Source organism: Vibrio sp. 10N.247.310.24, from assembly GCF_041467175.1.
Taxonomy (GTDB): Bacteria; Pseudomonadota; Gammaproteobacteria; order Enterobacterales; family Vibrionaceae; genus Vibrio; species Vibrio tasmaniensis_A.
The window spans coordinates 1-57,671 of sequence record NZ_JBFSUD010000026.1 but is presented as its reverse complement, the minus strand read 5'-3'; the positions used below and the strand labels follow the sequence as shown (position 1 = coordinate 57,671).

Here is a 57,671-nt window from a genome sequence, read left to right as displayed (position 1 = left end):
TAATGTAACGGGTATTGCCGTTACTGTGTAGGGGTTAATTGAAAATATAGAGTGAATTAACTCAATTAGTTAGGCTTGAAAAACAGAACCTTGTCAAATAGCTAACTTTCAAACAACTATTTGAGACTTTCAATTAACTGACCTTGATTACTGCGGCCACATAGCGATAATCAATAGATCACTTCAAGGAACTAACGCATGACAGAACAAGAGTTTTTTACCGTTCACCACAGCCTTACCGCTAATATTGAGCCAATGGACAGTAACTTCGCTTTACCTTCTCAGATTCAGTTCGAATCAGAGATCCCTGCCCCTTTTGTTGTGGCAAGTGAATTTAGCCAATTGGATCTATTAGCCGACAGTGCTCGCAACGAACTGAAAAACAGCGACTTGAAGAATGTCATCAGTTTATTGGATGCACAGAACTCTAAATTAAACCTCTTGTTGAGCTTTATGTTATCGCAACAAGATGATGAACAATTTCGTACCCACACGTATTCATTTGGCGCGAGTCAGTTCTCGTGTTTTTCCAAAACAGATATCGAAGCGGGTCGCTTAGTTAAAGCCAAGCTCTTTATCGAGCACCCTGCCGCCGCTATCTATTGCTACGCGGAGGTCTTCGCTAGCGAACCTAAAGATTCAGGCTTCGAAATCAAATTCAAATATGCTCATCTTCGTGATACTGACCAAGACTTGTTGATCAAGGCTGCGCTCCATCAACAACAAAAGCTCTTACGTCAACGCTCTCTAGAACGAGATAACAAGTAAATAGACATGACAAAACAATCCATTTTCACACTACCTAAGCTCAAAGGTGCCGGTGACAAAAAGCACATCGGTAACCTAGTTGGTTCATCTCTCGCGCTTACTATCGCTAAACTAGCGGAGCAGCATAACAACCATACTTTACTTGCAGTGCCTGATCCTCAGATCGCACTCAAGCTTCAATCTGAAATTGAACAGTTTACGGCACATGAAGTCGCACTATTCCCAGACTGGGAAACACTGCCTTATGACAGCTTTTCTCCGCACCAAGAGATCATTTCAGATCGTATAGCACGCCTTTACGCACTGCCAACGCTAAAAGATGGCATCACGATCGTTCCGATCAGCACGTTATTGCAACGCCAGTCACCGCGCGACTTCTTACTACAACACACGTTAATGGTGAAAACAGGCGATCTCTATTCACTAGAGAAATTACGTCTGCAACTCGAAAAGTCGGGCTATCGCTATGTTGACCAAGTGTTTGGCCCGGGTGAATACGCTAGCCGTGGTTCTATTCTCGACCTGTTCCCAATGGGCAGCAAAGACCCGTATCGTATCGACTTCTTCGATGACGAGATCGACACGATCCGTACTTTCGATCCTGAAAACCAGCGCTCTATCGAAGACATCTCTGAGATTCGACTGCTGCCTGCTCACGAATTCCCAACCTCGGAAACAGCGATTGAAGATTTCCGTATTCGTTGGCGCCAACAGTTTGATGCGCGCCGTGAACCAGAATCGGTTTATATGCAGGTTTCTAAAGGCACGTGGCCTGCTGGTATTGAGTATTGGCAACCGCTGTTCTTCGAGCACACCGAAACCTTGTTCGATTATGTTGCCGATGAAGCGCAACTCCTGATTCTAGGTGATGTCGAGACTGCAGTAGATTCGTTCCTAACCGACGTTTCTCACCGATACGAGCAACGTGGCGTTGATCCACTGCGACCACTGCTGACACCTGAGCAACTTTGGTTGAAGAAAGACGAGCTGTTCGCACACTTCAAACAGAAGCCACAGGTCAACCTAAGCTTAGACACGATTGAAGAAAAAGCTGGGCGTACAAACCTTCCGGTTACGCCTCTGCCTGATCTCAGCGTTCAACATCAGAATAAAGAACCGTTGTCTAACTTAAGAAAGTTCACTGAAGCCTTCGATGGCAAGGTTGTTTTTTCGGTTGAGTCTGAAGGCCGCCGTGAAGCTCTAAGTGAATTGCTTCGAGGCATCAAAGTTCGTCCAAGCGAAGTTGAAAACCTCGACGCGGCAATTAAAGGTAAAGATAAGTTCACCCTGATCCTAGGTTCTGCTGAGCATGGCTTTATCCACGAAGAGCAAAACATCGCCCTTATCTGTGAAAGTGATCTATTGGGTGATCGCGTTGTTCAGCGTCGAAAAAAAGATAAGAAAAGCGTAAACAGCGACACCGTAATCCGTCACTTAGCGGAACTTAAACCGGGCCAACCGGTTGTTCACATTGACCACGGTATTGGTCGCTACATAGGCCTGCAGACCCTAGAAGCGGGTGGTATGAAAACCGAATACGTAACACTTGAGTATCAAAACGATGCCAAGCTCTACGTACCAGTTGCATCTCTGAACTTAATTGGTCGCTACTCTGGTGGTGCTGAAGATTTTGCACCGCTACATAAACTTGGCGGTGAAGCATGGCAGAAAGCTCGTAAGCGCGCCGCAGAGAAAGTCCGTGACGTCGCAGCCGAACTGCTCGATGTTTACGCCAAGCGTGAGCTTAAGCCGGGTTACAAATTTGTGCTCGATCGTGGTCAGTACGCAACCTTCAAATCTGGCTTCCCGTTTGAAGAAACCGATGACCAAGCGATGGCAATTAATGCGGTAATGTCTGATATGTGCCAAGCAAAAGCCATGGACCGCTTGGTGTGTGGTGATGTTGGTTTTGGTAAAACAGAAGTCGCAATGCGTGCCGCGTTCGTGTGTACCGATAACAGCAAACAAGTGGCCGTGTTAGTACCGACAACGTTACTTGCTCAGCAACACTTTGAAAACTTCCGCGACCGTTTCGCCAACTTGCCGATTCGTGTTGAGGTTCTGTCTCGATTCAAATCAGCCAAAGAACAGAAATCGATCATGCAAGATGTCGCCGACGGTAAGGTCGACATCTTAGTGGGTACTCACAAGTTACTTTCAAGTGACCTTCAGTTTAAAGACCTTGGCCTGTTGGTTGTCGATGAAGAGCACCGCTTTGGTGTGCGTCAGAAAGAAAAAGTGAAAGCAATGCGTGCGGATGTCGATATCCTAACGCTCACCGCGACGCCAATTCCACGTACATTGAACATGGCAATGAGCGGCATGCGTGACTTGTCAATCATCGCAACACCACCAGCACGACGCTTAGCAATAAAGACCTTTGTCCGTGAGAGTGATGACGCGATCGTCAGAGAAGCGGTACTTCGTGAAATCATGCGTGGTGGTCAAGTTTACTTCTTACACAACCAAGTAGACACGATTGAAAAGACGGCTGAGTCACTACAGAAACTGATTCCAGAAGCGCGTGTCACCGTGGCTCATGGCCAGATGCGAGAGCGCGAACTAGAACGCATCATGAATGATTTCTACCACCAGCGTTTTAACTTGCTAGTGTGTACAACCATCATCGAAACCGGTATCGACGTACCAACAGCCAATACCATCTTAATGGACAGAGCCGATAACCTTGGTTTAGCACAGTTGCACCAACTGCGTGGGCGTGTGGGTCGATCTCACCACCAAGCCTATGCCTATCTGCTAACACCTCCCCCGAAAGCAATGACCAAAGATGCGGTTAAGCGATTAGATGCCATAGCTTCACTTGAAGACTTAGGTGCAGGCTTTACACTAGCAACCCATGACTTAGAGATTCGTGGCGCGGGTGAGCTGTTAGGTGATGAACAGAGTGGTCAAATTCAATCGGTTGGTTTCACCTTGTACATGGAGATGCTTGAACAAGCAGTTGAAGCATTGAAAGAAGGGCGAGAGCCATCGCTTGATGACCTACTGCGTGAACAAACTGAAATTGAGATGCGCCTGCCTGCGCTATTGCCTGATGACTACATCCCAGACATCAATACACGTTTGTCTACTTATAAGCGTATTGCGAGTGTGAGTGACACCGACGAATTGGCAGAGTTGAAAGTCGAGCTGATTGATCGCTTCGGCCTTCTGCCGGATGCTACCAAGAACTTGTTGTCAGTTTCAGAGCTAAAATTAGCCGCGGCGTCTATCAAAGCGAAGAAAATTGAGGCTCATGATAAAGGTGGATTCTTAGAATTCTACCCGGATGCTGACATAAACCCGACCTACCTTGTTAAACTGTTGCAATCTCAACCGCAAAAGTTTTCAATGGAAGGACCAACAAAGTTCAAGTTTACGATACCATTGGTCGACAGACGGAAACGAATTCAATTTGTTAGTGATTTATTGGGCGAATTCAGACAGAACTTGCTGCCTTCGGCATAAGACCCAATCCACTTGCACATATAAATTATCCAGCCGGTAGTTCGGCTGGAAGACGGAGTAAAAATGAAAAGACTGATCCCACTGCTACTATTGTTCGTCTCACTGCCAAGTTTGGCGCAGAGACAATTTGATATAGAAGTGATCATTTTTAAGCGTGCTGTTGATGCAGAAAAAGTGAATGAATCTTGGCCAAACACACAGCCTCAGATTTCACTTGAGCGCGTAGGTTCATTTCAAGATACCCAATACCGAGCGAAGAAAGGCGTGCAGATGCTGCCTTACTCGGAATACAAGTTAACACCTCAGAAAGATAAGCTACGCAAACACGCAGGCTTTGAAGTTCTGATGCATACCGCTTGGCGTCAAGGCGACCAAGGCAAAAGCTCGGCACCGGTTTTCCATATTCAAGCCGGTAAAGACTTCTCTAAACAGTTTAATGCCGACAGTTCTGAGAAAGGTGCAGTAACTGCATCAAATCCGAATGGTTTTCAAGAAGAGACTATCGACAAGCCGCTTTACGAGTTAGACGGCAAGCTGCAAATCTACGTTCAGCACTATCTATATGCTGAAACGACATTGGATTTAAAAGCGCCGAGCGTTCGTGAAGTGACTCTACAAGAGCAAAAAATCGAGCTAGATTCACCTGTAAGTGGTGCAGAAAGTAACGTGCAAGTGGGTAATCTAACGGAGATTTCTCCGACGGTTGAAGTCCAAGAGTTTCTTAAGAGCTACCGCATGGACCAAAAACGTCGTATGCGCAGTACAGAAACTCACTACCTTGACCACCCACTTCTTGGAATGGTTATTCAAGTTCGACGCGTGGCGCAGTAAGTTACTTGCCGATTCGGCTATAATTATATAAATAATTCAATCCGCCCTCCTAGTGAGGGCGTTTTATTAAGTGCTATCTATCTTTATTCTGCACTGAATCCTTTGTTCAGTACTTACATGTAATTCGGTATTTCTTATGAGCCCTGACTTTCAGATAAATACTCAACACCTCAACCTAAAAATCATTGAAGCCTCAGACGCTCAAGAGTTTTCGCAACTGGTTAAATCCTCCCCGAGTTTATTGCCATGGCTCGACTGGTGCCACGACGAGTTTTCGACCGTCGAGGCCGAGAGATTCATTCTTGCGACTCGCTTAAACTGGGTTAAAGCCGATGCGTTTGGCTTTGGTATCTTCGAACGAAAAAGCGAAAAGTTAGTCGGCATGGTGGCCATAAATGAGCTTTACCACACCTTTAATATGGCAAGTTTAGGTTATTGGGTGGGTGATCAATTTCAGAGAAAAGGGATAGCGAAAGAAGCAATGCTTGCCCTATTTGAATTTTGCTTCGCAATGCTCAAGTTGACGCGTTTGGAGATTCTCTGCGATACAGAGAACCTACCCAGCCAAAAGCTGATCGAGAAATGTGGCGCTGAACGTGAAGCCATTGCAAAGAATCGCTTTATCTTTAACGGTAAACCGAAAGATGGCGTGGTTTATTCTGTGTTACCTCCATTATCTTAATTGCTTAATAGAGTAACAATCCGAAATAACACGTACTCGACACGATCGAAAAAGAGCTCCGAAGAGCTCTTTTTTATTATCAGCGTAATGACCTTAGAAGGCTTACCTGATTAGTGAAGCTTTAGGTTTGGACGAAGGACACGGTTAATACGACCCACCAACATCATCAGTGATGTTTTGATTAAGCCGTGAAGTGCCATCTGGTGCATTCGGTACAAAGAGATGTAAACCACACGAGCAATACGTCCCTCAACCATCATCGAACCTTTAGTCAGGTTACCCATCAAGCTACCTACTGTAGAGAAACGGCTTAGTGAAACCAGTGAGCCTTTATCTTTGTAGATGTAGTCTTTCAGGTCACGGCCGTTCAGCTTAGCGATGATGTTGCTAAATGCGCAGCTTGCCATTTGGTGAGCCGCTTGCGCACGTGGTGGAACAAACGAACCATCCGCTTGTGTACATTGCGCCAAATCACCGATAGCAAAGATGTTGTCATCAAGCGTAGTTTGCAGCGTGTTTTTGACAACCAACTGGTTGATACGGTTCGTCTCAAGACCACCGATGTCTTTCATGAAATCTGGCGCTTTAATACCAGCAGCCCATACCATGATCTGTGCTGGGATCTTCTCACCATCTTTGGTCGTTAGACCGTCAGCGTCAGCTTGTGTAACCATTGTCGTTGTACGCACGTTGACGCCAAGCTTAGTTAGCTCAGAATGTGCTGCGCTGGAAATACGAGGAGGTAGAGCTGGAAGAATACGCTCACCCGCTTCAACAAGGTTAACGTTCAGCTTGCTTGAATCTAGGTCGCCAAAACCGTATGTACGAAGCTCTTTCACAGCGTTGTGAAGCTCAGCAGACAGTTCAACACCAGTAGCACCCGCACCAACAATCGCAATGTCTACCGTACCTTGACCATTCTTAGCGTGCAGCTTTAAGAACTGGTTGTTCATTTCTGTACGGAAACGGTGTGCTTGCTCTGGGCTATCAAGGAAAATACAGTTGTCACGAACACCTGGGGTATTGAAGTCGTTTGACGTTGAACCTAACGCCATCACAAGAATGTCGTATTCAAGTTCGCGGCTTGGCATCAGTAACTCACCGTGCTCATCAGTCAACTCGCTCAACGCAATCACTTTACGTTCACGATCGATATCGTTCAGGCTGCCCATTTGGAAATCAAAGCAATGGTTTTTCGCGTGTGCGCGGTAGCTTAGCGCGTCAACACCTTCATCCAATGAGCCAGTGGCTACTTCATGAAGCAATGGTTTCCATAGGTGGCTTGCTTTACGGTCTACCAGAGTAATCTGGGCACGTTTCTTACGACCTAAAGTGCGGCCTAGCTTAGTTGCTAGTTCTAAACCACCAGCACCGCCGCCTACTACGATAATTTTTGTCACAATGACAATCCTCTACAAAATGAATAAATGGGGTTCGGCTCGATTACTCCAACCGATAAATTCTATGTATCTACTCGGCCTCAATTCCAAAGGCTGCGGCTCATTTGATGACTGTGATAATAAGTAACAACAGCTCACTGAGTAGTTAGAGGGATTACAAGCAACAAACATTGGTTTGTCACTTTGCTCACGAGGATGAAAAAGGTGTCTACCTGAGAGGCAGAGCACAAATTATGGGCAAGTTTTATCACTCGCTCTCAATTTTTTTTGACATTTATCAAAATATTTTGCTTTAGAACATTATATATAGCAAAAAGATGACCGCAACAAAAATCCTTACCCACAATGAGGATTCGTGACTGATTAGTTAACGTTTGCGCAAACTCATCGATAAAATCTATATGACTAGGGCACATTGACCTTTTCACGGTCAAATTTCGTTCGATATAAAAGCGTTTTAATCGCGGCAAGGGGGAAGTAGCCTGGTCATTCTAAGCAAATCTCCCTCAACAAAGAGTAAAACGCTTTTTGCGGGGTGCTCAGCTCGAACCCTTCGGGCATCGCTTGCTAATTTGGATAAAAAAACAGCACTCAATTGAGTGCTGTTTTATAAAATGGCGGTAATCCTTAAGCGTTTTTAAACGCCTTCATTGCCTGTAAGTGTTGAGAGATCTTTTTGAACTTATGACTCTCTTTTTCGTCCCAGACAACTTCGTAGTAATCTTCTAGAGCAGAAGCTGTTTTCGTATTGTCGTGAATTTCATCTTCACGAGAAAGCACCACTAAACAGCGTCCTTTGTTCTTCATACGATACTGAGCGACACACTTAGTCGCGATGTCTTCGTACTCTTCTGGGCGATCAATTCGACCTACCATGTTGTTCTCAGGGTGCAGATTAGGGTTGAACACCACCTGCTTAATCCCACATAAGAAACCAATACGCTCAGACCAAAAACCACCCAAACCTACACCACAAATGATTGGATGTGGATCATCGGATTGCTCTATCACTTTATGCACTTCTTTTAGCAAATGCTGCATATCGTGTTTTGGATGCAAAGTACTGTAGTTGATGAAACGAACGTCATCATCAATGAATTGCAACTGCAGTATTTTTTCGTGATTGCCCGGGCTTGTTGAGTCGAAGCCGTGTAGATAGATAATCATTGTACCTCCCCCATTGAATATTGGTACGTTTTGATCAATCTAACACGAAAAACAAGGTTTTAAAGGGAAGACCTCTGAAATTATATTTTTCACTTCCTAAACGTGATCATAGCTACATAAAGTGTGACTAAGAGCCTCGGCTTCACGCAGATAACTGTCATCGCCCCATAGCTGATGAGCAAGTAAATACCACAGCATTGCCATCATTTGGCTTCTTGGTAACCAGGCTTCTACTCCGTCAAGCCAAGATTGGGGATCATGGATACCTCTTAGCTGACAGTACTTATTAACAGCTTCTGTAACTGGTAATCGGGCAACAGCAATAGTCAGCGTAAGATCAAGCCTTGGGTCTGCTAGCGCTGCGTATTCCCAGTCAATGATCTTAATCCCATCGTGGTTCTTAACAAGGTTATAGCCACCGAGATCAAAATGACACAAAGACAGGCCTACACTTGGGATACTTGGAGCCACGCGCCACTCTTGATAAATCTTAGTGCAGGTTTCAGTCTTATGAACCGCATCAAGCTGAAGCCAGTAATGGTCAACTCGAGCCGTATAACTGAACGGTTGGAGCGGCAGTCGCGCAGTATTAACCAAATGCACCGAGATCAGCGTCTTCAGTAAATCATCCTGCTCTAGTCCTTCGTACAACGTCTCACCCGCGATCCATTCAACCAATAATCCTTGCTCATTGACCACTATCGGACTTGGGCCGATATCTAAGCGCTCAATAGCAGACAGTACTTGATACTCTTCATGGCGAGAGATGAAGAACGCTTTAGTGATGGGGGTAATCGGACGCCAAACATACGCGGTGCCATCGGCTAAAACCAATTTCCAACATCGATTAGTCAACCCACCTGTCAGTGTCTGTGCTCTGATTGGAGGCTCAGAAAAGTAGCCATCAAGAGAACTCAAACTGGTATCAAGAAGCTTTGCTTCAGACCAAGAAAAAATCGCCATATTTACTCCCTATAAACGTCTTAACTGCCCTATAAACGTCTTAATTTCCCTACAAAAAAGGCACTGACCAAAAGCCAGTGCCTCTTCATTAATACCAATCACAGCAAATAACATGTACTGCGTTGAGGCATGACTAAGCCAAGTTAATAGCACACTAAGCCATTTAAGAAGCTCAATAAGCTAAATTAAAAACTCAGTAAGCTAATTAGAAGCCAAGTAAACTGAATTAAAAGCCCAGCAAGCTCTTAGATTGTTGCTTACGGATTTCAGTTTCGTCAGCCCATTCAATCAAGCCTGACTCAAGATCCATTAGGCGCATGGTCATTTTGTAGTATACGTCTTCATCGCTGCCCGCTTTCTTAACGATGCTTGATAGGTTGCCGTACAACATGTACTGAGCACCAACCATTTTACCAAATTGGATTGCTGAGCTTTGATTTACAAGCTCATCGTTATTTTGGAAATTCAACTGTTCACGAACAGACTCTACACGGTCCATATCAACGAAACGGAACTTACCAGAGTTCAGCATTTTTGTACTGATAGTATCAGTGATTGACTCAGTATCGATGTGCTCACTTGTTTTGTTCTTGATTCGCTCTACGAACACGATTGGACGTTGCTCACGAGTAATATAAGACACAGAACCAGACGCCATCATGCTATCGACCATTTCGCCCGCAATCGTTTGAAGGTCAGTTGAACCGAAATCGATTGTCGTGGTTTCTACTGATTGTGCATCACCGTAGCTTACCTTGTTTGAACAACCGCCTAAAATAACCGCTAAACCTAGTAGCGCAATGACACTCTTTTTCATTTTGTTTCCTTAACTAATCACTAAGTGGGGTTACCCACTCTCTTAAATTTTTGTATTTTCGAATCCTTAGACCCGTTCTATCTCGTCTTTGCTATAAAGCTTGGAACCACTCTAAATATGAGCGGTTCCAAACGAAAGTTTACTGCTCTCTGAACTGAACTCTGAACTGAGTCGCTTTCGGATTTACCGACACTTCCGACAACGAAATACTTTCAAAGCCACGAACAATCGCTTGCTTCCAAGGTCCTTGTTTTAGGTTGACCTCAAGACCAGCATCGTCGTACCAGTAAAAGCGATAAAGGATATGTTGATCGCCTTTATAGTTACTGTTTAAACGCACGATTCCTCGCGTATGACCGTCGACGAGGTCAGTACGGATATCTTCAACCTGTAAGCGGCTACCCAATACCTTATCACCAAAGAAAACGTTCTGAGTTTGACTATCTACCCTTACGCCAGCTGTATTATCAGCACAACCAGCCAGAGCCATAACCGCTGCTAAGCTCACTAACCACTTTTTCATTACAGCCTCCCTAGCTGTTTATGCCACATTGTTGCATTGTTTCCTTGTCGAGAAATCCACACCAAAGTGGTCTGCCCTTCTCGAATATCAAAGTCATACGTTTTAGTGCCCGCTTCTAACGTATATTGACCACTGTTTGCTACAAACGTGCTGGTCTTTATTTCCGCAGGTAAAGATTGCCAGCTTCGAGTGTCTGGTTGTTCCGTGAATGCATTCCAGACATTGAACAAAATGTTACCGACATCGTTACCTTGAGTTGCTTCTTTACGGATGCGGTCTTTCGCGACCACACGTAACGCTTGGCGAATAACAATGCTCGTCATACGTTCAGATAAATCATTCTGCGCCATCGCATTCACATCCGTAATCAAATGCTCAGACAACGGTTGCCCGCTGATTCGTAGCGCAGAAAAGCGTTCTACGCTTTGGCTCGGATAATATGGCAGCGCCAAAGAGTATATTGCGCCCTGATCGCGACTGTCATAAATAGGTAAATCTAATCGCCAACTGTCCATCGCTTGAACTGCACTTTGTTCTTGAAGCACAATTACTCGCCCTTCGCTTGCCCCTAACTTAGATGACTGTTTGTAGCGCTTTTTCAGTGTTGCTAAATCTTGTCGCATGCCTAAGCGAACAGCTGTTGCCATGGTTCTATCGATGATTTCTTGGTTCTCAGGCATGATGGCCAAAGCACGTCGATAGTCCACATAAGCGCTGTTCAGATCGTTAGATGCTTCGTAAAGCAGGCCAGACAAAAACATCAAATACGCATTTTGCACAGATTGCAGCTTTTTACCCGCATCAGGATAATTCGCAAGAATACTACCCACGTTGGCAGACAACCCTTGAGATTTTGCATCGCTAGCAGCACTTTCTAACTCAGCTTCACGTTGTTTCTTGGCTTGTTCCTGAACTTGGTTAGCGCGACGCATTTCGATCACCGCACCTTCTAAGTCATTTTTCTTTAAATAATTCAAACCAAGGTATAAATGCAGAAAGCCCAACTCATAATCGGCTGGCACATACTCGGTAATATTGTCATTCACAGCCAACGCGCCGACACTGGTTGCACTGTCTGATACAGAGATCACCGCTTTACTTTGCTGATCTTTTACTGCCTGATCGGCCAGTTCGAGCGACGACTTACTCTCAGGATATTTTTGATCAAGTAGATTAATTCTACCTTTTTCAAAGTTATCAAGAATGTCACCTGCTACGTAATCTGGTAACTCTTGTTGAGCCGTTGAATAATCCCCAGACTTGACTGCTTGGTAAATTTCTTTGTTTTGCGCGCTGTAATGACTGAACAGGCTCCCTGCCGACATATTCGCACAACCCGCTGTCAACGCCGATAACAGGGCAATGGAAGCGAATCTAAACTGGTGCTTCACTTATCGTCTCCGTGCATGTTTAAAATGCCAACTTTGTTAAAAGGATCTTAAGCAAGTGGATACCTTGCTTTTTAGGCTCTACCTAATCGATGCCGATATTCAGACAACAGATAAAACTAAAAGTTGGCATACAAACAACAAATTTTCCAACTCGCTGTTTATGTTAATTAACCATTAACTTGTATTAACGAGATCATTAACTGTTTCGTTAGCTTATTAGCCTTTTAATTAACTCATTAAAAGCGGACCAAGCGGGCGGCCACCAACCAAATGCATGTGAATATGGTAAACCTCTTGGCCACCGTGAGAATTGCAGTTCACAATAAGACGATAGCCATCTTCTGCAATGCCTTCTTCTTTTGCTAACTTACGAGCAACAGTAAACATACGTCCCATCATTGCTTCATCTTCCGTTTCAACATCATTCGTTGTTGGAATCAGCTTGTTAGGAATAATTAGAATATGACTAGGAGCACGAGGGTTAATATCGCGAAATGCGGTTACTAAATCGTCTTGGTATAGTAGATCTGCTGGGATTTCTTTATTGATGATCTTACTAAAAATGGTTTCTTCAGCCATGTGTCTCTCCGATAAAACATTTATTTTTTAATGCTTTGAGTATGCGCTATGCCGCATCAAACCACAATAAACCTGCTTTAAAGCATAATAAAAAACACCGTTCAAATCAAAAAAAACACGCCTTATCTCTCAAGAACGGCATATTGGCTAGGACAAAGGGCTATTTTTGACGTGTGCGTCATAAAATGCGTAAGCCGAGCTCAATAGAATCCTGATAATTTTGTTAGTTTTGTTTTGACCTGGTATTAGGTCCACATTTATTTAGGGAGAAAGTCATGAAGGGATCTGTGATCAAGCGTATGTACGCTGGTTTCGCACTGATCATCATCATGTTCGCAGTCACGATAACCATCATGATGAGCAGCATGAATCAGATACATAGCAATTTTGAGAGCGTCTCAAAAGTATCATTGCCGCTGGTTGCGCTTTCAAACCAAACAAGTGTCCAATTACTTTCCGCTGACAAGTCATTTAAAGACTTCTTAACCACACAAAATTCTGAGCGTATGTCTGCAATGCGTACAGAGTTTGCTGCATCACAAAACGCTTTTTCTGAAGTTCTAGGTAGCCTAGAAACAGCAAGCCAAGACAATACCTCGCTCACTGAGCGCATCACGCAATTAAGAGCGATGGAAGAACGTTACTTCACCGAAGCAGATGAAGCGATGAACAATTATATCGCTATGTTTGAGGCGCAAGAGCAAGTACAAAAAGCATCACGTGATTTCCAACGCTTACATTCAGAATTGACCGTTGGCATGAAAGAGTACGTTGCCGACCAAAAAAGCATCTCTGTAAAAGTGATGGCAAAGAGCTACTTTATTAAACTACAAGACGCCGAGGTGATTACCTCTGATGCACTAGCAAGTTCTGATGTTGCCTTCGTACAAAAAGCCGTTAACCAAAACAAAAAGGCCGTTACCCACCTAAACTACGCGTACCGTGGCTTAGCGACACAATTGCCTGCGATAAAAAATGTTTTCGATGAATCGGTTAAAAACTTCACCAAAGACGTGGGACAAAAAGGCGGTGTTTTAGATAAGCATAATAATTATCTGAAAGCGAAAGAAGCCTTGTACATCAACATTGCTAATCTAGCCGTTGAGGTCGACCAAGCAATGGCGGTACTGGATTCTTTCAACGTCACAGCGGAAGAGCAACTCAACTCATCATTAGCAGATGCGAGCAGCATCTACGACAACGGTCTATTCAAAGCGATTGCAATTGGCATTGTTGTCACCGTATTCGCTGCAGCAATTGGTTACCACATTGCACATAGTGTAAGAGAACCACTAACGCGCATCCTCGGTACATTAGAAGGCCTGACCGAAGGAGATATGACTCAGCGTATCGATATTCGATACGACAACGAATTCAGCCGAGTAAGCCGTCACATCAATACCTTAGCCGACAACCTGCACAATATTCTGGTGAAACTGAATGACGCTTCAGATGACCTAACCAATACTGCAAGCGTAAACCAAAAAACCTCTTCTGAGACACAGGCTCAATTGAACAGCCAGCGTGAACAAACAGCAACTGTCGCAACGGCAATGACACAAATGTCTCACTCTGTACAAGAAGTAGCAAACAGTGCACAAAGCTCATTAACTATGGTTCAACAAGTAGAATCGGCTTCTGAATCAGGTCGTCAGGTCATGAACACCAACATCAGTACCATTAATCAGCTTGAGGTGCGCCTGACTGAATCCGTGGGTGCTGTAGGCGAGCTACAACAAATGAGTAGCCAGATTGGCTCTATCCTCGATGTTATTCGTGGTATTGCAGATCAAACCAACCTACTTGCACTCAACGCAGCAATCGAAGCCGCGCGCGCAGGTGAACAAGGCCGTGGATTTGCTGTAGTTGCAGATGAAGTCCGAGTACTGGCACAAAAGACAACTCAATCGACGTCTGAAATTGAGACCATGATCAGTAACCTACAATCAAGTTCTAAAACAGCAAGCAATGTGATTGAAAGCTGCATGAGCGATATGGATATGTCGGTTGAACAAGCTTCAAGTGCTAATAGTGCTATGGAAGAAATTCAGGCATTGATTCTAGAAATCAGTCGAATGAGTACGCACATTTCTCAAGCCGCGGCTGAGCAGAGTGAAACTTCGGGTGATATCGCGCGTAACATTGAAGACATCAACCAGATTGCTGATAAGAGTTATCAAGCGATGTCATCAATTGCAGAGGCAAGCCAAAACCTAACAATTCTGGCAAACCAGCAAGGCGATTTAGTTCATCAATTCAAGCTATAAGTAAACGAAGAACCAATAGATATTCACTTGAAATGTTGGGATATCTCACCCAATAGTGATAACTAATTGAACAAGGGCAACTTTTATCAAGGGTTGCCCTTGTTTTTTATGAGCTTTGTCATTATATGATTGTAAAGGCTTGCTGCTTCCCGTTTTTCTTTCACCTTTATGAGCGAGCCGCTATTAAGGAATTTATATGGCTGTTCATGTTGGCATTATCGATCAAGACCCCATTCGGTTGATCACCCCACTACTCGACAACCGAACGATCAGCACTCACATCGTGTTCATCGGTGACAAAAATCAAATCAGTATCTATCAACGCTTAGACAGCGTTTTGCAGAAGCGTGATATTACGAGTGAATTTTTCGAGATTCCAACTATCGTAAACACCTCTGCAATTAAAGAATCGATCCAAAACCTTGCTGAAGACTTAAAAGCTCGGGGACAAGAAGTGAAGCTCAACGCAAGTTGTGGCCTTCGTCACCGCCTACTGTCTGTCTACGAAGTATTTCGTACTTACCACTGGCCAATCTTTGTTGTTGAACCAAACAGTGACAAACTGTGCTGGCTTTACCCGAATGGTAAAGAAGACGCACAAGTTCAAGACCGCATCACTATCGATGACTACTTAACGGTATTCGGTGCTCGTGGTGAATTCAGCGATGTACAACTGTCTCCGCAACTTGACCAAAAACTGTATGAACTGGGTGAGCGTTGGGCAAGTAACGCATTAGAATTAGGCCCAGGCCTTGCTACATTGAACTACCTTGCAACGACCTGCCGTAAAGAACAAAGACTTGATGTGGGCTTGTCTGAGAAGCAACAAGGTTATCGCGAGCTGAACATGCTGTTGAGCGATTTGGTTGAAGCTAAGATTGCCACTTATGACAATGGTATTTTGACGTTTGCCAATGAAGACGCGCGACGCTTCTCAAACGGCGAATGGCTTGAAACATTGGTTCATAGCACCGTTAAGCAGATCCAAGATGACATGCCGACCATTCAAGATCGCTCTTTGAATGTTCAGGTTTATCGTCAGCTCGGTGAGCGCGAAGTTCGTAATGAGCTTGATGTTGCTTCTGTAGTGAACAATAAGCTGCACATCATCGAGTGTAAGACCAAAGGTATGCGAGATGATGGCGATGATACCTTGTACAAGCTGGAATCGCTCAGAGACCTGCTAGGTGGCCTACAGGCCCGTGCAATGTTGGTGAGCTTCCGCCCTCTTCGTCATAATGACATCACACGAGCAGAAGATCTTGGCCTAGCATTGATTGGCCCTGACGAATTAAAAGATCTTAAAACACATCTCGCGGCATGGTTTACCGCTGCCGGTGGTGATGAAGATTTGGAGTGCTAATTTAAGAAACTCGAACATATCGAATTCTCAAAAAACAAAAAGGCGAATGACCGCTTAAGTCACTCGCCTTTTTTGTACCCGTAACGATTATGCCAATCGTAGTAAATGACTTATATCCACTACCCCGCCCGTATTGACAAGGTCTAAACTTTACAGCATCTAGATGTTCACAAGGTTTAGAGCTCACAAGGTCTACGTTTACAAAGTCTAAAGCTCGCAAGGTAAAAAGCTCAAAGGACTTGTAAACACCCAAAAAAATGGCCACATCATTCGATGTGGCCATTTTCAAAATTTGAAGTCGTTTTAAGACTTAAAGCACTTGAAAACTAAAAGTACTGTTACGACTCAAAGCATTTTACGAGCAGCTTCTACAACCACTTTGATTGAGCGCGCTTCCGTTACTTTTAGTGTCTCGTGATCAGGTATCTCTTTTTGAGTACGGTTGATGATCACACCAGCAACACAACCTGCTTTCAAACCAGAACTTGCACACATTGTTAGTAGCGTTGCAGATTCCATTTCGAAGTTAAGAACACCCATGTCTTGCCATTCTTGCATAGAACCTTGGAAACGCTTAACCACGCGACCAGAGAACGTGTCGTAACGCTCTTGACCTGGGTAGAAAGTATCACTTGAAGCGGTTACGCCCATGTGAACTGCTGCGCCTGATTCTTCAACTGCTGCTTTCATTGCTGTAGCAACTTCGAAGTCAGCAACTGCTGGAAACTCCATAGGAGCGAAGTGTAGGCTAGCGCCGTCTAGACGAACAGAACCCGTAGAAACAATCATGTCACCCACGTTTACGTGAGGTTGGATCGCACCAGTCGTCCCAACACGTAGGAAAGTACGAACGCCAAGCTGAGCAAGCTCTTCAACTGCGATAGAAGTAGATGGGCCGCCGATACCTGTTGAACATACAACAACTGGCTTACCGTCTAGCTCTGCGCGATAAAGCGTGTATTCACGGTGACTCGCAAGAAATACGGGATTCTCCATCTCTTCTGCAATTTTTTGCACACGAGCAGGATCACCAGGAATGATCGCAAGAGTAGCACCGTTAAGATCTGCTTCAGTAACACCTAAGTGGAAAACAGCTTGAGACATAGTTCGCTCCTTTTGGCTTATTGGGCTTTTTACCCTTATTTAAGCTCATAGTAAATTCGTGGGGTACGAACACACTCTAACCAAGCTCATAATGAAATGAAGTGACGAACATCACACCAATGATCGCAACAACACTTCAGGTTTCACGAAAAACCGATTGGCATCACAAAAATAAGCAATCAGAACGGCTGCGTTGCATACTAATGAGACAAAAAGCGCCTTTAACGTATGACCGCTAAAGGCGCTTTTATGCGAGATGCTTCTTATATAAGACGCTTTTAAAATTAAGAGCGTCTATGTCTGAGAGCTGAACTTAATCCGCTTTAGACTTGAATCGAAGCAGGCGCAGTGCGTTGAGTGTCACCAGTGCTGTCGCGCCACTATCTGCAAGAACGGCAACCCAAAGCCCGGTAATACCAAGCAAACTGGTCACCAAGAACACACCTTTCAAACCGAGCGCTAGTGCTACGTTTTGACGAATGTTATTCATGGTCGCTTGCGACAATTCAATCATCGCGGGCAGCTCAGTTAAACGGTTGTGAGTCAGTGCTGAATCTGCCGTTTCAAGCGCAACATCAGTACCACCACCCATAGCAATACCGACATTCGCCGTTTTCATTGCTGGCGCATCGTTGATGCCATCACCGACCATAGCAACGTGTGACTGTTGAGATAACTCTTCAACATAAGACACCTTGTCACTTGGAAGCAGGCTCGCTTTATATTGCATACCAATTTTGCTGCTGATCGCTGCTGCGCTTCGTGGGTTGTCCCCTGTGAGCATGATAGATTGAATACCCAAGTCATTAAGTCGTTCAATCGCAAGCTTAGCGTCACTACGTAACGTATCTTGCCAAGCAATCAAACCAATCACAGTCGTAGCTTGTTCTGTTGACTCTTCTAGATCTTTAAGCTCAAGAGCAACCACAACCGTCTTGCCCTCGCCTTCCAATGCTTCTACCTGAGAAACCACATCGGGTCCAAGAGCAAACGTGACTTTAGACGGTGATAAAACCTGATACTTAACACCATCGACATCGCCTTCAACACCGCTACCAATGAGCGCTTTCTTGTTGTGTGACTCAGGGATCTCAACATTCAGCTCTTTAACTTTAGCGACAAGCGATTGCGCCAAAGGATGAGTCGAACCAACTTCAATCGCCCCAACTACACGAAGCATCGCGTCTTGTTTCCAACCTGATAGAGGTTGAATATCCGTAACCTGAGGCTTGCCTTCAGTCAGCGTACCTGTCTTATCAAAGGCAATCGTTTGAATTTTCCCTAACTGCTCTAGTGCCGCGCCGCCTTTAATTAATGCGCCACGTTTCGCCGCTGCTGCTAAACCAGAAGTAATTGCAGCAGGTGTTGAGATAACCAACGCACACGGACAAGCAATCAACAATAGAGCTAGACCTCGGTAAACCCAGGTTTCCCAAGGCTGCGCGAACAGCAATGGTGGGGTGATGATGACCAACAGAGCCACCAACATCATTAGTGGTGTGTACCAGCGGCTAAACTTATCGAGGAAACGTTCAAGCGGTGCTTTACGAGATTCTGCTTCTTCAATCAAGTGAAGAATACGGTCGATCGCATTCTCACCCTGTTTTGACGTGATGGTGATACGAACGACTTTATCGACCACCACAGCACCAGCCATGATGCTGTTGCCTGCTATATGTTCGACAGGAACAGACTCACCCGTTAGCGCACTTTCATCAAAGCTCGCAGCGTCGGTAATAAGTTGACCATCAGCAGGTAAACGAGAACCCGCTGCCACTTCAATCACGTCACCAGGAGCAAGTTCACTTACTGCAACGTCAACACGGTCGCCGTTGATAATCTTGGTGGCATTTTCTGGCACCAATGCCATTAAGGCTTGAACACCACTTCTTGCTCTTGATGAAGCAAATGCCTCTAGACGCTCACCAATCAAAAACAGTAACAGAACCATCGCAGCTTCAGCGGTTTCGCCAAGGTATAAAGCACCGAGCGCGGCAACACTCATTAAGGTTTCGATTGCAAACGGCGTACCTGAACGTGCCAACTGAACTGCTTTCTTGGCCACTGGATACAAACCAAGCAAACAGGTTACGGTAAACAAACCTTCACTTAGTTGAGGATAAATACTTTTCAACAGTGCTGCGAAGAGCATTGCGGCTGCAATCGCTATAATTTCTAAATTAGGTTGGATATGAGCTTGCCAAAAAGTCTCGGGGTGCTGTTTTTCTTTTTTAGAACCAACTTCCGAAAGAGGGAAGCCCGTTTTGATAGAGACCTGTTCAATGGTGTCGGCAAGACTTTCATTGTCGAATTTCACAACTAGCTTTTCGGTGGCAAAGAGAACTTTGGCTTGAATAACACCTTCAATGTTACTAACGGCTTTCTCTATTTTTTTAGCACAAGCTGGGCAGTCCATTCCTGAGACCAACCAACTTTTAGAAAATTGGGCATTTAAAGTTTGAGTAGAGGACTGACTGTCTTCTTCTCCACTGTCTGAACCACAACAATCATCTCCTGACGATGAAGACGCAGTAGCAGAAGAGCTGCAACATGAAGATGAAGTACCTGCTGCGGTAATGCTTGAAATTTTAGGGCTAGAGCAACTTGCTCCAGTCGCTTGTGGTTGAACGTCCACTTTTGTTGAGCGGCACGCTGCGTGTTTTGCGCACATAATGTATCTCCTTAATACTCAAAAGCCTTGAGGTTATTGCTCACTCATGAGCAACAGAACCTTAAGTACAACAAAAGTATAAACCTTGGAGACTACTCCAAGGTCAAGAACAAATTGTCCAAGACCAAGAAGAAATTTACAAACCAACTAATCTATATTGGAGTGTCGCTGTTATTGCGACTTGAGCTCTTTACACTCTTCTCTGTTCGACGATACATCATCAATAAGAACGGCATCATGTGAACAGAATGGTTGTGTATTCAAGCTGACTATCGACACATCGTCTTCTACAGGATCAACTTGGGAACCTTGCATAAGCTCGGCAATATGATAGCGAAGCACTAGGGTACCGAGTATTCCGAACAAAACATTGCCCAAGGCTTGCCCATACAGCACACCCAATGCGCCATACCATTGCGAGCCTAAGTAAACGAACGGCAATGTACCGAGAGTGGCTTTACCCAGATTCAGTGCTGTCGAGTAAAGCGGTTTACCTAGATTATTAAAAGACGTGTTGGCAACAAACAGTGCGCCGTTGAAGGTGAAGGTCAACGCTACATAGGTACAGAATGCGGCAACAATAATTGCTGCATCACCTTGTAGGCTAAAGCCTTGGATCACATAGTCTTGGACAAAGTATAAGAGAATACAAACGGCGATGGTGTACGCCGTAGTAACCAACAATGAGTTGTTGAGTGTTTCTTTTACTCTGTCCATTCGTTCTGCACCAAAGTTTTGCCCAATGATAGGGCCCACAGCGCCAGACAAAGCAAAGATAACCGCAAAACAAACCGGCGTCAGACGACCTATCACAGCAAAGCCCGCGACAAAATCCTCTCCGTATTGTGCAATCCCCGTCGTTACAATCGCATTACCGATAGGCGTTGCGGTATTGGTGATAATAGCAGGCAGCGCAATAGCCAATATTGGTCGAATATTAATGCGCCATTGTACAAGAGAAGGGGGAGCCACCAGCTGGTGACTGCGAATCAAAGGGTAAAGCGAGAAAAAGAGCACCGAAAAACGAGCAAAGACAGAAGCGATAGCCGCCCCTTCGATGTTCCAACCAAAACCAAAAATAAACAAAGGGTCGAGAATCGCGTTAACAATGCCGCCCGACAAGGTCGCCCACATCGAACGTTTGGCATCCCCCGCGGCTCTCAAGCCTGCACCCGCAGCCATCGCTAGCGCTAGAAATGGCCCGCTTGGCAATAAGATCTGCAGGTAAGCTTGCGCCCGCTCTGCGGCCACCCCCTTTGCACCAATCGCAGCAAGCAGCTCTGGGATATAGGCGAACATCACCGCAGTAATCGTCAAACTGATGACAAAAGCGGTCAGCATAATACTCGTGGCGAGGTTTCGAGCGTGTTCTTGATTCTTTGAACCAATAGCTTTGGAAACCAACGCACCCATAGCAATAGAAGTACCGATCGAAACGGAGGTAGAGAAAAATGTCAGTGTGCCTGCAAAACCAACAGCCGCGGCCAATTCGACTTGTCCCAACATACTGATGAACAACATATCGAGTAAATCGACCACGAATAACGCCATCAAACCAACAGAGCCAGCCCCCGACATCACCAATATGTGGCGCATCGTTGAACCTTCTACAAACTTCGCAGTTTGATTTGACATGAAACCTCCAAAAGTTGGAACACCACAAAATAAAGCTCTATAAGCTAGTCAGCCACAAACTAGGGGATCGACAAAAATGATCCACCAAGAAAAGCTCTACAAAGAAAAAAGGCGCTAGTGCGCCTTTTCAATTGAGGGTATTGAGAAAAATAATCGTTCTTAACACACCACTATACATGATGTTTAAAACTATACCTGATGTTTAAAGCATTCATCTAAGTTCTTGCCGATTGCTCTCAAAACATCGGTTCGAGTGATCATTCCCACTAGCTTTTTGTTATCGAGTACTGGATAAGCTTTGGGTTTTCCAACTTGCATCATATCTGCCAATTCAATAATGGATAATTCTGGTGATACCGAGAGAACTTCTTGGTACATACAATCACCTACAATATGCGTGTCTTGGCAGAAATAGCTCACCTTCACTAACTTCTCGAGTAAATCTTGTTCAGAAAGGAAACCAATCACTTGTTCATTATCATCAATGACTGGACCACCCATATGATGGCTGCGCATTACTCTGTCTAACGCGAGACTTAACGGCATATCAGGAGTGAATGTCACAACCTGCGGCGTCATGTAATCTTTCACTTTAATAGAATGCATTGCGTTCTCCCTAAAATACGTTTTGTTATCGATTTTTCTATCGTGTTACCTTAATTGTTGTCTAAAATCTTGATTTTACTAAATGGATTTCAACAATTTTATTGATAGGCAAAACCTACCAAAGCAAAAAACGAGGTAACAAAAGGCTTGCACGCATGCCTATGAAGCAAAAATTTAAACACCGCTTACAAACTCTTACCTTTGATTCCTCCCATAAGCTAGCCTGAATACATAAATACTGTAACCTTCATCACACTAATAATAAAAAGCTCAACTTAGGTAATTTATGCAACACGACAACAACATGTACGCGTATGTTTATGCAGACAACGAAGGTACAGAGAACACACTTATCGCTACTGTCGACAACCAAGAAAAGCCCCTAATCTCAAGCTGTTTTAATGAGATAAAGCGCATGTCTAACTTAGCTATTGATCTTGCAGCAGAACACAACTTGAAAGTGAAACTGGTTAAATACGGAAGAGAACAAGAGATCGACTTCGGCCTATTCCTAAAATAGCGCACTCATAACGCATGTCTTGTTCGGCAAGCTTAAGCAGCATGGTCAACAGCACAGAACACCGTTGAATAACATGTTATGAGTAGGCAATCACCTTGACAATGATTGCCTACTTAATTCAACAGCGAATACCGACCACGGTAAATATACGAAAAAGGCCAGCATTCGCTGACCTTCTCATTCACGATTTCAATCGCTATACGTTATTTGCTAGCTCTTAACGACTGGCTAGTAGCTACTAACGAGTGCAATAGGCTTCCCACAAACGCGCTGCCTTTGAGTAAGCTTCAGCCTTATCGTGCGTTTCTGCGAATAAAATTGCCGTCATACTATCCACAACACTATTCGCCATCAGCTCCATCTCATCTTCCGGTGTACCCAGTACACATTCAGAAGGTAGAGGCAGCTCAGCATTCATCGTGCCTTCCCAGTAGAAAGATTCCACCTTTTCAGGAGAACTCATCCAGACAGTTTGGCTTACCTTGGGGTTGTATTCTGATTCGCCATTCATGCCTTTAAATGAAATCACCGAGTGGGATTTATTGCCAATCACATGCTCAACTTCTGCATGAAGCTGTGGGAATCCAGGGTGAAAGCTGCCACGCAAGCCTAAACGTCCACCACCAGGGTTCAATGCACGAACAACGGTATTAATCGGAGTTCTCAGTCCATAACGATGTTTCCAACCAATCATAGTTTGAGCTTGTGGGGCGAAGTTCGCCAAAGGCAAGTAAGCAATACCATCGGCTTCTAGAATCTGCTTTGCGTCTTGCGGATCTTGCGCGCTGCGAACGCCGACACATTCTAAATGCGTTTCGGCATGCGTACGACCACTGGGTTTGTCCATGTAGCCATGCATTAATACTTTATAGCCGTTGTCAGCTAGAATTTTTGCTGCCAACAGGTTCCAAGGCTTTCCACTGGCGTTATCGTTACGCTTACCTGCATAACACGGCCAATCGATATCAGCACCTAAGTCTGGCACTCGAGATTGAAACGCTTTTACAAAGCCTGCGATTTCTTCATTGGTTTCATTCTGCACACGAATCAACATCAGTAGCATAGCCATTTGGTCGTCACCGACCTCTCCGCTTAAATACTCATCCATGATGCGGTAGGCTTGTTCGAACGACAAAGGCTTACGACCTCTTTCCCCTCGTCCAACTGTACGAATACACTCTAAAATACTACTCATTGATTGTTTATTCTCTTCCGTTGATATCAATAAAATTCGAATACGTTTTCGATTCTATGACACCCGCAGTTCATTGCAAAGCGATTCAGGTGCTAGCGTGCTAATTACCAATACACTGATTGGTATTCTAAAAGTAAACTTACTGGTGTAAAATTAGAGTATGCAATGCTAACCGCGACATATTGAGTAATATCCAGATGACGGTAAAAAAAACACTAAGCCAAAGAAAACGCGAATCTATCGTGGCCGCTGCCATCGCAGAGTTTACCGAGCATGGCTATAAAGCCACCAGCATGGATAAAATATCGAGCCGCGCGGAAGTATCAAAGCGCACGGTTTACAATCACTTTGCGAGTAAAGAACTGCTACTGGATGAGATTTTAGACAGCATTTGGAGCAAAACACTCGCAGCGACTCAGTTCCCCTATCAAGCCGAACAACCGCTAGATGAACAACTTACCTCTATAGCCAACCAAGAACTTGAGCTTCTCGAGTCTGAAGGTTTCATCGACTTATCTCGCGTACTGTTCTCTGAATATTTTCATAACGCAGAACTCGCGCATCAAGCGATGGAAAAATATTCTCAAGCAGAAAGCGGCCTGACGACTTGGATCAAAGCGGCATTGGCTGATGGGCGTTTGGTTGAACTCGACCCATTGTTTGCATCCACTCAGTTTATCGCCCTGCTGAAATCTTTTGCATTTTGGCCACAGATCATTGGTCATGCGCCCTCTCCTGATAAGCAGCACAAGCAAATAATCATTAATTCCAGCGTCGAGATGTTCCTTAAACAGTACCAAGCGTAATAAAAGTTGAGCTCTGCTAAGTTTTGTTGGGTTTAATTAGAGATGCGTAAACGAGTGATGTATCATGCGCTCGTTCTACGCTTTCCTGTTTAGCGGTTGCAGAATGTGATTCATACCAACCTTAATTCGGACACAAAGACCAATATTCCATGCCAAAGTTGATAAGCAAAATTTGGGTACATGCTTTTATGCTATTCGCTATGTTAGTGGCCACCGTCAGTGTGGACAGTATCGCGAACGCCAATGCTATGCAGGTAACTCAAAATCTATCAACCTTATCGCTAAACACCGATTCCTCATTCGACACCAGTGACTCATTCCCATATTCCAGCGCGCAACCCAATGTAGAACACCACTGCTGTGGCTCTGTATGCTTGCTTAAAATGCCACCGTTGATTGTGTCAGAGTCTTTTGATACCCAAATTGGTTCATTGGCTTTGATCGAGAAAGAGCCTTCACACAAGGCAATCATGTCGCCACAAGCTCCTTATCGCCCTCCTATTTCTTAATTGTTTGTCCCTGTTTGGCAACGCTTGCCAACGTATTACTAATACAGCTCTATCGCTGTAAACAATGACATCCAAATTTAGGAAATAACACATGAAAAAGCTATTTAGCCTATTCGCAGCTCTGATCATGAGCGCCTCAATTAATGCCGCTCAGTTTGAAGAAGGTACTCACTACAAGATCCTCGACGTAGCGAAAGCAGATAAGCCAGTCGTTACCGAATTCTTCTCGTTTTACTGCCCTCATTGCTACAAATTTGAAGGCGTCATTGAGTTCCTTAAACAAGATCTACCAGAATCAGCAAGCTTTCAAAAAGTGCACGTAGCGTTTATGGGCAACGACATGGCTGTGCCTATGGCAAAAGCTTACGCGACCATGATTGCACTCGACGCTGAAGACAATATGGTTCCAGCAATGTTCGCCAAAATTCACGAGAAGCAACAGACTCCAAGAAACGAAGCGGAACTGCGCCAGATCTTCATTGATAACGGTATCGATGCGAAGAAGTTTGATGCGGCCTACAACGGTTTCGCAGTTAACTCAATGCAGAAGCGTTTTGATAAGCAGTTTGATGCGAGCACATTAACTGGCGTTCCAGGCGTATTAGTTAACAACAAATACATCGTAAAACCGGATCAAATCAAGAGCTACGAAGAGTACAACCAACTGGTGAATTACCTTCTAACGCTTTAATCAAAAGCAATAATCTTTAAAACCTCCAAAGCCAGCGACCTGTTCGCTGGCTTTCTTGTCTATACGAATGAAGTGAACGCGCGATGGCACGCTCGAAGATCATTCAGATCGCCCTTGAATACACGTCAGAATCACTGTTCACTGGCATCCGTCGTTATTTCTCATATACTGCACCCTATTACGTCATCCACTACTCTGTAGTACTCAAAATATTAGTACTCGAACATTGGGCACCTTTATGATTATTCTGACCACTAACTTTGGCGACATCGAAATTGAACTTAACCTTGAGAAAGCGCCAGTAAGTTCAAAAAACTTCCTTAAATACTGCCAAGAAGGCTTCTATGAAGGCACCACATTTCACCGTGTGATTGAGGGTTTCATGATTCAAGGTGGTGGACACACTATCGACATGACAGAGAAGCCAACACACGCACCTATTGTCAATGAAGCAAATCGTGGACTAAAGAACGTGATTGGCTCAGTGGCAATGGCTCGTACAGACGCACCACACTCAGCAACGGCGCAGTTCTTTATCAACCTTGACGACAATGATTTCCTTGACCATACCGCGACCAGCAACGCAGGTTGGGGTTACGCAGTGTTTGGCAAAGTATCGGCAGGCATGGACGTGGTCAACAAGATTGCGCTTGCACCAACCACTACTCGCTGGGGACACGAAGATGTACCTTGCGAAGATATTGTGATTACCAAGGTCACGATTCGCGATTAATTCAAAATTAGCAGTCAATTCGCTTTTTTATCAAATAACGAAGCAATGTTGGTGCTAATTGCATCGGTATTAGTTACGATGACAATAGTTGTAATGTCATCATAAGAATTAGGTACTGACGAATGTCACAAGAATTTGATAGACAAAATAGCTTTGGTTGGATGATCAACGTGATCGCCAATAAAGCGAGCAAAGATTTCGACACAGAATTGAAAGAACATGGCTTAACCATTGCGCTCTGGCCAACCTTGATGTGCCTATGGGAAGAGGAAGGTATTACTCAGCGTGATATCGCGGCAAAGTCCAAAGTCGAGAATTCGACAACGACACGAACATTAGACAAGTTAGAAAAGCTTGAACTGGTTGAACGCAGAGCCGATCCAAACAGTCGTCGTTCTTTCAGAATCTACTTAACGGAAAAAGGGAAAGCACTCGAAGAACAGTTGATTCCAATCCCTACTCGTTTAAACAAAGAACTGATGAATGAGTTGGACGCTGAAGAACAACAACAGATGATCAAGCTACTTCAAAAGATGGTCGCAGCAATCTGATCTTACTGTGACCGGAGCTTACTGCTAGTACATGCTTAATGAGCTATAAACATGCGCTAACGAGCACTCGGCCTTGCGCCGAGTGTTTTATTTTCGTCTCGACCATTTGATATAACAAAATAACGAACCAATAATTACCGCTCCGCCTAGTAGCTTTTGCATCTCAACCGTTTCACCCAACACGCTGACACTCAATAACAATGTCCACACTGGCTCAAGAATCATGATCAATGCCGCCACTTCCATGTTCACGGAGTGCTGACCGACAGTTTGCAATAAGTAACGGATCGATGTCGCGACAACCGCTGAGACGATAAACCAGAATATTAAGGTTTGAGTTATTTCAAACTCTGGTTGAGCAGTCATCGAAGCAAACGCTAACCCACTAACACCCACCACAAAAAGCTGAACGCAGATTGAAGCTATAGGTTTGACATTAGTAATCACTCGCTTATTCATCACAAAGTGAACCGAAAGCAACATCGATGCTAATAGGAAATAGATCTGACTCTGCTCAACGTGCCAGCCGTTAGTTAGGGTCAGTAGCAACATACCGATAATCGCAATTGGAAATGACATCCAAAAGGCGCGATTAGGCTTAACTCGAAATATAATCCAAGAGACAAACGGCGCGATGATCATGGCTAAGCTCATGATAAACGCTCCTTCCGACAAACTTTCCGTCATCGATACCGCAAATACCCATACTTGCAATGAAGCAGACAGCAACAAGCCAACGCCGCAAAGAGAAAGTACCTGCTTAAGCGAAAGCTTACGAATGTGATGAATACAAAATGGCAAAAGAATCAAACTCGCGACGAAGAATCGCACACCAATGAACACTGGCCCAGGCATTTCTAACACCACCAGCTTAGATGCAATCCATCCAATCCCAGCTAACAGGGTAGCAAATAGGAGATAAAGCTCTCCGCGCATCGCTTTCATCATCTTACTTGGTCCAATAACAAAAAAAGCAACCCGACTCTGCAAGGTTGCTTTTTATAAACATTCAACAGGATCGAGATATTATCTCAATACTCTGCTTCAGGCAGCTATTTTTAGCCTGCGTATTTTGGGTAATCCGTTAAACCTTTTTCAGCACCACCAAACAATGTGTTTGGATCGTGCGCTGCTAGTGGGTAACCATTTTGAATACGAGCGGGTAGATCCGGGTTTGCGACGAATGGACGACCGAAACCAACCATATCAGTTACGCCTTCAGCAACCGCTTTTTCACCGCGCTCGCTGTCGTATTTACCTGCGTAAATAAGCACGCCATTGTAAGCTTTACGAACCGCTGCTTTAAACGCTTTTGGCGTTTCAGGTGCGTCGTCCCAATCGACTTCTGCAACGTGCAGATAAACAATGTTGTATAGGTTAAGTAGCACCGCCGCCGCTGTGTAAGTCTCTACTGGCGTAGCGTCAACCGTACCATTCAACGATGTGAACGGAGCAAGGCGAACACCTACACGGTCAGCACCAATCGCTTCGACCATAGCTTCAACCACTTCACCTAGGAAACGTAAACGGTTTTCAATTGAGCCACCGTATTCGTCAGTGCGGTTGTTTGCTTCAGAGTCGATGAATTGGTTAATCAAGTAACCATTCGCGGCGTGAAGTTCGATACCATCAAAGCCCGCTTCAATCGCGTTCAAAGCCGCTTGGCGGTATTGACCAACCACGTTTTTGATGTCTTCTTTCGTCATCTCACGAGGTTCAACCACATCCACAAAACCCGGCTCATCAGTGCCATTATCGATGAATACTTTTACGTTTTCTGCTTTAAGTGCAGAAGACGAAATTGGTTGTTCACCACCAATGTTGTCTGGGTGTGTTACACGGCCTACATGCCAAAGTTGAGCGAAGATAACGCCCTCTTTTTCATGTACTGCATCGGTGACTTTTTTCCAACCCGCAATCTGCTCATCAGAGTAGATACCCGGAGTCCAAGCGTAACCTTGACCCATAGGTGAAATTTGTGTGCCTTCAGCGATAATCAAACCTGCAGAAGCGCGTTGAGCGTAGTAAGACGCCATCATATCGTTTGCTGAATTGCCAGGTTGCGTTGCGCGAGAACGCGTCATCGGTGGCATAACAATACGGTTTTTAAGTTCGATACTACCAAGTTGAATTGGTTGAAATAGTGCGTTTGTCATTGTTATATCCTCGATTAACCTAGTTGAATCAGTTCGATTTGGTAGCCATCTGGGTCTGTGATAAATGCGATGTGCGTTGAGCCACCTTTTACTGGCCCCGCTTCACGAGTGACGTTGCCACCCAGTGATTTGATCTTGTCGCATGCGGCGTAAATATCTTCCACACCCAATGCCAAATGACCAAACGCGCTGCCCATCTCGTACTCGTTAGTATCCCAGTTGTACGTTAGCTCGATAGTCGTGCCGCCTTGTTCGTAGCCAACAAAAACCAATGTGTAGCGGTAGTCGTTGTTTTCGTGGCGTTCAAGCTCTTTCATGCCTAATACTTTGGTGTAGAACTCGATAGACTTGTCTAAATCAGCAACTCGGATCATTGTGTGTAGGAATTTCATATTTCACCCTTATTGGCACCACAAGCATTGCGCCGTTATGATTTTGAGTGGAGGTTATCCACTAATCTCTGAGTGAAATAATACGATTCAGCGAGGAATTAATGAAATTATCAAAAATTCTCAATGTGATAATTTTTTGTTATGAACCTTATGACTAGCACGAACTCAATGACACAAAAAAGGGAAGCCAATGCTTCCCTTCGAGTTAGACTCTCAATTAAAACCGCAAACGCCTATCTTTAAGCGTCTTCGACATCGCATCTGATGTACTGATGACTTGTTCTCGGAACCATTTATGAGCAGGGTCATTATTCTGCTTCTTTAACCAAATCAAATAGTGAGATATAGGCTGATATTCAAAAGGTGGCTTAAACAACTGTAAACCTAGCCTTTCTTGAAACTGCACAGCCATAGATAAAGGCACTACGGTGATGTAATCCGATTGGCTACATAGCAAGATATTACTGAACAGTGATCGGCCGTGAAACACGATTTTACGCTTAGATAAATCCAATGATGTGTAGTGATTTAAACTGCGAACTTTCCGCCGTGTTCTATCTAATACGGCATGCTTTTCATTCATGAATTGCGCTTCGCTGATTTCACCTTGGATTCTCGGGTGATCCTCTCTACACACAATAACAAACTCGCCTTCATATAGAGTTTCACTAACAATGCTTGGGTGTTCAGGTACCACAATATCGATCATTGCATCGAACTCTTGAGTCAAAAGGTCTTCGTAAATACGCTCATCACTGTCTGGTTGGTCAAAGACTTCTAGCGATAGATTTTGATTAGGAAGCGCAGCAAAACTATTGAGTAAAATCCACTGTAAGTGCTCAGGTGCAGAAATCACAAACTTACGTTCAGAGGATTGTTCATCAAAATTAGCCATCGACTGAAATACATCATTCAATTCATGAATCGGCGTTTTGATTTGTTCATACAAACTTTGAGCATAAGAAGTAGGCGTAACACCTCGTCCTTTACGAACAAAAAGCTCTTGGCCTATCTCTTTTTTCAGTCGTGCCAATGCGGTACTAATGGTCGATTGATTGGTGCTGAGTTGATCCGCAGCTTTACTCAAACTGCCCTGCTCCATCACCGCAGAAAACACAGCAAGTAGGTTGAAATTGGGGATTTCGTTGCTCATATATCATTACTCGTTAGGCGACCATAAACACCATGCTATCGTAAAAACGATTAAATATCGTCAATAAAAACATTTATTAAAGGTATAACGCATCGATTATTTTGCTAATAAATAGCATATTAACCAGACTTTACTCACACTCATCAACCCTCAATAAATCTTCATATAGTGAGACAATAAAGCCATCCCTTCTCCGTAAGCCCTTTAATAATGGGGCGTACTTCATGCAACGCGCTTTGAAATCACAACATTGTCTCAAATTACATGACACTGAGTTTCCGTTCGGTACATATACATTCCTTTTGTGAATACTACAATGGCACCAAAATAATGACCCTCGGTATCAATATGAAAAACACTAAAATAATTTCCCTACTCTTAAGCGGTGCGGCTATCGCTTACTCTGGTTCTGCGCTGGCTGAAAAGGAACAACTCTCAGTTCAGGAAGCCGCAAAAAAATCGGCTAACCCGGTATCTGACGTATGGATGCTAATCACTCAGAATGATTACACCTTTCTTGAGAAAGAAGATGGCCACCATGAAATGCAAAACCGTTTCAGCTTTCAACCAGTAATGCCTGTTCCTATCATGGATGGCGAATGGAACTTGGTGAACCGTCTGGTAGCCAACCACTACAGTTCACCAGGTGACCGTGAAGACGGTGATTTCTTTGAAGGTCGTACAAATGGCATGGGAGACACCGTCTTTCTATCAATGGCAGCGCCTAACCGTGATGACGGCTGGATTTGGGGTGTTGGTCCAACGGTGATCATGCCAACTGGTACTGATGGTTTAACCCAAGATAAATGGCAAGTAGGCCCTGCGGCAATGGTCGCTCGCCTTGGTAAAGAAACCGGTAACCCAGCAAGTATTGAAAGCTGGAACGTTGGTTTCTTAGCTCAGCAATGGTGGGATGTAGGCGGTAGCGACAGCGTTACTGAATCAACCAATCAAGCGGACATCCAGTACTTCTTAAACTATCGTGTCAGCAACACCGCGTTAATTGGTATGACGCCTAATATTCAAATTGATTGGACAAAAGATGGTTCCGACCAATTTACTGTACCTGTCGGGTTAGGCTATATCGATATGTTTAAGATTGGACCGATGCCTGTTCGTTGGGGTGTAGAACTTCAATATTACGTAATGAAACCAGACGCAAATGTTAATACGACCAATCCAGCTGAGTATGTGCCATATGCACCAGATTGGAACCTAAAATTCTTTATTGCTCCTGTTACATTAAACCCGTTCAAATAATCGATTAAAATCCTCCCTAGAGCTGGTCTAATTTATTCAATATTTTAGGCCAGCCTTTTTAGTACTTTTCATCGACTTCTATGATCCAAACCAAGTTAATGAACAATGTTTTCTATCTGTATATGAGCCTTTTCAAATAAATCACTTTACCGATTTAGAGTTATAACTACTAATCGTAATTACGATATTATCAAATCGTAATTCTGGGTAGATACTGGTCAAAACTCTTTCTATTATCCTGCTAACAAATCAATCACCAGCCCAAATAGAAAACTGACAAATGTTTTACTTTGGTATGTCAATTGTCATGGAAGAGCCCCTCGATTGTCGAGGTAATACACGTAATAAAAACAGTCGCTAGAAAGCCGCGCGAATATTAATTCGAACGCTTCATAGCCATTTCATTTACGTCTGCTGACAAATAATAAAGATTGATTTGTAGAGAAGCATATTCGCTTCTTGATACCGAGAATCGGTTGTCTGGACTGTGCAATATCACTTTAAATATCATCTATTACTTTTGTTTATTATGGGCACTAATCTACCCACATAATAGACATCTACTTTCTAAGATGTCATTAAAGGTGACTTCTAGGCTGCAAATTCTCTCTTCTTATTGATGTAGGTTGAGATATGAACTTTATAAAAATCATTTTCCAGAAAATCTGGGCCGTTGTGATGGTCTTGATTAAATTCTGCCTGTTTATGGCGGTAATGTTTGCTGGTGCATGGGCTCTTGCACCGTTAGGCACTATCCATTCTAAAGACATCGACATGTCTCAATTCAACAATCATCCCAATGAAATGATGATGAACTTCTTCCAGATGGAGTACTTCTCTGGTTACTTGTTCTCGGTGACCATTGCTGTGGTATTAGCCGGTGTTTACGGCATGTGGCAGTTGCATGAACTGGGTGTGCATAAAGCAAAAGAACACAAAAGCGCTCACGTACAGATCGTGTTTGCACTGTCACTTTGCGGGCTCTTCATCAGCAAAACATTCTGGGTTATCGCCTTGGTTATCGCGCTAGCGAACTGGAAACATATTGGTCAATCACTGAGTGATGTCATTCGCCGTGGTGTGCAGCCTAAACAAGACGCGACCAATTCAGAGGCAGCCGCAGTCCACGTATCACCTGAAAAATCGGCAACAGAGCCGTCTCAAACACAACAGTCTCCAGTAGAACCGTCTTCAGAAGCTCAGCCTTCAAAAGAACAGGCTTCAGAAGAAAAGACTCCAACAAAACCATCCCCTACAGAAAAAGAGGTCGCATAATGAAAGAGATGATGATTCCATACATCCTAATTGTATGGTCACTGTTTGCGACAGGCGCACTGAAGAAGAACTTCAAAAACTACACGTGGGCTGCCATTGGCGGCGTAACGATTCTTGCGGTATTGGCGGTTATTTCTCGCTTGTGGGCGCCGGTTGATTTAACGAACTCAACCACAGTAAAAGCACCACACGCGGTAATGTCGCCTGTATTTGGCCAACAAATTGATGAAATCCATGTTGACCACAACCAACGAGTAAAAGAAAACGATGTACTTTACACACTCGTCGACATTAACTCTGCAGCTGACAAAGCAAAGATCGAATCTGCCATTGTTAAGAAGGAAGAACAGATCAAGCAGATGACACGAGATCTTGAGCGTGCTGAAACATCACCGCAAATCTTTAATGCGCGTGATGTTGAGAAATACGATTCTGACCTACGTGTAATGAACGCTGAACTTAATTCATTGGTTGCCGATCTTCAAAAAGTGAACTGGGCGCAAGAGAAAAAGACGATTCGTGCTGAGTTTGATGGACAAGTCGCGATTGTCAACATTGCCGAAGGTTCAGTCATGGGCAACATGCACCTTTACAACACCAACAAGAAATTTTTAGAAATGCGAGTTTCTGATCAAACTTACGGATATGTTCAAAAAGGCGATTTCGCAGAGTTTTTCGTTGATGCATACCCAGGTCACGTGTTCAGAGCAAAAGTACACAGCTTCACAACCGGTACTGGCGAAGCGGCTATTTCTCCATTTCAAGGCCCACAGAGTGTTGGTCAACACGTTGTAAGAAATAGTAACGGATTAGGCCGTACCATCGTTCTTGAGATCATCGAACCAGAAGGTTTCGATATCCCAATTGGTGCGGCTGGTGCGGCTTGGATTTCTGCTGAGAAACCGCATCCGTTCTGGGGCTTCATTGATGTTATCGGTGCAGCAACAGTTCGCCTGCAATCTTACAAGTCTTACTTAGGAGCTTGGTAAGCACTTAGATAATCGAAAATATTACTTTTAGTTCTTTAAGAAATGCCCTAGTTTTCAGGGCATTTTTGTATCTATCACAAACCAATCTTCCTAATTTAACCTTCGATACAAATCGAAAAATCAATATAAATAACAACCCAATCATCGTAAAAGCGATATGTCGAAATACTATTAGCGTGTAGATAGCGACCTCTATCCTCTCTATTATTTGAGTCAAGAAATCCAATTCCTGTATCCAAATATAAGGTCACTATCATGACTAATACATTCAAAAAAATGGCTCTTCCTGTTGCTATCGCAAGCGCACTATTTGCTTCTGGCTTTGCATCAGCAACACCTATTGTTGAAGCAACATCAACGGTAGGCCAAGAGCTTCAAACCGCAAATGCAGCTCAATACCAAAACATCGATCTTGATGCACGCTACAAAAGCGAGGTTCTATTCGAACACAAGTCAAACATGTTCTGGGGTAAAGGCGAACGTATCCAGGTTGTTTCTAAAACGGGCGATTCTCTAGCTTACACTGCAGAATCTGACCACGTTCATCCAATCCTAACCAAGCATGGTCGTAAAATGGACCAAGCTATCATCCAAGTAGATGACAATATTTACCTTGGTTACGGCTTCGGTCTAGACACACCAGTCATGATTGAAGGTACTGACGGCATCATCATTGTTGATCCAGGCGAGTCAGTAGAAATGGCTCAATCGGTTAAAGAGCAGTTCCGTCAAATCACAGACAAACCGGTTAAAGCAATCATCTACTCTCACAACCACATCGACCACATCTCTGGCGTGCGTGCATGGGTTACTGACGAAGAAGTAGCATCAGGTGAAGTAAAAATCATCGCTGAAGAAGGCCTAACAGCTGCAGTGGCTAACTGGTCTTCAAACCTAGGTACTCTATTTGGTCACCGCACTTCTTACACAGGTGCTAAGCACGTAGAAGAAGGTGAGCACGGTACAGTAAATGACGGCCTTGGCCCACGCTTCATGCAAGGTGCTATTTCGTTCATCGAACCAAACCTGCTTGTACCAAGCCAAAGCCACATCGAAATCGAAATCGCTGGCGTGAAAATGCACATTGAGAACGTGCCATCTGAAACGAAAGATGAGTTAGTGGTTTACTTCCCAGATCAGAAAATCCTGCACGCTGCGGAAGTACTTCAAGGAGAGAACTTCCCTAATCTTCACACTATTCGTGGTACTAAATTCCGTGACCCATCAATGTTGTTCAAGGGCATCGACGTAATGCGTAAGTTCGACACTGAGATCATGATTAACTCTCACGGTCGTCCAGTTGAAGGTAAAGAAGCGGTAGCTGACGTACTAACGGCTTACCGTGATGCGATTCAATACACGCATGACCAAACTATCCGTTACATGAACAAAGGTATGACGCCGGACGAGCTAGTTGAAGTCGTTAAACTTCCTAAGCACCTTGCTGAGCACCCTTGGTTAGGAGAGCACTACGGTACCGTTGCACATGCTGTTCGTCAGATCTACGTTGGTTACAACGGTTTCTTCGAAGCAGACCCATGGCAATTAGAGCCAATGGCTTACGAGCAACGTGCTAAAGCGTTCGTAGAGATCATGGGCGGCCGTGAGAACATCCTTACGACTGCACAAGCAGCAATTAAGGCTGAAAACTACACATTTGCAGCAGAAATTCTTTCTTACCCAATCACGGTAAACAAGCAAGATATGGAAGCTCGCGAGATGAAAGCACAAGCTTACAAAGCATGGGCTGCAGACCAAGTGAACATCAACTGGCGTAACTGGGCGCTTAACGCGGCGGCTGAACTAGAGAACAAACGTGACTTCTCTAACATGATCAGCTTCGCTTCTGTTGACGTGCTTACTGCGCTACCAAGTAAGCAGATCTTCGACATGATGACTTCAACGCTTATCGCAGAAAACTCGTTAGACGTGAACATGATGCTAACGTACAACTTCTCTGATACGAACGAAGCATTCACTATCGAAATCCGTAACGGTATTGCTCAGTTACACGAAGAAGCAGTAAAAGGCGCAGACGTTCAAATCGACACCACTCGTGCAGTACTGAACCAAATCTTGATTGCGGGTCCAAACGCTCAACAAGTGATTGGTAGCAACCTACAGTCTGGTGCATTCAAGTTCTCGAACGGCGACATCAAAGGCTTCGGTCAATTCATGAGCTACTTCGATAAGCCAATGACTCCAGAAGAGATCATGCTAATCGTTCGTTAATTAGATATACACCAAGCAAAGGCATGCTAAGGATGGCCAGCCGATAACTTAGGGACCTATTGTGGTCCCTTTATCGTTTATTTATTGGTACAGTTCGCAACCTTCACTCAACAATCTCGATCTATTGTTGAAGTAAGAAAACTGCCCTAGTTCGTTTAAGGTTCACACATGCTAAAACGATTTGCTCTCATTCTTTCACTCACATCTTCCCTAACTTTCGCTTGTGGTCTTCACCAAGATACAGGATTTAGTTTAGTGACAGAGCCCGGTTCACTAGAAGTCTTTGGCAACGTCATCACAGCCAGACAAGACGATGAATTCAACAACCTCAATAAACCGGATCATTTTCGACTCTTTGCCATCAAGGCTGCGCTTGCGAAACCCCACCCAAGCAAAATTGAGTTCAACTTATTCGAAGCAATTAAAGGTCATTACAGCCAAGTTAAACTTGAGAAAGGTGTCGATGTGTCAGGTCGAGATACTTTGCCTACAGAGGAAGATCTATTACTGATTACGGAACTCGATGTGTTCGATGCGCTAGCTACTGGCACCATATCTTGGGATCACGCGACACTAAACGGTTTGGTGATCATCAATGGCCCACAAAATAAACGAGAGCAACTTGAAGATTGGCTTAGTGATATTTTTGAAGGGTAGTTGGAATGAATTTATCGAGAATAACAACACCATAATCGAGCCAGATACGGCTCGATTATGGGCAATTAAAGAGTAGCCAAATTGAAGAGACGTTAAATTGAAAAACAGTTATGCCGCTTGAGTTGCGATGGTTTTTCGCTGATTTCGAGTCATCAAGTGATAAACCACAGGTACAAAGTAGAACGAGATAAGGGTGGTTAACACGGTACCGCCGACAATCGCGACCGCAAATGGAGGCCAGAAACCGCCACCAGCAATAATCAACGGCATAAAGCCCCCAACGGTTGTGATCGTGGTTGAACTGATATGTCGAGTACATGACATCACTGCTTCTACCACCGCATCCACATTACCTGATGAAGCCTCTTTATCGAGTTTCAATTCCGTCAGAATGACAATGGCCGCGTTAATCGCTAAACCTGCAATCCCGAGCATCGCGATGATCACCGTAAATCCGAATGGATAACCGAAAATCCACACCGACAACAACCCTAGCCCACCCGCCAATCCTGCTACCATGAAGATGATGCTACTCATTCGGAACGAGTTGAATGACATCACCACCACCAGCACCATCAATACCACCACGACTGCGACATTCGAGATGAGGCTGTTGACTGAATTATCTCGTTCAGCGGATTCACCACCAAAACCAATCGTATAGCCCGATGGCATCTGATAGCTTTCTAGGCGTTTTTGGAATTCATTGAGCACGGTTTGAGGTAAGACACCCGCTTCAATATAACCCTCAATGGTATTGACACGTTGCCCATTACGGCGGGTTATCGCGCCGCGACTGGTCGTCAATTCAAGCTCAGCCAAAGTAGACACATTGATACCCGTAGAATAGACATCTGAGCTTATCGGCAAGCGAATATTACTCAGGTGCGCTAGGTTCTCACGCGCATCATCCGCCACACGAACACGGATTGGCACAGACTCACTGCCCTCAATCACCGAGCCACTTTCACGACCTGTCAGCGTAGTTTGCAACATACCAGCAAACTGGTTCAATGAAATACCATTTAGTTTTGCGGTGTCTTCATCGACCTTCAACCACACCTTCGGCGTACCCGGTTGCAGGGTTTCCCTTGTGTGCGTGACATGAGGGACACCTGCCAGAATCAAGCGAACATCTTCACCAATTGCTTTCAGAGTATCGAGGTTCTCACCATAAACACGCAGCTCAACTGGCGCGGTAAATGGAGGCCCTTGGTTAAGCTTACGTACCAAGATTTGTGCTTCCGGCACCTCTTTATCTAACACCTTTTGCAGCTCAGGAATCAGCGCATTGGCTTGGTCAAAGTTCTCTGTTTTCACCATGGCTTGCGAGAAGTACGGCGCATTGTTTTGCCTTGCTTGCAGGTTGTAATAGAAGGATGGGAAGTTTGCGCCCACTAGCCAATCAATGCGTTCCACTTCAGGGTAACGATGAATGATGTCGTCTATTTTTTCCGAGGTATTTTTCGTCGCATAAATGCTTGCTTGAGGCGGCATGTATACCTGAATCTCAAACATGTCTCGATCTGATGGCGGGAAGAATTGCTCAGTCAACTGAGACATGCTCCAGTAGCCAGTGAATGGAACTAACAACACCAAAGCAATCGTGATAATTGGATGCGTGACACCAAAGCGGACAGAAGACGAGAACCAGCGCGTCAATGCCGGAATTCTTAGGCCGGTCATGTACCAATGGTGCTGCCCTTTCTTGTCGACATCACTGAGTTGTTTCGGCAGTAGCTTGGTCGCTAAGCCCGCAATTAAGGTGTGCGAGATGATGTAAGAGCCGATCAACGAGAAAGAAACGGTAATCGCAATACCACCGACAAATTCACCCGATGCACCCGGCATCAAAATAATCGGGGCAAACGCCAACACGGTGGTTAAGGTTGAACCTAATAACGGCACCCATAAATGCTTCAATGCATTCATGGTCGCTTCAGCTCGTTGTTGCCCTTTCAAACGATAAGCTTGAATGGTATCAACCATCACCACCGCGTTATCAACCATGATACCGAGCGCCACAATTAGGCCTGTCACCGACATTTGGTTAATCGGCACACCGGTCATTTTCATGATCGACAAGGTCAATAATGAGGTTAACGGCAGAGAAATGGCGACTAAGATCGCGGCACGCACGCCTAAAGTGACAAACAGAACAATCAAGATCAGACCGAAACCGATCATCAAGCTTTTGCCTAAATCGTCTAAGCGAGTCTCGGTATAACCTTGCTGATTAAAGAGCACGGTCACCTTAACGTTACTTGGTAACTCTTGCTCAAACTTGCCAATCAGAGCATTAGCTCGCGACGTCCAATTATCAACTCGCAGATCAGGATGCATTCTTGCCGCGACAATCACGCCCGGCTCACCATCAATAATGGCAATCTGGTCTTGTGGGGTTTTCTCACCACGTTTCACAGAAGCAATGTCTTCCATACGGATGATGTGACCTTTGCTATCAGTGGCTATTGGCACTTGCTTAATACGTTCAATAGAATCGAGTTCAGATTTAATTTCTAAGCCAAAGCGAGAATAAGCACTCACTAACTCGCCGGCGGAGTTCTTGGCGTCTGCCCCTTCGAGCGACTCAGCAATATTGGCACTTGAACGCCCTAAGGCAGCGGCATCGGCCGTACGTAAACTGATTTGAATCTCTTCTTGTGGCATCCCGTATTCATCAACGAATTCAGTACCCGACAAAGTTCTTAGTCGCTTAGCGAGTTCTTTGGCATAGCGCCCGAGTGTTAATCGGTCAGGTTCACCCGCGCCAGACCAGGTTAGAGATGCGATGGTTGTGAAAGCATAGGTATGGTCACTGTCGAGATCGGGAGAATGAGAACCCGCAGGCAAAATGGATTCGACGTCAGATAGCTTGTCGCGAGCTTGAGACCAAACCGGCTCAGGCTCGGTGATGGTGTCGTTAAGTTCTAGCGTAACAATTGACACGCCCGGCCTTGAGGTTGAGCTCACGAGTTTAACTTCGCTCAGCTCACGCAGCTTGTTCTCGATAACCTCAGTAACTAAGGTTTCAACACGCTCGGCACTGGCTCCGGGGAAACTAGTAGTAATGTTCGCGTAACGGTTGATGATCACCGGATCTTCTGCACGTGGCAACGTCATGAACGCAGAAATACCACTCACCATCAGCAGTGCGGTCATTAAGATAAGCAGTCGAGTGTTGGAAATAGTCTCTATGATTTTCATGCTATTCCCTATTCAGCAGTCACGCTTGCTGGCTTCACGGTTTGTCCGGGAACTAAACGATGTAAACCACTGGCAATCACTTGTTCACCGTCTTCAATCGCCCCACTCACGTACGCTTGTTGATTGTTGGCAAACAACACCTGAACACTTCGGCGCTCAACTTTGTTGTCTTCACCAATCACAAAGATGTTCCACACACCGCGCAATCCATCAATCAAACCCGTTAATGGCACCCAGTAGCCTTGGTCATCAATCTGCTCATCAAATTTCAAATAGGCAAGTTGCCCTTCTAACACCGACGATTGTTCAGGAAACAAGTAACGCAAACCGACACTGCGAGACTGTGTGTCGACCATTGCGCCCGGATTCAACAGTCTCACAGCGAATTCATCTCGCCCGACGCGAATACTTGGGGCGGAAAGTGAAGTAACCTTTTTCATTTGATGGGCAGGAATACCGATAAAGGCTTCTTTCCCTTCAGAGGCAAGCAGTGTAAGAGTTGGATTCCCTACATTCACTACATCTCCAAGCGAGACAAAGCGTGTTGCGATGGTCCCTGAATATGGCGCACGAATTGTCGATTTCACCAGCTTCAATTGATTGCCTTTTACCGAGGCATCAATACGCAGCAAGTTCGCCTGCAATACGCGTTGCTCACTGGTTAACGAATCAATCTCAGCTTCGGCACTGAAGCCTTTCGCTTTCAATGAACGTTGACGTTTAAGGTTCGCAGCCACCAAACTCAATTGAGCTTTGACTTCTTCAGCCTGCGCTTTCAGTTGGCTAGACTCGGTTTCCAAAAGTTGGGTATCCAATCGAATCAACGGCTGACCCGTTGTGACTGTGTCACCGACATCCACCAGAATCTCATTGACCTTGCCCGCCAATTCAAAACCCAAATTAGCCTGTTGACCCGCCTTTACCACACCGACATACTCACGCTGAACTGCATAAGAGGAAGACAGCGCCAAGGCCATCGTTTCCACCGTTAAAATGGTTTGGACGCTCGATGCCGTTTCAGCGGTTGAATCAACCGACTCTTGGGCTTGTTCCTTTTCGCCACATCCAACAAGAAAAGCCGACAACGCCACTGCCACTGCGCTTCCCTTCATCAATTTATACATACGTACTGTTCCTATGCGGTACTCAATTATGTTCTTTTTTTAGACTAACCAAATCAAACTAGACTGTCTAGTTTGATTGTGTTAAAAATAAGTTTCATCGTTAATGATTGATAAAACCATCACAAAAAGCATAATGCTTAGCGTAAAACGAGACACATAGAACTGAGCACCAACAGGCGCCAAGCAACGAGACAAACTAGGTAACGAGAAGCAAGCACGTGACTAAAATCATCAAGAGTGAACAGAAGAGATCGCAGATCTTAACCGCAGCCAGCCAACTTTTCTCTGAACATGGCTTCAAGATCAATATGGATCAGATAGCCAAAGCAGCGAACGTTTCTAAGCAAACGGTCTACTCTCACTTTAAAAACAAAGACGAACTTTTCGAAACCTGCATGCAAACCAAGTGTGCGGAGCGAGAACTCAGCCCTGCAGCCTTTGATATGGATGCTGCGGTGGGTGATGAGTTGGTGAAGTTTGGTGTGAAGTTTCAGGATTTATTACTTGATGAGCAATCTAGACAAACCTTCCAAAATGCCATTAGCCAAGCGAATACGCATCCAGAGATCGCCTCTATCTATTTAGAAACTGGCCCTCAGAAAACCACCAAGTTACTTGCTGATTATTTGCAGTCGAAAATAGACTCTGGTGATCTCACACTGTCGACATCAAGCTCACCAGTTATTGCAGCACGCCAACTGTTGCTGATGTTTCACGGCAAATCGGCATATTGGGGATTCTTCGGACACGATAGCGGAGAATCTGAAGAAGAAAGACTTCACTACACTCGCGAATGTGTCGCGCTATTCTTAAACGGCAATCAGCCTCGTTAATCGTTCGAGGCCCCTAGTTAATCGTTCAAGGTTCATGTCGCCGTTAGCTCGCATTTGAAGCTGACTCAAGAAGTAACTCATAGAAACGTTTAGCAGCAGGGCCTGTCTTGGCTCCTTTTGGTAAAGTCAGGTGCAGCGGAACGTGATACCCACTGCCATTTTCGACATTCAACACCATTAGCTTGTCACTTCCTCGACTTTCAACAATGTGCTTTGGTAGTCGACAATACCCGACTCCCTGCTCTACTGCGCCAAACGCATGGTCGAAATTATCCACCGTAATACGCTGACTCGACTTCAACCAACCCACATCCTGTTTGTTCCCTTGCTTTTTGCTGCCTTGACTAGTTTGAGCACCTAAATCTCGCACCACAATTTGCGGCAAAGACGACAGTTGATTCAACGACACTGAAACGGCACTTGCTAACGGATGTGAGCTAGCAACTACTGGCTCCATCATCGTAAAACCAAAGGCTTCGGCTGAATAATTAGTAATAGGCAAGTTGATGATAGCCACATCAGCCAGTTCTTGAGTCACCATTTCCGTTGTTTTAGACAGTGACGTTTCTATCACTTGTATCGATGTGGTGTTGTTCTCCGCCAAAAATGCAGCCATCTGTTGATAAAGCCGTTCAAGGCAGCACAAGTGATCAACAGCAACCACAATTTCAGACTCAACACCTTTCGCTAGCTGTTCACTGATCAACTCTAGCTCGCGAGCTTGTTCCAACATACTGCTCGCACGGCGTAACAGTGATTTCCCATCCTCCGACAAGACCGCCCTACGACCTTCCACCTGCACTAAAGTCACGCCTAATTGGTCCTCCAATTTTCTCAGCGCATAAATCAGCGTGGTATGGCTCTTGTTCAATTGCAGTGCCGCTGCCTGAATACTGCCTGCGCGGTCAATCTCGTAAAGGGTTTGCCATTGGTCGAGGGTGGTTTTCAATCTCATCGGTCTAAAATCCTGACAGTTAGTAACTATATTATGAACTTTTCTGTCTGTTTTTTACAGGTAATATCTATTTCAACAGGCAATCAAGCCTCCTATGTTTTGCGAAATGGCCATGAGTCTCAGCGCAATACCAAGTAACTGTTTGGAGAAATAACCATGAAATTATTACAAGTCGATTTTGAATTTAGCGGCCCATTTGGTGAAGAGATGTCGAACGCACTCGTTGACCTAGCAAAATCTATTAACAACGAACCGGGTATGATCTGGAAAATCTGGACAGAAAACGAAGCAGAAAAACTGGGGGGTGGTGTCTATCTTTTTGAAGACCAACTCAGTGCAGAGACGTACCTAGCGATGCATAGCGCTCGCCTTAAACAGATGGGTGTCGACGAAGTACGTGGGGTGATTTTTGACGTCAATCAGCCATTAACTACCATTAATAAAGGCCCAATCAACGGTTAATCGAACTTGTTCATTCGCTGAATGACAACAAAGATACTGAATAGCTAAGTCGCTAAGTCATAAATAGAGAGATACGTAATGAACAACAAAACTTTTCTTAGCCTACACGGCATTATTTACGCAGGGTTTGCCATCGCACTGTTTTTTATCCCAACGGTAATGTGGCCCATGTACGGCGTGGAAATTAATGATAAGTACGCTTACTTTCTCTCTCAACACACCAGTATCTTTTTGGGTGGTATCGCAGCGATAAGCTGGTTGCTTAGAGACATTGAACCTGGCGTGTCAGCTAAAAAGCTCATCCAAGGTTTGGTGGTTACGAATATGCTCGGCGCTATCATCACATTGTATGCGGCGTTTACAGGAATCTTTGTTGGCTTTGGCTGGAGCGACCCAGCATTCTTCATTTCACTATCGGTACTCAGTGTTTTGCAGGCTCGTCGACAACGTTAGTTACTTACTTAACGAGCTAGCAAACACAAAGAACAAAGCCAAACAAAAAGGCACCGGTGAATTGCTCATCGGTGCCTTTCTTCAATCTAATGTAACTGCTCTCAAGAGCCAAGCATTAGAACTCTCCTCAAGAACTAGGCTTATTGTCATGCTCCACAAAAATCAGCTCATCGGTATTAAAGCCGCGCTCTTTCGACATCGCTTTGAATCTCTCCATGACCTCTGGTGCAACCTCAGGTGTTCTTGAAAGCAGCCATAAGTAATCGGTATCTGGGCCCGAAACAAACGCGTATTGGTAATTCTCTTTGTCCAACTCAAACACCACATAAGCTCCGTAGAAGGGGCCAAAGAACGACACTTTTAGATAACCCTGATCGCTGCCTTCGACAAAGTACGCCTTACCTTCCGCTTCGTTCCATTCGCCATCTTCCGCCGAATAGCCGCGGTTAATCACCTTAACGCCACCATCATCACGCAAGCTGTATTCCGCGCTGATGTTATCTAAGCCACGCTCAAACGAGTGGTCTAAACGAGCCACTTCGTACCATTTGCCCAAGTATCTATCCAATTCAAACTGTTGAACGGGCTTTACTGTTTCAGGCATGCCCACGCAACCACCCAATAGAATCACACTAAGCAGCAATAATATTTTTTTCATCCTAACCTCGGCTTGTTTTTATTAGTAATGCGAGTAAGCCTTGTGAAAACATAAACTTACATCCTTGGTAATACGTTAAATCCATTTTTAAAGTTCACCTAACTGTAATTTATTCAGAATCTTATGTGAATTGTTTAGTCTGCGAATGAATCAATGGTGTTTCATTGATGTTCGATATTGAGTCGGAGTCACCGCAAAATATACGGCAAGTTAACTTAATCAGGAGAGCAACTATGGACACTTTATTATTAAAAATCCGCGATATGATTCTTACCACTCGCTTTCTATACTTACTAAACAGTGGAACATGGAATAAATAACAATGAACAATAAGCTCACTTTGCCACGCACTGCATGGATTGCATTATTCGCTAGCCTAGTCTCTGTGCCATCGGCTTTTTCTCAAAGCCTAACCGCAGACCAGATCTTTACCAATGCCGACATATATGGGCATCGCGAGTCAGACTCGATCGTTACCCATAAAGGCAAGATCATCTTCATCGGTGACCACGCTCAGGCGCAATCTTTTCAAGGTCAGAGTACCGATGTCATCGACTTGGAGAGTGCCTTTGTTTTGCCGGGGTTCATTGATAATCATAACCATGTGTTTGAAGCCGCCTCAGAGCTGGGTGGCAATTGCGAACTAGACTCTGAAGCCACATTAGAAGAGCAAATCCCTTACTTAGAAGCGTGTAAAATCAATGCCGAAACCAATGGTCGAGGCTGGCTGATGGGTTATGGCTTTTCTCTTGAGTCGACACTCGACAGCGACTCTGAATACACACCACTTGAGATCATCGACAGTATCTTCCCTGATCGCCCCGTGGTGCTTATGGAGCAAACCTCTCACTCTATGTGGGTCAACTCAAAAGCCTTAAAAATAGCCAAAATAAGCCAACAATCTCCTGATCCACAAGGTGGCGCTTATTTAAAAGACCAAGACAGCGGCAAGCTCAATGGCATCTTATTAGATAACGCTGGCGACCAAATTATGGAGATGGCGTGGAACAGCCAAAGCGAGCTCTTTGAACAAAGCTACCAAGGGTTAATGTTCGGTCTTGAAGAAGCCGCTGCGCACGGCATTACCACCATCGGTGACGGCCGGATGTACTGGAAACGAGGCTGGTATGACGTTTGGCTAGAAGCGGAGCAAAACCAAGATTTGACGGCTCGCGTGTCATTACGCCCTTGGGTTTACCCATCAATGGCGATACCCTCTCAATTAGAAGTCTTCGAGAAGATGTATTCCGATGATAAAAGCCGTCTGTTGCTCGTCGATCAGGTAAAAATATACAGCGATGGCATCTTCATTAACGGTACAGCAAAAACACTCGCGCCCTATTTAGATACCTATCTGCCACAGTCTCCCAATGGCCTAAACTACATTCCACCAGCACAGATGAAAGAGTGGCTAACCGCGCTCGATAAAATCGGTTTTAGTGCGCACGTTCATGCGATTGGTGATGGTGCCGTTCGTGAATCTCTTGATGCGATAGAAAGCGTGCGTAAACAAGGTTCGCAAAAGCCTTATACCCTAACTCACATAGAGTTAATCAATGATGAAGACGTTCCCCGCTTCAAGCAGCTCAATGTCTCGGCGGACTTCCAAGTCGGTTCCGGTTACGTAGCCAAACATCAACACCAATGGGCCGAAGCTTTCCTTGGTGCTCGCCGCGCCAAAGCCATGATGAACTTAGACGCGATACTTAAGACTGATGCCAATATCACCCTAAGCAGTGACTGGAACGTACACGACATCAACCCTCTAGTTGGAATCGCAAATAGCTTAATCATGGGTAAAACAGGCCTAACTGATATCTACACAGCTATCGACGCTTACACGCTCAATGCAGCAAAGAGCCTTGGTATCGAAGACGTCACGGGGTCTATTGAGGTTGGAAAATCAGCGGACTTCGCGATTCTCAACAAAGACATCACTACAGTATCGGCAAGACAAATAGCCAAGACTCAGGTGTTGATGACAGTGTTAAGAGGGGATGTGGTTTTCGAAGACGCTGCTTTCAAAGACATAAATTAGCAAACCAACGTTCGACACAAAGCCGTTTGCTACCAGTTAATTTGCTATCCGTTAGCTCACTTCCAATTGATTCACTAAAAAGTATCAGGGGAAATATAAGATTAAGCTTGCTCAGCGAGCTTGGTATTTCCCTTTATTTTTACAACATAAGTCGTCGCGAAAATCAGTAGAGAAAAAAGCCCACATAAGTAGATGGGATACTGAGGGTTCAAGGTTGAAGTAAACGCAAGTAATGAAGCGACGCCATAGCCTAGAGTATGAGACATAGCGATGTACCCTGCGGCTGCGCCCGGTGTACCACTTTGCTTTTCAGTGGCAAACAACGTGTAAGCAGGAACAAGCAACGCTGCGCCAATCGCTGTCAGTACCATCGCCACAGCTAACGCCCACATACTGGGAATCAAGAACACTCCAAAGCCGACAAGCAAACCCAATGCCCCCCAACGGTACATAACAAACGGTGTCAGCTTTTCTTTTTTGATAACCAAGAGTTGAGTAGCAAAAGTACAGGCAGCACTGATAGTCAAAAGAATCCCGATCGTGTCACTTATTTGATCGGTAGGCCAACGGGTGATCGAATAGATAAGTGGAGAAAAACTGTATTGCAACAACGCGACTGCGGCACACAACAACATCCCGCAAGATAAAAAAGGCAGTAATGTTTTATTCGGTAACCAAGGTGCTTGCCCTATTCCTTCTGCCTTCCGAGTTTCTTCTTTAGGGGTTGGTAACAACATCGTGACAAGTAAAGCAACACACGGCAAAAAGATCATCACGATCAGGGGAGCAAAAGGCGATAACTTTAACGCTAAAATGGAGACCAAAGGCCCAATTAATCGACCAACACTTAGGCCAAGACTCACCGAAGTAATAGCCTGTAAACGGTTTCTCTCACCACACAACAATATCGCCCAATGTTGACTCGCGGGCACCATTCCAGACACCGTACAACCATAAATTATTCGCGCCACCACCAGTCCGATCAAACAAAACACTAGCGCCTTTTCTTGGTCACTATTCATCGCAAAAAAACACAAAAAAGCAAAGCTGACGGCCATGCCTACCAATGCCTGAATGACGACTTGTTTAGGTCCATATTTGTCGCTCTGCCTTCCCCAAAAAGGCGCAGACGGCAGAAATAATATGCTTCCTATTGCGATAAGAATCGACCACGTAGGCAAGCTGAATGCAGACTGTTCCACAAGAAAAGGCAGGGAAACGAGTAAGCCGTTTTGCCCAATTCCCATAAGAGCCGAAGCAAGACCAATAGCCAATAGTTGAAATTTTTTATTTTGTATCACAGACATAATATCGAAGGCGCTAGATAAGGTTGGTAGGTTCGTAGTGGGCACGAGCATATTACAATGATAAATAGATTGATTTAGCGAATAATTATCATTTTGATTTCACTGTGTTACATTAGCGGCTAGCAGCCCATAACTCAACTTCATATTGCATTATGTACACACTTACCAATGCCTCGTTCGAAATCGACGGTAAGAAAATCCTTTCGCCAACGACTTTGACCTTTGAACCAAAGAAGATCACCACCTTGCTTGGTCATAATGGATGTGGCAAATCGACACTCATTAAACTGTTAAGTCGACAAAATACGCCAACAGAAGGTGACGTTTTCTTCAATGAGCAACCACTCGCCTCATACAGTAACCTTGAATTTGCACACCAAGTCGCCTACCTGCCGCAGCACCCACCGATTACTGATGGCGTGACCGTTCGTGAACTGGTTTGCTTTGGCCGTTATCCATGGAAAGGCGCATTTGGACGTTACAGCAAAGATGATTATGCCATCGTAGACGAAGCGATTGAGAAAGTTGGCCTTAACGCCTTTTCTGACCGATTTGTCGCGACACTTTCCGGCGGAGAAAGACAAAGAGCTTGGGTCGCCATGCTGCTTGCTCAGCAAAGCCAATGTATTTTGCTTGATGAACCAACCTCAGCACTCGATGTCGCGCACCAGCATGAATTGCTCGCTTTAATCAGAGAGCTTAATCAGTCACTCGGCTTAACCGTGATCATGGTGCTTCATGATGTCAACATGGCCGCCAAATTCAGTGACCATTTGATTGCGCTTCATTCTGGAAAAGTGATTGCTTCCGGTTCGCCTAAAGATTTGATGACGCCAGAAACACTGATGCAAATCTACGGAATGGAGCTTGCGCTCTTTAAACACCCTGAGACAGGGCAACCTATCAGCTACATCCCTTAAATCAAAAGGAACCTGTTGTGAAAAAGTTCATCACCATGCTGTTCACAGTATTAGCTTTCAACGCCCTTGCTCTAGAGAGCGTTCACGCACTAGAAATCAAACATGAAATGGGCAGTGCCTCTTTCGATGCTACACCTAAAAAAGTGGTGGCTTTAGATTGGGCACTCACCGAAACTGTATTAAGCCTAGGCGTTGAGTTGCAAGGTGTGGCAGACGCACAAGGTTATCAGCAATGGGTGGTAAAACCTGCGTTAAATGCAGACGTGACAGATGTGGGATCTCGAAGAGAACCAAACCTAGAGCTGCTAACAGAACTCAAACCTGACGTCATTTTAATCAGCGAGCATATGGCGGCGGCCTACCACCAGCTCAATAAAATCGCACCTGTCTTGGTTTACAGTGTCTACAGCAAAAAGAAACAACCTCTTGAATCCGCAACTTCGGTTACCCTCTCTTTAGGCAAGCTATTTAACAAAGAACAACGCGCCCAACAAGTGATTGATGAGACAAACAAGAGATTAAGCGATAATGGTGAAAAAATACGTGCCGCAGGCAACTCAGACAAACCACTGATTTTTGCACGCTTTATCAACGGCAAAACCTTACGCATTCATAGCCAAGGTTCATTAGCGCAAGCCACCATAAGCAGCATGGGCCTTAAAAACGACTGGCAAGAGCAGACAAACCTCTGGGGTTTTACCACTACAGGTACTGAAAGGCTCGCTGAACACCAACAGACGAATGTGATGATCTTTGGCCCGCTAACGGAAGAAGAGCATAAGAAACTGACTCAATCCCCTCTTTGGCAAGCGATGGCGTTTACGCGTACAGACTCCGTTTACGAACTTCCTACCATCTGGACCTTCGGTGGGCTAATCGCCGCTCAAAGGTTTAGTGACCACATTACCGAACTGCTTATCCAAAAATAATGGCTACCGCAAAGATCGAAAAAACCGTCACCGGGCGATTCAATACCAAGGCAGCGGCACTACCTGTCGCTGCTGTTTTGTTGATCAGCTCGCTACTGCAAATTACCGCTCCTTACTCGCAAGGGGTTGGCTTGATTTGGGATACGCTGTTTCACTTTGATTCTTCAAATTATCAGCATCTGATTACTCACCTCACCTATTTACCTAGGCTTACCGTCGCTCTCATTTGTGGTTTTACACTGGCAGTCGCTGGGTGTGTGATGCAATTTGTACTGCGTAACCCCATTGCCTCACCTACCACATTGGGTGTTGCTGCGGGCGCAGAACTCGGCATGGTATTAGGGATCCTTTTAATTCCTGCGAACCTAGCAATTCCAGGGTTTATTCCCGCTTTCATCGGGGGCTGCCTTGCAACAGGCTTAGTTTTTACCTTAAGTTCTGCACGAGGCTTTTCACCATTACACATGGTGTTAGCCGGTATGGTGGTCAGCCTATTTTTAGGCTCACTCAACACCATGTTGCTCATGCTGCATGAACAACGGCTTACCAGTATTTTTCTTTGGGGTGCCGGTGTACTGAATCAGAATGATTGGTCGAGCGTGCAGGTTCTCATACCTTTAGTCTCGATCCCGACGCTGTTATTACTGGTTTTACAGCGTCCATTATCAGCGCTGCAATTTGGTGATAATGTCGCTACTTCACTTGGTGTAAACATCAAACAAATCAAATTGCTTTGCTTATCGTTGGCGATTTTTATTACTGCAGCCGTAGTCAGTGAAGTAGGCTTAATCGGATTCGTTGGCATTGTGGCTCCTGCTATCGCTAGGCTTATCGGTGTAAGAGCACTCGCGAAACAGATTCTGGTCAGTGGGTTGGTAGGCAGCTTCATTCTATTGATTGTGGATTTAGTGATTCAGCCCTTCTCTGGCTTCGGTGGCGAACTGCTCCCTACCGGCGCAATGACGGCGCTACTGGGTGCTCCTTTCTTATTGTGGTTACTGCAACGTACCAAGCTGCAGTCCGATCTCAAAAACCGCAGTGAAACCATTGAGCACTACAAATTCGTCAGTACGCGTAAAGTACTGGCCGCGATGTCAGTGCTATTGACGGTAATGTGTGTTCTTGCTCTTACAGTAGGTAAAAACCAGTTCGGTTGGAATCTTGAACTCAACTCATCGCTATTCGATCTGCGTCTACCACGTGTATTAGTCGCGCTATTGGCAGGGATCGGGCTTGCGTTTGCAGGCACGATTATTCAACGCATCTCAAACAACCCAATGGCGAGCCCCGAAGTATTGGGGATCAGCTCAGGGGCTGCTCTGGCGTTAGTGCTCGGCACACTATTTGGCACTGCAGTCGGCCGAGAAGAGCAAATGCTGCTTGGTACACTCGGCGCAACTTCAGTGACTGCCGTGGTTTGGTTGATGGGAAGAAAACACAATTTCGCCCCAACGCAAACCTTGTTAACGGGCATCGCGCTAAGTGCAGGGCTCGACGCTCTCCTGCGCATCACAATGAGCTCGGGCAATGAAAATGCAACCGCGCTCCTCACTTGGCTTTCAGGCTCGACTTATTTAGTCGCGAATCAAGATGTCATTTTGCTCGCCGTTGGGGTTGCCATCATCAGTGCAGTGGCGCTGTCTTTGAATCGCTGGATAGAGCTGATTAACTTAGGCGACGTCACCACAAGCAGCCTAGGTATGAACACAACCGCTGTTCGATTGGCTTTGCTTTTGCTAGTCGCGGCACTAACAACTCTGTGCACCATCGTCATTGGGCCATTAAGTTTCATTGGATTATTGGCGCCGCACATGGCGCGTTCGCTTCACCAATATCGCGCGATTCCTCAAATGCTCACTGCAGCATTATTAGGCGCTATCATCATGGTTGCTGCCGACTGGATTGGTCGTACGCTATGGTTCCCTTGGCAGTTCCCTGCAGGTCTATTAGCCTCTCTGATTGGTGGCGGCTACTTCCTCTATCTAATGAGAAAATAAGCACACACGAGAAGTCACTTTCTCCGCTTAAAGCCCCGCTTGAAGCCTCTATTTGAAGTCGAGGCTTTAAGCGGGCTCTCTTCTTACCCACTCATCAACACACTTGCCAACAAAGCTATCACTAACCGATCAATTCCCTATGAACCGCTAAATTACCAACCAACCTATCCATTGCAACAGGTCGATTAACATTGTCTTTTGGTTACAAAAACACAATTTATGGTATTTAAGCCTTTTTGTGTTTACCATGGAATCAAGATTAAACACATACTCTGAGCGTCATGGACACAACGACAATTACAAAGCTCCAACAAAATTTGTTATTCAAGGTCATCGCGAGGCTAAAAGCCGACAACGCGAAAGCGGGAAGCAGCCTAAACGAATCATCTTTGGCGCAGCAATTCGAAGTATCAAGAAGCCCTATTCGAGCGGTGCTAAAACACTTGTCAGCGCAAGGCATCACTAAAGTCGTCCCTTATAAAGGGTCTGTATTACAAACCGATGCGGCAGATATCGAAATTTCAGGCCAAGACAACGACCAACAACCTCGCCAAGAACAATTATACCTGCGCGTACTCATGGATTTATTTTTTAGTGAGTTAGGTCAGTCGTTTTCCGAGAAAGACCTGCAACAACGTTATGATGCCAACCGTGGTGAGATGCAAAGCGTACTGCGCCTGTTAGAAAGCGATGGTATTTTTCGTCGCAGTCCAGGATACAAATGGCAGCTTGATGGTGTGTTGAACACCTTAGAAAGACACACCGAAAGTTATCGCTGTCGACTCATTTTCGAGCCTGCAGGCCTACTCGAACCAACATGGACACTTGATAACAGTGCAATTGAAAGCTGCCGAGATCGCCATGCTCAAGCGATTAACGCCCCAGAATCAGTCAACGCCAGTCAACTCTTTAGCCTCAGTGCCGAGTTTCACGAGCAACTTGCCGCATGTTCAGGAAATCGCTTCTTATTGAGCACCATGCAACAACATAATCGCCTACGTAAAGCGACCGATCTCGTCTCGATGCACATTCAATCTTCGGTCACTAAATCGTGCCAGCGTCGCCTAGAGATCATCGAATTGGTGCTAGAAGGTGACAATCAAACGGCCTCGACAAAATTAGCTCAGCTACTGGAAAATGACATTCGAGTCATGAAACGCACCTACAACGACGTAATGACGGTCTCTATGGAGCAGCGAGAAAGTTTAATCAACAGCATCATTGCAAAAAAAAGTTAACTACGTGAGCAGTCAAATCATGGCTGCCCTTATCGTGTCCTTCTACCATCGAAAATGCCATTCTGACTTCATGAACACACGAGGGCCTGTTTACCTTTCGTTGTTAAATTTTGTTCAAAAGATCAACAGGCCCTAATACCTGCACTTTCACACCTTCTGAATTATATGGTTCACACACGCATAAACACTTGCGGAACAAGGCACTGGTTCTGTTCCGCCCGAGTGACTCCCCCCCCCGGCAAACAAGTGTTTCCAAATCTATAAAATAAAATTGCATTTTCATATTGTATTTTCGCAACAAAAACACAATAATAATGATTCTTATTTAGAATTGATAAACTTAACGATAATACTTCGTACTTTAACTATTGAAGTAGTAACCGCTTAGGTGGCGTGAATGCGAACGTATACCAGCTTGAAAGATATCGAGATGAGTATGTTTGGGGCCATAAGTAAGTGACCACTGTTAACCTCTTTTCTAATTTAGGAGGCTTCATTTATTACTAACCAGTAAAGATGAACGCTTGTTTACTTATAAAAAACAAAGTCATCGCACAAATATGAGTCTTTGTGCAGCCTTTTATTGATCAAGATTGAGAACAAAATGAAAACCGAAAAAGGAAGTTTCAAGCTTTCCACCGTTACGCTAGCGATTGTCGCAGCAAGCACAGTGTTTACAGCCCAAGCACAAGAATACACAACCGAAGAGAACATGGTGGTTGTCGCTAGCCGAACACCAAAAGCGATCAGCGATATTCCGGGAACAGTTTGGTACATCGACGCAGATAAAATCGAACAGGAATACCGTGGTGGTAAATCATTAGGTGAAATTCTATCGGCGAGTATTCCCTCTTTAGATGTAAGCAGCGGCGCTCGTACTAACTATGGTCAAAATCTACGTGGCCGTAAAATGCTCGTTATGATTGATGGCGTATCATTGCAATCCTCTCGCCAAATCAGCCGCCACTTAGATTCAATCGACCCATTTAACATTGATCGCATCGAAGTGTTATCGGGTGCAACGTCTATCTACGGTGCCGGTGCTTCTGGTGGTGTCATCAACATCATCACCAAAAAAGCACAAGGTGAAGAGTTAGAATTCGAATCTTATGTCGGTGGTTCATCGGGCTTTAATTCAGGTGAAGATTTCGATTACAAAGTCGGTCAATCTATCTCTGGCGGTAACGACAAAGTTCAAGCTCGCTCTTCTGTGGTTTACACCGAGACACAAGGTGTATTCGATGCAGATGGCGATATTGTTACTCCTGACATTTCACAAGGCTCACTGCAGTTCAACAAGACGGTAGATTTCCTGACAACTGTCGGCGTGAACCTGTCTGAGACCAAAAAGCTCAACTTCCTAGCACAATATTACGATAGCCAGCAAAACTCTCCTTACGGTCTATACATCACCGGGCGCGATTTTGTTGACGTACGTAAAGGGTTTTACTCGGATCGCGAACACGGAACTGAGCGCATCATGCTGAGCGCCTCTTACGTCGATGATCAATTCCTTGGGCATCAGTTTATTGCTGAAGCTTCATACCGTAAAGAAGACCAAACTTACACGCCTTACTTCCAATCTTCTGGTCAACAAATTACCGATGTTATTTCATTAAAAACAGCACTGGCTAAGAGCTTCAATAAGTTCAATATTGTTTATGGTATCGATGCGTATCAAGATCAGCTTGATAGCAATCAAGCGCTTTACGATCGCACCATTGCGAACAATTCAGGCAACTTAGTCAACAAGACCTATGCACAAGTGGGTCGCTATGCAGGTGTTAAAGTCAGCTCTATCGCAGGCTTTATACAATCTGACTATGCGATCACCGATGATTGGACGGTGGAAGGTGGATTCCGCTACCAATACATCTCTAACAAGATTGATGATTTTGTCGGCTACAGCCAGCAGAAGAAAATTGCTGCTGGTAAAGGCAAAACAGCAGACGCAGTACCAGGTGGTGAAACTGATTACGGTGTTGGCTTATTTAACCTAGGTACGATCTACCACCTTAATAACGAGTCTCAAGTTTGGGCAAACTTCTCGCAAGGTTTCGACCTTGCAGACCCAGCTAAATACTACGGACAAGGCAGCTACAAGCTCGTTGGTGATCACTGGAAACTCAACGACAGCATCAACGTTAATGACTCAAAAATGTCTGGTATCAAAACCAACAGTTTCGAGTTAGGTTACCGCCTTGATACTGGCGAGCTAAGCTTGCAAACCGCGGCTTATTACTCACAATCTGACAAATCAGTGAAGTACAACAGAAAGACATTGCTGATTGAAAACATCAATGACAAAAAGCGAGTGTACGGGCTAGAGGCGATGGCTTCTTACTGGGTACATGACAACATTCAACTGGGCGCTTCTGGTCACTACGTCACCTCTGAAGTGAAAGGTAACGACGGTTGGAAAGATGTATCTGCAGGAAGTGCAAGTACTTCTAAAGCAAGTGCTTGGGCAGGTTGGTATGACACAGACCTATCTGTAAAAGTACAAAGCCAAACTATGTTTGATTACGAAGACGACAAAAACAAACTTGATGGCTACACCGTGTTTGATCTAGTGAGTACGTATCAGCTTCCTGTCGGTAGTCTAGGTTTTGGTATTCAAAACTTACTGAACAAAGACTACACCACTGTTTGGGGTCAACGTGCTCAAATCCTTTACTCGTCTCATTACGACTCAGCAGCGTATGACTACAAAGGCCGCGGCCGTACTTACACTCTGAACTACCAAGTTAAGTACTAATTAATCGGTCTGCATAAGCTGAATTAGTCGCTTACTCTAAAGTGTGGGATAGCTAAAAGACAAAAAGGGTTGGCAAACATGCCAACCCTTTTCAATTGAGGGTTCATTCCGAACTCCCCTATGTTTAACTCTACTTATGCTTAAGCTGTCTTTTCTTTCAAGTTTGATTCTTGTTTATCATCAAGCGCAAAGTAGATCTTCGATACAATTACTTCAGCAATCAGAATCGTAAATACCACGGCGAAGAACGCCACTACACCGCCCCAAGGGCCTGTAAAACTCACCTTATCTCCGAACAGAAGGTTAATCGCTTCTAGCATCACGAACTTTGAACCCACCAAGATGATGTAAGTCGTGATGGCGCGATAAACCTTAGGCGCGGTACCCGGTTTACTTTTGAAGTGCTCAGCAATCTTGTGCTCTAAGCCAATAGAGAGCTTCAACAATAACTGCAGTAATAACGCTGCTATCAAAGAAATAGTGAAAGACTCAATGTTGACGAAGTCCCAGTACTCATCGAAAAAGTTAAGTACCACTAAGTCCACCAGCACAGCTAACGTGTAACCTACAAACAGACGTTGTGGTGTGTTGAACCCGTAAACTTTGTCTGATTTAGTCATTCTGTCTCTCTCTAATTTGATAAGTCGCCTTGATTTGAAATACATCTTAGCGCTCGAAAAGGAGCAAAACTTACCATTTTGTGACACCACCAATAATCATTATTCAAATTAATGATTCGACAGAAATCCCCCTTCCTTCTCTTATAGCAATAGCAAAAACACACCCAATTCATCACTGTCACCAAATGGCCATTCTTCAAATGCTGCCCCCATATGATGACTCCATCAGCGACACACACTCATTTCCAAAAGGTGCAGACTATGAAAAAGCTAATCACTAACGTGAACGTATTTAACGGTGTTGATAACAACTTAATCGAGAGCGTATCAGTCCTCATCGAGGATAACTTGATCACGGCTTTGTTGCGTAATTCAATGGAACTAAATCAAGAACCTACGATCTGATCAGCTACCACCACTCTCTCTCGTAGCCTTATGCCTAAACCTTGTTACAAAACAACCAACTGGAAGCAATACAACCAATCGCTCATTAACCGTGGTTCTCTGACCTTCTGGATCGATGAAGAAGCAATAAGTGGGTGGGCGCAAAGCAAACAGAATAAGCGCGGGAGGCCACGTCGGTTCAGTGATTTAGCTATTACGACAGCACTCATGGTGAAACGAGTTTTTTCTATGCCACTGAGAGCGCTGCAAGGATTTATCGACTCGATATTTAGGTTAGCCCATGTGCCGTTAAGTTGTCCGCATTACACCTGCATCAGTCGTAGAGCCAAGCAAGTTGAGGTCTCATTTAAGACTAAAGCGAGAGGAGCGATACAACACCTAGCCATTGATGCAACTGGCCTTAAGGTTTATGG

50 protein-coding genes and 1 pseudogene are annotated in these 57,671 nt (G+C 44.7%); 29 read left to right on the top strand and 22 right to left on the bottom strand.

Translation table 11 applies throughout. The features are described from left to right. The first annotated feature begins 198 nt into the window (after positions 1-198). The 4 genes from AB6E08_RS10535 (at position 199) to AB6E08_RS10520 (ending at position 5,749) form a co-directional block, all read left to right on the top strand. Positions 199-768 (top strand): hypothetical protein, encoded by a 570-nt coding sequence (locus AB6E08_RS10535; RefSeq protein ID WP_009847150.1) that lies wholly within the window; start codon positions 199-201, stop codon positions 766-768. A 6-nt stretch (positions 769-774) separates the two neighbouring features. Further along, positions 775-4,236: a transcription-repair coupling factor gene (gene mfd, locus AB6E08_RS10530; protein ID WP_372066073.1), complete on the top strand. Its 3,462-nt coding sequence runs from the start codon at positions 775-777 to the stop codon at positions 4,234-4,236. A 63-nt stretch (positions 4,237-4,299) separates the two neighbouring features. Continuing rightward, on the top strand, positions 4,300-5,067 hold the full coding sequence (locus AB6E08_RS10525; protein WP_017101610.1) for a peptidoglycan binding protein CsiV: 768 nt from the start codon (positions 4,300-4,302) through the stop codon (positions 5,065-5,067). A 136-nt stretch (positions 5,068-5,203) separates the two neighbouring features. Continuing rightward, complete coding sequence (locus tag AB6E08_RS10520) at positions 5,204-5,749, top strand: GNAT family N-acetyltransferase (protein ID WP_372066070.1); 546 nt, start codon at positions 5,204-5,206, stop codon at positions 5,747-5,749. A gap of 110 nt (positions 5,750-5,859) precedes the next feature. Here the strand turns inward: AB6E08_RS10520 and AB6E08_RS10515 are convergent, their stop codons facing one another. From AB6E08_RS10515 to hinT, 7 genes are all read right to left on the bottom strand, one after another. Then, a complete protein-coding gene (locus AB6E08_RS10515) occupies positions 5,860-7,149 on the bottom strand; it encodes an NAD(P)/FAD-dependent oxidoreductase (protein WP_017096883.1) in 1,290 nt (429 codons plus the stop codon). Between the two features lie 627 nt (positions 7,150-7,776). After that, positions 7,777-8,316 (bottom strand): alpha/beta hydrolase YcfP, encoded by a 540-nt coding sequence (ycfP, locus tag AB6E08_RS10510; RefSeq protein ID WP_012604408.1) that lies wholly within the window; start codon positions 8,314-8,316, stop codon positions 7,777-7,779. A 96-nt stretch (positions 8,317-8,412) separates the two neighbouring features. Beyond that, the gene (locus AB6E08_RS10505; protein WP_017101609.1) at positions 8,413-9,279 is read right to left on the bottom strand and encodes a phosphotransferase; all 867 of its coding nucleotides are present in this window, start codon (positions 9,277-9,279) and stop codon (positions 8,413-8,415) included. A 226-nt stretch (positions 9,280-9,505) separates the two neighbouring features. Next, positions 9,506-10,096 carry a penicillin-binding protein activator LpoB gene (lpoB, locus tag AB6E08_RS10500; RefSeq protein ID WP_009847157.1) on the bottom strand — a complete coding sequence of 197 codons (591 nt, stop codon included), beginning with the start codon at positions 10,094-10,096 and terminating at the stop codon, positions 9,506-9,508. A gap of 139 nt (positions 10,097-10,235) precedes the next feature. After that, complete coding sequence (locus AB6E08_RS10495) at positions 10,236-10,619, bottom strand: YcfL family protein (RefSeq protein ID WP_009847158.1); 384 nt, start codon at positions 10,617-10,619, stop codon at positions 10,236-10,238. Further along, a complete protein-coding gene (locus AB6E08_RS10490; protein WP_017101608.1) occupies positions 10,619-12,010 on the bottom strand; it encodes a COG3014 family protein in 1,392 nt (463 codons plus the stop codon). The genes AB6E08_RS10495 and AB6E08_RS10490 overlap by 1 nt, the downstream gene beginning before the upstream one ends. Positions 12,011-12,238: 228 nt before the next feature. After that, positions 12,239-12,589 (bottom strand): purine nucleoside phosphoramidase, encoded by a 351-nt coding sequence (hinT, locus tag AB6E08_RS10485; protein WP_012604413.1) that lies wholly within the window; start codon positions 12,587-12,589, stop codon positions 12,239-12,241. 275 nt (positions 12,590-12,864) lie between these two features. On the opposite strand from hinT, the gene AB6E08_RS10480 reads away from it, so the two are divergent. Together AB6E08_RS10480 and AB6E08_RS10475 are read left to right on the top strand one after the other, a co-directional pair. Beyond that, positions 12,865-14,856, top strand: a complete 1,992-nt coding sequence (locus AB6E08_RS10480; RefSeq protein WP_017096887.1) for a methyl-accepting chemotaxis protein — start codon at positions 12,865-12,867, stop codon at positions 14,854-14,856. Positions 14,857-15,052: 196 nt separating this feature from the next. Continuing rightward, positions 15,053-16,219, top strand: a complete 1,167-nt coding sequence (locus AB6E08_RS10475; RefSeq protein ID WP_009847162.1) for a DUF1887 family protein — start codon at positions 15,053-15,055, stop codon at positions 16,217-16,219. A 345-nt stretch (positions 16,220-16,564) separates the two neighbouring features. On the opposite strand, the gene udp is transcribed toward AB6E08_RS10475, so the two are convergent. The 4 genes from udp to AB6E08_RS10455 all read right to left on the bottom strand — a co-directional run bounded on the left by udp (position 16,565) and on the right by AB6E08_RS10455 (position 22,235). After that, positions 16,565-17,323 carry a uridine phosphorylase gene (udp, locus tag AB6E08_RS10470; RefSeq protein WP_009847163.1) on the bottom strand — a complete coding sequence of 253 codons (759 nt, stop codon included), beginning with the start codon at positions 17,321-17,323 and terminating at the stop codon, positions 16,565-16,567. A gap of 313 nt (positions 17,324-17,636) precedes the next feature. Further along, positions 17,637-19,994 (bottom strand): zinc/cadmium/mercury/lead-transporting ATPase, encoded by a 2,358-nt coding sequence (locus AB6E08_RS10465; RefSeq protein ID WP_371707353.1) that lies wholly within the window; start codon positions 19,992-19,994, stop codon positions 17,637-17,639. Positions 19,995-20,165: 171 nt separating this feature from the next. Beyond that, complete coding sequence (locus AB6E08_RS10460; protein WP_017101605.1) at positions 20,166-21,629, bottom strand: MATE family efflux transporter; 1,464 nt, start codon at positions 21,627-21,629, stop codon at positions 20,166-20,168. A gap of 189 nt (positions 21,630-21,818) precedes the next feature. Beyond that, entirely contained in the window at positions 21,819-22,235 is a 417-nt protein-coding gene (locus AB6E08_RS10455; protein ID WP_009847166.1) for a CBS domain-containing protein, read from the bottom strand. A gap of 286 nt (positions 22,236-22,521) precedes the next feature. On the opposite strand from AB6E08_RS10455, the gene AB6E08_RS10450 reads away from it, so the two are divergent. Then, a complete protein-coding gene (locus AB6E08_RS10450) occupies positions 22,522-22,755 on the top strand; it encodes a hypothetical protein (protein ID WP_012604416.1) in 234 nt (77 codons plus the stop codon). A 238-nt stretch (positions 22,756-22,993) separates the two neighbouring features. Here the strand turns inward: AB6E08_RS10450 and AB6E08_RS10445 are convergent, their stop codons facing one another. Next, entirely contained in the window at positions 22,994-23,980 is a 987-nt protein-coding gene (locus AB6E08_RS10445) for a glycosyl transferase family protein (RefSeq protein ID WP_017096890.1), read from the bottom strand. A 167-nt stretch (positions 23,981-24,147) separates the two neighbouring features. On the opposite strand from AB6E08_RS10445, the gene AB6E08_RS10440 reads away from it, so the two are divergent. The 6 genes and pseudogenes from AB6E08_RS10440 to AB6E08_RS10415 all read left to right on the top strand — a co-directional run bounded on the left by AB6E08_RS10440 (position 24,148) and on the right by AB6E08_RS10415 (position 27,240). Beyond that, a complete protein-coding gene (locus tag AB6E08_RS10440; RefSeq protein WP_009847169.1) occupies positions 24,148-24,756 on the top strand; it encodes a TetR/AcrR family transcriptional regulator in 609 nt (202 codons plus the stop codon). 149 nt (positions 24,757-24,905) lie between these two features. Continuing rightward, a complete protein-coding gene (locus AB6E08_RS10435; RefSeq protein WP_012604418.1) occupies positions 24,906-25,265 on the top strand; it encodes a hypothetical protein in 360 nt (119 codons plus the stop codon). A gap of 91 nt (positions 25,266-25,356) precedes the next feature. Beyond that, on the top strand, positions 25,357-25,956 hold the full coding sequence (locus AB6E08_RS10430) for a thiol:disulfide interchange protein DsbA/DsbL (RefSeq protein WP_009847171.1): 600 nt from the start codon (positions 25,357-25,359) through the stop codon (positions 25,954-25,956). A gap of 238 nt (positions 25,957-26,194) precedes the next feature. Next, complete coding sequence (locus tag AB6E08_RS10425; protein WP_012604419.1) at positions 26,195-26,689, top strand: peptidylprolyl isomerase; 495 nt, start codon at positions 26,195-26,197, stop codon at positions 26,687-26,689. Continuing rightward, a pseudogene (locus tag AB6E08_RS10420) lies at positions 26,690-26,794 on the top strand (hydrogenase); the annotation flags it as partial. Positions 26,795-26,811: 17 nt separating this feature from the next. Further along, the gene (locus tag AB6E08_RS10415; protein ID WP_017101603.1) at positions 26,812-27,240 is read left to right on the top strand and encodes a MarR family winged helix-turn-helix transcriptional regulator; all 429 of its coding nucleotides are present in this window, start codon (positions 26,812-26,814) and stop codon (positions 27,238-27,240) included. Between the two features lie 87 nt (positions 27,241-27,327). Here AB6E08_RS10415 and AB6E08_RS10410 read toward each other — a convergent pair whose 3' ends face one another. The 4 genes from AB6E08_RS10410 to AB6E08_RS10395 form a co-directional block, all read right to left on the bottom strand. Beyond that, positions 27,328-28,188 (bottom strand): DMT family transporter, encoded by an 861-nt coding sequence (locus tag AB6E08_RS10410; RefSeq protein WP_372066059.1) that lies wholly within the window; start codon positions 28,186-28,188, stop codon positions 27,328-27,330. A 110-nt stretch (positions 28,189-28,298) separates the two neighbouring features. Next, positions 28,299-29,396 (bottom strand): alkene reductase, encoded by a 1,098-nt coding sequence (locus AB6E08_RS10405; protein ID WP_269336044.1) that lies wholly within the window; start codon positions 29,394-29,396, stop codon positions 28,299-28,301. 14 nt (positions 29,397-29,410) lie between these two features. After that, complete coding sequence (gloA, locus tag AB6E08_RS10400; RefSeq protein ID WP_012604423.1) at positions 29,411-29,788, bottom strand: lactoylglutathione lyase; 378 nt, start codon at positions 29,786-29,788, stop codon at positions 29,411-29,413. Positions 29,789-30,005: 217 nt separating this feature from the next. Continuing rightward, on the bottom strand, positions 30,006-30,941 hold the full coding sequence (locus tag AB6E08_RS10395) for a LysR family transcriptional regulator (protein WP_065679599.1): 936 nt from the start codon (positions 30,939-30,941) through the stop codon (positions 30,006-30,008). Between the two features lie 330 nt (positions 30,942-31,271). Here AB6E08_RS10395 and AB6E08_RS10390 point away from each other — a divergent pair, with 330 nt between their 5' ends. From AB6E08_RS10390 to AB6E08_RS10370, 5 genes are all read left to right on the top strand, one after another. Continuing rightward, positions 31,272-32,201 carry a hypothetical protein gene (locus AB6E08_RS10390; RefSeq protein WP_017096898.1) on the top strand — a complete coding sequence of 310 codons (930 nt, stop codon included), beginning with the start codon at positions 31,272-31,274 and terminating at the stop codon, positions 32,199-32,201. 633 nt (positions 32,202-32,834) lie between these two features. Continuing rightward, a complete protein-coding gene (locus tag AB6E08_RS10385; RefSeq protein WP_017096899.1) occupies positions 32,835-33,476 on the top strand; it encodes a hypothetical protein in 642 nt (213 codons plus the stop codon). After that, positions 33,476-34,465, top strand: coding sequence for an efflux RND transporter periplasmic adaptor subunit (locus tag AB6E08_RS10380; protein WP_017096900.1), 990 nt, complete (start codon positions 33,476-33,478; stop codon positions 34,463-34,465). Before AB6E08_RS10385 ends, AB6E08_RS10380 begins: the two co-directional genes overlap by 1 nt. A 255-nt stretch (positions 34,466-34,720) precedes the next feature. Further along, positions 34,721-36,697 carry an alkyl sulfatase dimerization domain-containing protein gene (locus tag AB6E08_RS10375; RefSeq protein ID WP_372066053.1) on the top strand — a complete coding sequence of 659 codons (1,977 nt, stop codon included), beginning with the start codon at positions 34,721-34,723 and terminating at the stop codon, positions 36,695-36,697. Positions 36,698-36,865: 168 nt separating this feature from the next. Next, positions 36,866-37,354: a hypothetical protein gene (locus AB6E08_RS10370; protein WP_372066049.1), complete on the top strand. Its 489-nt coding sequence runs from the start codon at positions 36,866-36,868 to the stop codon at positions 37,352-37,354. Between the two features lie 108 nt (positions 37,355-37,462). Here the strand turns inward: AB6E08_RS10370 and AB6E08_RS10365 are convergent, their stop codons facing one another. After that, on the bottom strand, positions 37,463-40,561 hold the full coding sequence (locus AB6E08_RS10365; RefSeq protein WP_372066046.1) for an efflux RND transporter permease subunit: 3,099 nt from the start codon (positions 40,559-40,561) through the stop codon (positions 37,463-37,465). Between the two features lie 8 nt (positions 40,562-40,569). Further along, complete coding sequence (locus AB6E08_RS10360; protein WP_371727332.1) at positions 40,570-41,685, bottom strand: efflux RND transporter periplasmic adaptor subunit; 1,116 nt, start codon at positions 41,683-41,685, stop codon at positions 40,570-40,572. A gap of 218 nt (positions 41,686-41,903) precedes the next feature. Here AB6E08_RS10360 and AB6E08_RS10355 point away from each other — a divergent pair, with 218 nt between their 5' ends. Further along, complete coding sequence (locus AB6E08_RS10355; protein ID WP_004736309.1) at positions 41,904-42,518, top strand: TetR/AcrR family transcriptional regulator; 615 nt, start codon at positions 41,904-41,906, stop codon at positions 42,516-42,518. A gap of 43 nt (positions 42,519-42,561) precedes the next feature. Here AB6E08_RS10355 and AB6E08_RS10350 read toward each other — a convergent pair whose 3' ends face one another. After that, entirely contained in the window at positions 42,562-43,473 is a 912-nt protein-coding gene (locus tag AB6E08_RS10350) for a LysR family transcriptional regulator (RefSeq protein WP_372066043.1), read from the bottom strand. 156 nt (positions 43,474-43,629) lie between these two features. Between AB6E08_RS10350 and AB6E08_RS10345 the strand changes: the two genes are divergently transcribed. Together AB6E08_RS10345 and AB6E08_RS10340 are read left to right on the top strand one after the other, a co-directional pair. Continuing rightward, on the top strand, positions 43,630-43,935 hold the full coding sequence (locus AB6E08_RS10345; RefSeq protein ID WP_004736312.1) for a monooxygenase: 306 nt from the start codon (positions 43,630-43,632) through the stop codon (positions 43,933-43,935). Between the two features lie 78 nt (positions 43,936-44,013). After that, positions 44,014-44,388, top strand: coding sequence for a hypothetical protein (locus tag AB6E08_RS10340; protein ID WP_004736313.1), 375 nt, complete (start codon positions 44,014-44,016; stop codon positions 44,386-44,388). Positions 44,389-44,515: 127 nt separating this feature from the next. On the opposite strand, the gene AB6E08_RS10335 is transcribed toward AB6E08_RS10340, so the two are convergent. Next, a complete protein-coding gene (locus tag AB6E08_RS10335; protein ID WP_372066039.1) occupies positions 44,516-45,046 on the bottom strand; it encodes a lipocalin family protein in 531 nt (176 codons plus the stop codon). A gap of 322 nt (positions 45,047-45,368) precedes the next feature. On the opposite strand from AB6E08_RS10335, the gene AB6E08_RS10330 reads away from it, so the two are divergent. Continuing rightward, complete coding sequence (locus AB6E08_RS10330) at positions 45,369-47,084, top strand: amidohydrolase (RefSeq protein WP_372066036.1); 1,716 nt, start codon at positions 45,369-45,371, stop codon at positions 47,082-47,084. 101 nt (positions 47,085-47,185) lie between these two features. Here the strand turns inward: AB6E08_RS10330 and AB6E08_RS10325 are convergent, their stop codons facing one another. Next, positions 47,186-48,442 carry an MFS transporter gene (locus AB6E08_RS10325; RefSeq protein WP_372066033.1) on the bottom strand — a complete coding sequence of 419 codons (1,257 nt, stop codon included), beginning with the start codon at positions 48,440-48,442 and terminating at the stop codon, positions 47,186-47,188. Between the two features lie 101 nt (positions 48,443-48,543). On the opposite strand from AB6E08_RS10325, the gene AB6E08_RS10320 reads away from it, so the two are divergent. The 5 genes from AB6E08_RS10320 (at position 48,544) to AB6E08_RS10300 (ending at position 56,233) form a co-directional block, all read left to right on the top strand. Further along, on the top strand, positions 48,544-49,311 hold the full coding sequence (locus AB6E08_RS10320) for an ABC transporter ATP-binding protein (RefSeq protein ID WP_017104133.1): 768 nt from the start codon (positions 48,544-48,546) through the stop codon (positions 49,309-49,311). A gap of 17 nt (positions 49,312-49,328) precedes the next feature. Continuing rightward, a complete protein-coding gene (locus AB6E08_RS10315; protein WP_372066030.1) occupies positions 49,329-50,240 on the top strand; it encodes an iron-siderophore ABC transporter substrate-binding protein in 912 nt (303 codons plus the stop codon). Further along, the gene (gene fhuB / locus AB6E08_RS10310; RefSeq protein ID WP_372066027.1) at positions 50,240-52,237 is read left to right on the top strand and encodes a Fe(3+)-hydroxamate ABC transporter permease FhuB; all 1,998 of its coding nucleotides are present in this window, start codon (positions 50,240-50,242) and stop codon (positions 52,235-52,237) included. The genes AB6E08_RS10315 and fhuB overlap by 1 nt, the downstream gene beginning before the upstream one ends. Before the next feature lie 281 nt (positions 52,238-52,518). Continuing rightward, positions 52,519-53,475 carry a GntR family transcriptional regulator gene (locus AB6E08_RS10305; protein ID WP_372066024.1) on the top strand — a complete coding sequence of 319 codons (957 nt, stop codon included), beginning with the start codon at positions 52,519-52,521 and terminating at the stop codon, positions 53,473-53,475. A gap of 604 nt (positions 53,476-54,079) precedes the next feature. Further along, a complete protein-coding gene (locus AB6E08_RS10300; RefSeq protein ID WP_102249532.1) occupies positions 54,080-56,233 on the top strand; it encodes a TonB-dependent receptor in 2,154 nt (717 codons plus the stop codon). Between the two features lie 140 nt (positions 56,234-56,373). On the opposite strand, the gene AB6E08_RS10295 is transcribed toward AB6E08_RS10300, so the two are convergent. Then, the gene (locus AB6E08_RS10295; protein ID WP_135384781.1) at positions 56,374-56,853 is read right to left on the bottom strand and encodes a hypothetical protein; all 480 of its coding nucleotides are present in this window, start codon (positions 56,851-56,853) and stop codon (positions 56,374-56,376) included. 261 nt (positions 56,854-57,114) lie between these two features. On the opposite strand from AB6E08_RS10295, the gene AB6E08_RS10290 reads away from it, so the two are divergent. Further along, a complete protein-coding gene (locus tag AB6E08_RS10290; protein WP_372159886.1) occupies positions 57,115-57,258 on the top strand; it encodes a hypothetical protein in 144 nt (47 codons plus the stop codon). Positions 57,259-57,288: 30 nt separating this feature from the next. Beyond that, positions 57,289-57,671 (top strand): IS5 family transposase (locus tag AB6E08_RS10285; RefSeq protein WP_372159877.1); only part of this gene is annotated, 383 nt, incomplete at its 3' end.

Coding starts and splice junctions, on each gene's coding strand:
- AB6E08_RS10535 (WP_009847150.1), top strand. CDS start 199: ATGACAGAACAAGAGTTTTTTACCGTTCACCACAGCCTTACCGCTAAT.
- mfd (WP_372066073.1), top strand. CDS start 775: ATGACAAAACAATCCATTTTCACACTACCTAAGCTCAAAGGTGCCGGT.
- AB6E08_RS10525 (WP_017101610.1), top strand. CDS start 4,300: ATGAAAAGACTGATCCCACTGCTACTATTGTTCGTCTCACTGCCAAGT.
- AB6E08_RS10520 (WP_372066070.1), top strand. CDS start 5,204: ATGAGCCCTGACTTTCAGATAAATACTCAACACCTCAACCTAAAAATC.
- ycfP (WP_012604408.1), bottom strand. CDS start 8,316: ATGATTATCTATCTACACGGCTTCGACTCAACAAGCCCGGGCAATCAC.
- AB6E08_RS10505 (WP_017101609.1), bottom strand. CDS start 9,279: ATGGCGATTTTTTCTTGGTCTGAAGCAAAGCTTCTTGATACCAGTTTG.
- lpoB (WP_009847157.1), bottom strand. CDS start 10,096: ATGAAAAAGAGTGTCATTGCGCTACTAGGTTTAGCGGTTATTTTAGGC.
- AB6E08_RS10495 (WP_009847158.1), bottom strand. CDS start 10,619: ATGAAAAAGTGGTTAGTGAGCTTAGCAGCGGTTATGGCTCTGGCTGGT.
- hinT (WP_012604413.1), bottom strand. CDS start 12,589: ATGGCTGAAGAAACCATTTTTAGTAAGATCATCAATAAAGAAATCCCA.
- AB6E08_RS10480 (WP_017096887.1), top strand. CDS start 12,865: ATGAAGGGATCTGTGATCAAGCGTATGTACGCTGGTTTCGCACTGATC.
- AB6E08_RS10475 (WP_009847162.1), top strand. CDS start 15,053: ATGGCTGTTCATGTTGGCATTATCGATCAAGACCCCATTCGGTTGATC.
- udp (WP_009847163.1), bottom strand. CDS start 17,323: ATGTCTCAAGCTGTTTTCCACTTAGGTGTTACTGAAGCAGATCTTAAC.
- AB6E08_RS10465 (WP_371707353.1), bottom strand. CDS start 19,994: ATGTGCGCAAAACACGCAGCGTGCCGCTCAACAAAAGTGGACGTTCAA.
- AB6E08_RS10460 (WP_017101605.1), bottom strand. CDS start 21,629: ATGTCAAATCAAACTGCGAAGTTTGTAGAAGGTTCAACGATGCGCCAC.
- AB6E08_RS10455 (WP_009847166.1), bottom strand. CDS start 22,235: ATGCATTCTATTAAAGTGAAAGATTACATGACGCCGCAGGTTGTGACA.
- AB6E08_RS10450 (WP_012604416.1), top strand. CDS start 22,522: ATGCAACACGACAACAACATGTACGCGTATGTTTATGCAGACAACGAA.
- AB6E08_RS10440 (WP_009847169.1), top strand. CDS start 24,148: ATGACGGTAAAAAAAACACTAAGCCAAAGAAAACGCGAATCTATCGTG.
- AB6E08_RS10435 (WP_012604418.1), top strand. CDS start 24,906: ATGCCAAAGTTGATAAGCAAAATTTGGGTACATGCTTTTATGCTATTC.
- AB6E08_RS10430 (WP_009847171.1), top strand. CDS start 25,357: ATGAAAAAGCTATTTAGCCTATTCGCAGCTCTGATCATGAGCGCCTCA.
- AB6E08_RS10425 (WP_012604419.1), top strand. CDS start 26,195: ATGATTATTCTGACCACTAACTTTGGCGACATCGAAATTGAACTTAAC.
- AB6E08_RS10415 (WP_017101603.1), top strand. CDS start 26,812: ATGTCACAAGAATTTGATAGACAAAATAGCTTTGGTTGGATGATCAAC.
- AB6E08_RS10410 (WP_372066059.1), bottom strand. CDS start 28,188: ATGATGAAAGCGATGCGCGGAGAGCTTTATCTCCTATTTGCTACCCTG.
- AB6E08_RS10405 (WP_269336044.1), bottom strand. CDS start 29,396: ATGACAAACGCACTATTTCAACCAATTCAACTTGGTAGTATCGAACTT.
- gloA (WP_012604423.1), bottom strand. CDS start 29,788: ATGAAATTCCTACACACAATGATCCGAGTTGCTGATTTAGACAAGTCT.
- AB6E08_RS10395 (WP_065679599.1), bottom strand. CDS start 30,941: ATGAGCAACGAAATCCCCAATTTCAACCTACTTGCTGTGTTTTCTGCG.
- AB6E08_RS10390 (WP_017096898.1), top strand. CDS start 31,272: ATGACCCTCGGTATCAATATGAAAAACACTAAAATAATTTCCCTACTC.
- AB6E08_RS10385 (WP_017096899.1), top strand. CDS start 32,835: ATGAACTTTATAAAAATCATTTTCCAGAAAATCTGGGCCGTTGTGATG.
- AB6E08_RS10380 (WP_017096900.1), top strand. CDS start 33,476: ATGAAAGAGATGATGATTCCATACATCCTAATTGTATGGTCACTGTTT.
- AB6E08_RS10375 (WP_372066053.1), top strand. CDS start 34,721: ATGACTAATACATTCAAAAAAATGGCTCTTCCTGTTGCTATCGCAAGC.
- AB6E08_RS10370 (WP_372066049.1), top strand. CDS start 36,866: ATGCTAAAACGATTTGCTCTCATTCTTTCACTCACATCTTCCCTAACT.
- AB6E08_RS10365 (WP_372066046.1), bottom strand. CDS start 40,561: ATGAAAATCATAGAGACTATTTCCAACACTCGACTGCTTATCTTAATG.
- AB6E08_RS10360 (WP_371727332.1), bottom strand. CDS start 41,685: ATGTATAAATTGATGAAGGGAAGCGCAGTGGCAGTGGCGTTGTCGGCT.
- AB6E08_RS10350 (WP_372066043.1), bottom strand. CDS start 43,473: ATGAGATTGAAAACCACCCTCGACCAATGGCAAACCCTTTACGAGATT.
- AB6E08_RS10345 (WP_004736312.1), top strand. CDS start 43,630: ATGAAATTATTACAAGTCGATTTTGAATTTAGCGGCCCATTTGGTGAA.
- AB6E08_RS10340 (WP_004736313.1), top strand. CDS start 44,014: ATGAACAACAAAACTTTTCTTAGCCTACACGGCATTATTTACGCAGGG.
- AB6E08_RS10335 (WP_372066039.1), bottom strand. CDS start 45,046: ATGAAAAAAATATTATTGCTGCTTAGTGTGATTCTATTGGGTGGTTGC.
- AB6E08_RS10330 (WP_372066036.1), top strand. CDS start 45,369: ATGAACAATAAGCTCACTTTGCCACGCACTGCATGGATTGCATTATTC.
- AB6E08_RS10325 (WP_372066033.1), bottom strand. CDS start 48,442: ATGCTCGTGCCCACTACGAACCTACCAACCTTATCTAGCGCCTTCGAT.
- AB6E08_RS10320 (WP_017104133.1), top strand. CDS start 48,544: ATGTACACACTTACCAATGCCTCGTTCGAAATCGACGGTAAGAAAATC.
- fhuB (WP_372066027.1), top strand. CDS start 50,240: ATGGCTACCGCAAAGATCGAAAAAACCGTCACCGGGCGATTCAATACC.
- AB6E08_RS10305 (WP_372066024.1), top strand. CDS start 52,519: ATGGACACAACGACAATTACAAAGCTCCAACAAAATTTGTTATTCAAG.
- AB6E08_RS10300 (WP_102249532.1), top strand. CDS start 54,080: ATGAAAACCGAAAAAGGAAGTTTCAAGCTTTCCACCGTTACGCTAGCG.
- AB6E08_RS10295 (WP_135384781.1), bottom strand. CDS start 56,853: ATGACTAAATCAGACAAAGTTTACGGGTTCAACACACCACAACGTCTG.
- AB6E08_RS10290 (WP_372159886.1), top strand. CDS start 57,115: ATGAAAAAGCTAATCACTAACGTGAACGTATTTAACGGTGTTGATAAC.